57 protein-coding genes and 2 pseudogenes are annotated in these 57,671 nt (G+C 48.3%); 26 read left to right on the top strand and 33 right to left on the bottom strand.

Going from position 1 to position 57,671, the window contains the following annotated elements:
- Positions 1 to 224: 224 nt before the first annotated feature.
- From rpsQ to Q384_RS00615, 15 genes are all read right to left on the bottom strand, one after another.
- Positions 225 to 488, bottom strand: coding sequence for a 30S ribosomal protein S17 (rpsQ, locus tag Q384_RS00690; protein WP_037585321.1), 264 nt, complete (start codon positions 486 to 488; stop codon positions 225 to 227).
- Positions 488 to 679, bottom strand: coding sequence for a 50S ribosomal protein L29 (gene rpmC / locus Q384_RS00685; RefSeq protein WP_037585320.1), 192 nt, complete (start codon positions 677 to 679; stop codon positions 488 to 490). The genes rpsQ and rpmC overlap by 1 nt, the downstream gene beginning before the upstream one ends.
- Positions 679 to 1,095, bottom strand: a complete 417-nt coding sequence (gene rplP, locus Q384_RS00680; protein ID WP_037585319.1) for a 50S ribosomal protein L16 — start codon at positions 1,093 to 1,095, stop codon at positions 679 to 681. Before rplP ends, rpmC begins: the two co-directional genes overlap by 1 nt.
- A complete protein-coding gene (gene rpsC / locus Q384_RS00675) occupies positions 1,079 to 1,789 on the bottom strand; it encodes a 30S ribosomal protein S3 (RefSeq protein WP_037585318.1) in 711 nt (236 codons plus the stop codon). The genes rplP and rpsC overlap by 17 nt, the downstream gene beginning before the upstream one ends.
- A gap of 9 nt (positions 1,790 to 1,798) precedes the next feature.
- On the bottom strand, positions 1,799 to 2,128 hold the full coding sequence (gene rplV / locus Q384_RS00670) for a 50S ribosomal protein L22 (protein ID WP_037585317.1): 330 nt from the start codon (positions 2,126 to 2,128) through the stop codon (positions 1,799 to 1,801).
- Between the two features lie 10 nt (positions 2,129 to 2,138).
- Positions 2,139 to 2,417 carry a 30S ribosomal protein S19 gene (gene rpsS / locus Q384_RS00665; RefSeq protein ID WP_037585316.1) on the bottom strand — a complete coding sequence of 93 codons (279 nt, stop codon included), beginning with the start codon at positions 2,415 to 2,417 and terminating at the stop codon, positions 2,139 to 2,141.
- Between the two features lie 6 nt (positions 2,418 to 2,423).
- Positions 2,424 to 3,260: a 50S ribosomal protein L2 gene (gene rplB / locus Q384_RS00660; RefSeq protein ID WP_037585315.1), complete on the bottom strand. Its 837-nt coding sequence runs from the start codon at positions 3,258 to 3,260 to the stop codon at positions 2,424 to 2,426.
- Positions 3,261 to 3,265: 5 nt separating this feature from the next.
- The gene (rplW, locus tag Q384_RS00655) at positions 3,266 to 3,580 is read right to left on the bottom strand and encodes a 50S ribosomal protein L23 (RefSeq protein ID WP_211251060.1); all 315 of its coding nucleotides are present in this window, start codon (positions 3,578 to 3,580) and stop codon (positions 3,266 to 3,268) included.
- Positions 3,577 to 4,197 (bottom strand): 50S ribosomal protein L4, encoded by a 621-nt coding sequence (gene rplD, locus Q384_RS00650; RefSeq protein WP_037585313.1) that lies wholly within the window; start codon positions 4,195 to 4,197, stop codon positions 3,577 to 3,579. The genes rplW and rplD overlap by 4 nt, the downstream gene beginning before the upstream one ends.
- Complete coding sequence (gene rplC, locus Q384_RS00645; RefSeq protein ID WP_037585312.1) at positions 4,197 to 4,841, bottom strand: 50S ribosomal protein L3; 645 nt, start codon at positions 4,839 to 4,841, stop codon at positions 4,197 to 4,199. Before rplC ends, rplD begins: the two co-directional genes overlap by 1 nt.
- 318 nt (positions 4,842 to 5,159) lie before the next feature.
- Positions 5,160 to 5,957, bottom strand: coding sequence for a class I SAM-dependent methyltransferase (locus Q384_RS00635; protein ID WP_084224340.1), 798 nt, complete (start codon positions 5,955 to 5,957; stop codon positions 5,160 to 5,162).
- A gap of 15 nt (positions 5,958 to 5,972) precedes the next feature.
- The gene (dxs, locus tag Q384_RS00630) at positions 5,973 to 7,850 is read right to left on the bottom strand and encodes a 1-deoxy-D-xylulose-5-phosphate synthase (RefSeq protein ID WP_037585310.1); all 1,878 of its coding nucleotides are present in this window, start codon (positions 7,848 to 7,850) and stop codon (positions 5,973 to 5,975) included.
- Positions 7,851 to 7,988: 138 nt separating this feature from the next.
- Complete coding sequence (miaA, locus tag Q384_RS00625) at positions 7,989 to 8,936, bottom strand: tRNA (adenosine(37)-N6)-dimethylallyltransferase MiaA (protein WP_037585309.1); 948 nt, start codon at positions 8,934 to 8,936, stop codon at positions 7,989 to 7,991.
- A 3-nt stretch (positions 8,937 to 8,939) separates the two neighbouring features.
- Positions 8,940 to 9,392: a dUTP diphosphatase gene (gene dut, locus Q384_RS00620; RefSeq protein ID WP_281174482.1), complete on the bottom strand. Its 453-nt coding sequence runs from the start codon at positions 9,390 to 9,392 to the stop codon at positions 8,940 to 8,942.
- A gap of 146 nt (positions 9,393 to 9,538) precedes the next feature.
- Positions 9,539 to 10,195: an OmpA family protein gene (locus Q384_RS00615; RefSeq protein WP_037585307.1), complete on the bottom strand. Its 657-nt coding sequence runs from the start codon at positions 10,193 to 10,195 to the stop codon at positions 9,539 to 9,541.
- Positions 10,196 to 10,738: 543 nt separating this feature from the next.
- On the opposite strand from Q384_RS00615, the gene Q384_RS00610 reads away from it, so the two are divergent.
- Positions 10,739 to 11,101, top strand: coding sequence for a NirD/YgiW/YdeI family stress tolerance protein (locus Q384_RS00610; protein ID WP_051940225.1), 363 nt, complete (start codon positions 10,739 to 10,741; stop codon positions 11,099 to 11,101).
- 274 nt (positions 11,102 to 11,375) lie between these two features.
- Here the strand turns inward: Q384_RS00610 and recG are convergent, their stop codons facing one another.
- From recG to recQ, 9 genes and pseudogenes are all read right to left on the bottom strand, one after another.
- On the bottom strand, positions 11,376 to 13,475 hold the full coding sequence (gene recG / locus Q384_RS00605) for an ATP-dependent DNA helicase RecG (protein ID WP_281174484.1): 2,100 nt from the start codon (positions 13,473 to 13,475) through the stop codon (positions 11,376 to 11,378).
- A 7-nt stretch (positions 13,476 to 13,482) separates the two neighbouring features.
- On the bottom strand, positions 13,483 to 14,070 hold the full coding sequence (ruvC, locus tag Q384_RS00600) for a crossover junction endodeoxyribonuclease RuvC (protein ID WP_084224341.1): 588 nt from the start codon (positions 14,068 to 14,070) through the stop codon (positions 13,483 to 13,485).
- Positions 14,048 to 14,881 carry a polymorphic toxin-type HINT domain-containing protein gene (locus Q384_RS00595; protein ID WP_037585305.1) on the bottom strand — a complete coding sequence of 278 codons (834 nt, stop codon included), beginning with the start codon at positions 14,879 to 14,881 and terminating at the stop codon, positions 14,048 to 14,050. The genes ruvC and Q384_RS00595 overlap by 23 nt, the downstream gene beginning before the upstream one ends.
- Positions 14,882 to 14,963: 82 nt before the next feature.
- A complete protein-coding gene (locus Q384_RS00590; RefSeq protein WP_037585304.1) occupies positions 14,964 to 15,401 on the bottom strand; it encodes an META domain-containing protein in 438 nt (145 codons plus the stop codon).
- An 80-nt stretch (positions 15,402 to 15,481) separates the two neighbouring features.
- Positions 15,482 to 16,972 (bottom strand): TolC family protein, encoded by a 1,491-nt coding sequence (locus Q384_RS00585; RefSeq protein WP_084224338.1) that lies wholly within the window; start codon positions 16,970 to 16,972, stop codon positions 15,482 to 15,484.
- A gap of 79 nt (positions 16,973 to 17,051) precedes the next feature.
- Positions 17,052 to 18,179, bottom strand: coding sequence for an ABC transporter permease (locus Q384_RS00580; RefSeq protein ID WP_037585303.1), 1,128 nt, complete (start codon positions 18,177 to 18,179; stop codon positions 17,052 to 17,054).
- 128 nt (positions 18,180 to 18,307) lie between these two features.
- On the bottom strand, positions 18,308 to 21,223 hold the full coding sequence (rbbA, locus tag Q384_RS00575) for a ribosome-associated ATPase/putative transporter RbbA (RefSeq protein ID WP_425423463.1): 2,916 nt from the start codon (positions 21,221 to 21,223) through the stop codon (positions 18,308 to 18,310).
- Positions 21,184 to 22,188 (bottom strand): HlyD family secretion protein, encoded by a 1,005-nt coding sequence (locus Q384_RS00570; protein WP_156956377.1) that lies wholly within the window; start codon positions 22,186 to 22,188, stop codon positions 21,184 to 21,186. The genes rbbA and Q384_RS00570 overlap by 40 nt, the downstream gene beginning before the upstream one ends.
- A gap of 139 nt (positions 22,189 to 22,327) precedes the next feature.
- Positions 22,328 to 24,115 (bottom strand): annotated as a pseudogene (gene recQ / locus Q384_RS00565) (DNA helicase RecQ); the annotation flags it as partial.
- Between the two features lie 87 nt (positions 24,116 to 24,202).
- On the opposite strand from recQ, the gene tsaA reads away from it, so the two are divergent.
- From tsaA to Q384_RS14450, 3 genes and pseudogenes are all read left to right on the top strand, one after another.
- Positions 24,203 to 24,934: a tRNA (N6-threonylcarbamoyladenosine(37)-N6)-methyltransferase TrmO gene (gene tsaA / locus Q384_RS00560; RefSeq protein ID WP_037585301.1), complete on the top strand. Its 732-nt coding sequence runs from the start codon at positions 24,203 to 24,205 to the stop codon at positions 24,932 to 24,934.
- A 171-nt stretch (positions 24,935 to 25,105) separates the two neighbouring features.
- The gene (locus tag Q384_RS00555; protein WP_245608484.1) at positions 25,106 to 25,309 is read left to right on the top strand and encodes a DUF5397 family protein; all 204 of its coding nucleotides are present in this window, start codon (positions 25,106 to 25,108) and stop codon (positions 25,307 to 25,309) included.
- Positions 25,309 to 25,390: pseudogene (locus tag Q384_RS14450) on the top strand (virulence factor); the annotation flags it as partial. The gene Q384_RS00555 and the pseudogene Q384_RS14450, both read left to right, overlap by 1 nt.
- Before the next feature lie 25 nt (positions 25,391 to 25,415).
- Here Q384_RS14450 and Q384_RS00550 read toward each other — a convergent pair.
- The gene (locus Q384_RS00550) at positions 25,416 to 26,306 is read right to left on the bottom strand and encodes an NAD(+) kinase (RefSeq protein ID WP_037585300.1); all 891 of its coding nucleotides are present in this window, start codon (positions 26,304 to 26,306) and stop codon (positions 25,416 to 25,418) included.
- Between the two features lie 98 nt (positions 26,307 to 26,404).
- On the opposite strand from Q384_RS00550, the gene Q384_RS00545 reads away from it, so the two are divergent.
- From Q384_RS00545 to Q384_RS14215, 9 genes are all read left to right on the top strand, one after another.
- Complete coding sequence (locus Q384_RS00545; protein ID WP_037585299.1) at positions 26,405 to 26,590, top strand: DUF3460 family protein; 186 nt, start codon at positions 26,405 to 26,407, stop codon at positions 26,588 to 26,590.
- A gap of 81 nt (positions 26,591 to 26,671) precedes the next feature.
- Positions 26,672 to 27,379, top strand: a complete 708-nt coding sequence (locus Q384_RS00540) for a class I SAM-dependent methyltransferase (RefSeq protein ID WP_051940223.1) — start codon at positions 26,672 to 26,674, stop codon at positions 27,377 to 27,379.
- Positions 27,380 to 27,407: 28 nt separating this feature from the next.
- Positions 27,408 to 27,902, top strand: a complete 495-nt coding sequence (purE, locus tag Q384_RS00535) for a 5-(carboxyamino)imidazole ribonucleotide mutase (protein ID WP_037585298.1) — start codon at positions 27,408 to 27,410, stop codon at positions 27,900 to 27,902.
- Positions 27,903 to 28,013: 111 nt separating this feature from the next.
- Positions 28,014 to 29,438: a replicative DNA helicase gene (dnaB, locus tag Q384_RS00530; RefSeq protein WP_084224336.1), complete on the top strand. Its 1,425-nt coding sequence runs from the start codon at positions 28,014 to 28,016 to the stop codon at positions 29,436 to 29,438.
- A gap of 244 nt (positions 29,439 to 29,682) precedes the next feature.
- Positions 29,683 to 30,396 carry a GspH/FimT family pseudopilin gene (locus Q384_RS00525; protein WP_051940221.1) on the top strand — a complete coding sequence of 238 codons (714 nt, stop codon included), beginning with the start codon at positions 29,683 to 29,685 and terminating at the stop codon, positions 30,394 to 30,396.
- Positions 30,397 to 30,411: 15 nt separating this feature from the next.
- The gene (pilV, locus tag Q384_RS12475) at positions 30,412 to 30,993 is read left to right on the top strand and encodes a type IV pilus modification protein PilV (RefSeq protein ID WP_051940218.1); all 582 of its coding nucleotides are present in this window, start codon (positions 30,412 to 30,414) and stop codon (positions 30,991 to 30,993) included.
- Between the two features lie 38 nt (positions 30,994 to 31,031).
- The gene (locus tag Q384_RS00515; protein WP_037585297.1) at positions 31,032 to 32,117 is read left to right on the top strand and encodes a PilW family protein; all 1,086 of its coding nucleotides are present in this window, start codon (positions 31,032 to 31,034) and stop codon (positions 32,115 to 32,117) included.
- A gap of 55 nt (positions 32,118 to 32,172) precedes the next feature.
- The gene (locus Q384_RS00510; RefSeq protein WP_037585296.1) at positions 32,173 to 32,730 is read left to right on the top strand and encodes a pilus assembly PilX family protein; all 558 of its coding nucleotides are present in this window, start codon (positions 32,173 to 32,175) and stop codon (positions 32,728 to 32,730) included.
- A 13-nt stretch (positions 32,731 to 32,743) separates the two neighbouring features.
- Positions 32,744 to 33,214 carry a prepilin-type N-terminal cleavage/methylation domain-containing protein gene (locus tag Q384_RS14215; RefSeq protein ID WP_051940216.1) on the top strand — a complete coding sequence of 157 codons (471 nt, stop codon included), beginning with the start codon at positions 32,744 to 32,746 and terminating at the stop codon, positions 33,212 to 33,214.
- Between the two features lie 348 nt (positions 33,215 to 33,562).
- On the opposite strand, the gene kdsA is transcribed toward Q384_RS14215, so the two are convergent.
- Complete coding sequence (gene kdsA / locus Q384_RS00500; RefSeq protein WP_037585295.1) at positions 33,563 to 34,417, bottom strand: 3-deoxy-8-phosphooctulonate synthase; 855 nt, start codon at positions 34,415 to 34,417, stop codon at positions 33,563 to 33,565.
- Between the two features lie 30 nt (positions 34,418 to 34,447).
- Positions 34,448 to 35,335: a UTP--glucose-1-phosphate uridylyltransferase GalU gene (gene galU, locus Q384_RS00495; RefSeq protein WP_037585294.1), complete on the bottom strand. Its 888-nt coding sequence runs from the start codon at positions 35,333 to 35,335 to the stop codon at positions 34,448 to 34,450.
- A gap of 135 nt (positions 35,336 to 35,470) precedes the next feature.
- On the opposite strand from galU, the gene Q384_RS00490 reads away from it, so the two are divergent.
- The 3 genes from Q384_RS00490 (at position 35,471) to galE (ending at position 38,666) form a co-directional block, all read left to right on the top strand.
- The gene (locus Q384_RS00490; RefSeq protein WP_037585293.1) at positions 35,471 to 36,370 is read left to right on the top strand and encodes a recombination-associated protein RdgC; all 900 of its coding nucleotides are present in this window, start codon (positions 35,471 to 35,473) and stop codon (positions 36,368 to 36,370) included.
- Between the two features lie 101 nt (positions 36,371 to 36,471).
- Positions 36,472 to 37,392 (top strand): Hsp33 family molecular chaperone HslO, encoded by a 921-nt coding sequence (gene hslO / locus Q384_RS00485; RefSeq protein ID WP_037585292.1) that lies wholly within the window; start codon positions 36,472 to 36,474, stop codon positions 37,390 to 37,392.
- 251 nt (positions 37,393 to 37,643) lie between these two features.
- The gene (galE, locus tag Q384_RS00480) at positions 37,644 to 38,666 is read left to right on the top strand and encodes a UDP-glucose 4-epimerase GalE (RefSeq protein WP_211251061.1); all 1,023 of its coding nucleotides are present in this window, start codon (positions 37,644 to 37,646) and stop codon (positions 38,664 to 38,666) included.
- Between the two features lie 183 nt (positions 38,667 to 38,849).
- On the opposite strand, the gene uvrB is transcribed toward galE, so the two are convergent.
- From uvrB to Q384_RS00460, 4 genes are all read right to left on the bottom strand, one after another.
- Entirely contained in the window at positions 38,850 to 40,895 is a 2,046-nt protein-coding gene (gene uvrB / locus Q384_RS00475) for an excinuclease ABC subunit UvrB (RefSeq protein WP_037585290.1), read from the bottom strand.
- Between the two features lie 241 nt (positions 40,896 to 41,136).
- Positions 41,137 to 41,433 carry a ribosome assembly RNA-binding protein YhbY gene (gene yhbY, locus Q384_RS00470; RefSeq protein ID WP_037585289.1) on the bottom strand — a complete coding sequence of 99 codons (297 nt, stop codon included), beginning with the start codon at positions 41,431 to 41,433 and terminating at the stop codon, positions 41,137 to 41,139.
- A 27-nt stretch (positions 41,434 to 41,460) separates the two neighbouring features.
- Positions 41,461 to 41,937 carry a transcription elongation factor GreA gene (greA, locus tag Q384_RS00465; protein ID WP_037585288.1) on the bottom strand — a complete coding sequence of 159 codons (477 nt, stop codon included), beginning with the start codon at positions 41,935 to 41,937 and terminating at the stop codon, positions 41,461 to 41,463.
- Between the two features lie 185 nt (positions 41,938 to 42,122).
- Complete coding sequence (locus Q384_RS00460; protein ID WP_037585287.1) at positions 42,123 to 42,704, bottom strand: superoxide dismutase; 582 nt, start codon at positions 42,702 to 42,704, stop codon at positions 42,123 to 42,125.
- A gap of 1 nt (position 42,705) precedes the next feature.
- Between Q384_RS00460 and Q384_RS13040 the strand changes: the two genes are divergently transcribed.
- The 6 genes from Q384_RS13040 (at position 42,706) to Q384_RS00435 (ending at position 51,048) form a co-directional block, all read left to right on the top strand.
- Complete coding sequence (locus tag Q384_RS13040) at positions 42,706 to 42,867, top strand: hypothetical protein (RefSeq protein WP_156956376.1); 162 nt, start codon at positions 42,706 to 42,708, stop codon at positions 42,865 to 42,867.
- 397 nt (positions 42,868 to 43,264) lie between these two features.
- Entirely contained in the window at positions 43,265 to 47,359 is a 4,095-nt protein-coding gene (locus Q384_RS00455) for a PilC/PilY family type IV pilus protein (protein WP_169740824.1), read from the top strand.
- A gap of 217 nt (positions 47,360 to 47,576) precedes the next feature.
- Positions 47,577 to 48,827: a lipoprotein-releasing ABC transporter permease subunit gene (locus Q384_RS00450; protein WP_037585285.1), complete on the top strand. Its 1,251-nt coding sequence runs from the start codon at positions 47,577 to 47,579 to the stop codon at positions 48,825 to 48,827.
- Complete coding sequence (gene lolD / locus Q384_RS00445) at positions 48,820 to 49,506, top strand: lipoprotein-releasing ABC transporter ATP-binding protein LolD (protein WP_037585284.1); 687 nt, start codon at positions 48,820 to 48,822, stop codon at positions 49,504 to 49,506. Before Q384_RS00450 ends, lolD begins: the two co-directional genes overlap by 8 nt.
- Positions 49,507 to 49,600: 94 nt before the next feature.
- Positions 49,601 to 49,966, top strand: a complete 366-nt coding sequence (locus tag Q384_RS00440; protein ID WP_051940214.1) for a YkvA family protein — start codon at positions 49,601 to 49,603, stop codon at positions 49,964 to 49,966.
- Between the two features lie 41 nt (positions 49,967 to 50,007).
- A complete protein-coding gene (locus Q384_RS00435) occupies positions 50,008 to 51,048 on the top strand; it encodes a type IV pilus twitching motility protein PilT (RefSeq protein ID WP_037585283.1) in 1,041 nt (346 codons plus the stop codon).
- 207 nt (positions 51,049 to 51,255) lie between these two features.
- Here Q384_RS00435 and Q384_RS00430 read toward each other — a convergent pair whose 3' ends face one another.
- Entirely contained in the window at positions 51,256 to 52,335 is a 1,080-nt protein-coding gene (locus Q384_RS00430) for a hypothetical protein (protein ID WP_037585282.1), read from the bottom strand.
- 501 nt (positions 52,336 to 52,836) lie between these two features.
- On the opposite strand from Q384_RS00430, the gene trmB reads away from it, so the two are divergent.
- From trmB to Q384_RS00410, 4 genes are all read left to right on the top strand, one after another.
- Positions 52,837 to 53,538, top strand: a complete 702-nt coding sequence (trmB, locus tag Q384_RS00425) for a tRNA (guanosine(46)-N7)-methyltransferase TrmB (protein WP_037585354.1) — start codon at positions 52,837 to 52,839, stop codon at positions 53,536 to 53,538.
- Between the two features lie 67 nt (positions 53,539 to 53,605).
- Positions 53,606 to 54,637, top strand: coding sequence for a hypothetical protein (locus tag Q384_RS00420; protein WP_037585281.1), 1,032 nt, complete (start codon positions 53,606 to 53,608; stop codon positions 54,635 to 54,637).
- 9 nt (positions 54,638 to 54,646) lie between these two features.
- A complete protein-coding gene (locus Q384_RS00415; protein ID WP_037585280.1) occupies positions 54,647 to 55,237 on the top strand; it encodes a LemA family protein in 591 nt (196 codons plus the stop codon).
- A gap of 12 nt (positions 55,238 to 55,249) precedes the next feature.
- Positions 55,250 to 57,247, top strand: coding sequence for a M48 family metallopeptidase (locus tag Q384_RS00410; protein WP_037585279.1), 1,998 nt, complete (start codon positions 55,250 to 55,252; stop codon positions 57,245 to 57,247).
- 101 nt (positions 57,248 to 57,348) lie between these two features.
- Here the strand turns inward: Q384_RS00410 and Q384_RS00405 are convergent.
- On the bottom strand, positions 57,349 to 57,671 hold a 323-nt coding region (locus Q384_RS00405; protein ID WP_037585278.1), incomplete at its 5' end, for an IS1595 family transposase.

Genomic DNA, 57,671 nt, shown 5'->3' with positions numbered 1-57,671 from the left:
ATTCACGCAAGGAATTACTGATAAAAACATGCAGTATTACTTTTGACTGACGTAAAAGTCGCCATCGGCAAGACTCAGGCTGCCTGAAACTGCAATCTTCATCACCCAAAACAAAACGCAGCAATCCATTCCAAACCAATTAATCGGTCAAAACAGATTGCTGCGCGATTTTGTGTGCTGTTATGCCAAATATTCAAGCACCGCAACACACTCTTAGGCTGCTTTTACACTGCGCGTGCTTTTTCAACCAATTCGGTTACTGTCCAAGCCTTGGTTTTAGACAAAGGACGGCATTCCGCAATCACAACCACATCACCGATACCATATTGGTTTTGCTCATCGTGTGCGTGGATTTTAGTGGAACGGCGGATTACTTTGCCGTACAACGGGTGTTTCACTTTGCGCTCTACCAAAACAGTTACGGTTTTGTCCATTTTGTCGCTGACCACTTTGCCTTGCAAAGTTCGCGTGGTTTTTACTTCACTCATTATTCACCATCCTTTTGGCGCAAAATGGTTTTCACACGAGCAATATCACGGCGCGTTTTTTTCAGCTCACTGGTTTTGCCCAATTGTCCGGTTGCGTGTTGCATACGCAAGCCGAATTGTGCTTTTAATAAACCCAGTAACTCTTCGTTTAATTGCTCAACAGATTTGTCTTTCAATTCATTGACTTTCATTATTGACCTACCTGTCTTTTCACAAACGCTGTCGGCAACGGCAGTTTTGCAGCTGCCAATTCAAAAGCCTCACGCGCCAATGATTCGGCAACACCGTCCATTTCGTACAGCATTTTGCCTGGTCTGATTTCGGCAACGTAGTACTCCACTGAACCTTTACCGCCGCCCATCCGCACTTGAATTGGTTTTTCAGTAATCGGTTTATCAGGAAACACGCGAATCCAAATACGTCCGCCGCGTTTGATGTGCCGAGTCATGGCACGACGCGCTGCTTCAATCTGACGTGCGGTCAAGCGGCCGCGACCAATGGCTTTCAAACCGAAATCACCGAAGCTGACTTTATTACCGCGAGTAGCCACGCCTGTATTGCGGCCTTTGTGCTGTTTGCGGTATTTCATTCTAGTTGGCTGCAGCATCGCGACCTCCTGATTTTCTTTGGCGTTGGCGTTTTTCCGGTTGATCCGATTTGGTTTGAATCTCACCCGGTGTCAATTCACCTTTATAGACCCAAACTTTAATACCGATGATGCCATATGTGGTTTTGGCTTCACTGGTGGCATAGTCCACGTTGGCGCGCAAGGTGTGCAACGGCACGCGACCTTCGCGATACCATTCACTGCGGGCAATCTCAATGCCGTTCAGACGACCGGAAGACATGATTTTGATGCCTTTGGCACCGGCACGCATGGCGTTTTGCATGGCGCGTTTCATGGCACGGCGAAACATAACGCGTTTTTCCAATTGACCGGCGATATTGTCGGCGATGATTTGCGAATCCAATTCCGGTTTACGGATTTCTTCGATATTCACATGCACCGGCACGCCCATCAATTTTTGCAAATCGCGTTTCAAAATTTCAATGTCTTCGCCTTTTTTGCCGATAACCACACCCGGGCGCGCACTGTAAATGGTAATACGCGCAGATTTTGCCGGACGCTCAATCACCACGCGGCCAACCGAAGCATTTGCCAGACGTTTGCGCAGAAAAACGCGTACATCGATGTCTTCTTTCAGGGTTTTGGAAAAATCGCCGCTTTTGGCAAACCATTTGGAAGACCAATCTTTATTAACCGCCAGGCGAAAGCCCGTAGGATGGATTTTTTGTCCCATAGTTTTTCCTTAATCACCCACAGTCACGTTGATGTGACAAGTTTGTTTTTCAATGCGGTTACCGCGGCCTTTGGCGCGCGCCTGAAAGCGTTTCAGGCTGGGTCCTTTATCCACGTAAATCGTAACCACTTTCAACTCGTCGATGTCTGCGCCTTCATTGTGCTCGGCATTCGCCACAGCAGATTCCAGCACCTTCTTAATCAATTCCGCGCCTTTTTTCGGGCTGAATGTTAAGATATTCAACGCTTGGTAGATGTCTTTACCGCGAATCTGATCCGCCACCAACCGGGCTTTTTGAGCAGAAATCCGCGCATTTTTGTGATGTGCATTCACTCTCATGATTTACCCCTTATTTTTTCTTGGCTTTTTTATCAGCCAAGTGGCCTTTAAATGTGCGGGTCAATGAGAATTCGCCCAATTTATGACCAACCATATTATCGCTGATGAAAACCGGCACGTGAGTGCGTCCATTGTGAACAGCAATAGTCAAGCCGATAAAATCAGGCAGAATAGTGGAACGACGCGACCAAGTTTTGATTGGACGTTTGTCGCTGGTGGCACGAGCCGCATCCACTTTTTTCAGCAAATGCAAATCGACATATGGGCCTTTTTTTAATGAACGAGCCATATTCCATTAACCTTTATTTGAGTAACGACGGCGAACAATCATATTGTCCGTGCGTTTATTGCGACGAGTGCGATAGCCTTTGGTCGGCGTGCCCCATGGACTAACCGGCTCACGAGCTTCACCTGTACGGCCTTCACCACCGCCATGCGGGTGATCAACCGGGTTCATCACCACACCGCGCACAGTCGGACGAATGCCTTTCCAGCGTTTCGCACCGGCTTTGCCGATTTTTTTCAGACTTTGCTCTTCATTGCCTACTTCACCGACAGTTGCACGGCAATCCACGTGAATTTTCCGCACTTCACCTGAGCGCAGGCGCACTTGAGCATAAACGCCCTCTTTCGCCAGCAACACCGCAGACGCACCGGCAGAACGCGCAATCTGCGCACCTTTGCCCGGCTTCATCTCAATACAGTGAATGGTCGTACCCACCGGAATATTGCGAATCGGCAAGTTATTACCCGCTTTAATTGCCGCTTCCGAACCGGAAGCCAACACCGCACCGGCGGCGATGCCGCGCGGCGCAATAATGTAACGGCGTTCACCATCGGCAAAACACAGCAAAGCAATGTGTGCCGTGCGGTTGGGATCGTATTCAATCCGCTCTACTTTGGCGGCGATGCCGTCTTTGTCGTTGCGTTTGAAATCAACCATGCGGTAATGGTGTTTATGACCGCCGCCTTTATGGCGGGTGGTAATGCGTCCGCCGTTATTGCGGCCGGCAGTGGAAGATTGTTTTTCCAAAAGCGGCGCGTAAGGTGCGCCTTTATACAAGCCTTCTGTCACCACGCGAACCATGCCGCGGCGGCCGGCAGACGTAGGCTTCATTTTAACAATAGCCATATTGCTTATTCCTTATCTGCAGAAACGGCGGCGGACTCGATGTCAATGGCTTGACCTTCAAGCAAGCTTACATACGCTTTTTTTACATCACTGCGTTTACCGACGGTTCGGCCATGACGCTTGGTTTTGCCTTTAGTGGTTGCGGTCGTAACAGAAGCCACTTTCACATTAAACAGCAATTCAACCGCAGCCTTAATTTCCGGTTTGGTGGCGTTCAGCAAGACTTTGAATGTCATTTGTTGGCGTTTTTCAGCCAGCAAATTGCTTTTTTCCGAAACGACGGGTGCCAAAATTACCTGCATTAAACGTTGTTGATTCATACCCATTGCTCCTCAAGTTGAGCGATTGCCGCGCGGGTCAGCACCACTTTTTTGAAACGCAACAAGTTGTACGGGTCAGCTTGAGTTGCTTCCAACACCAATACATTCGGCAGATTGCGGCTGGACAAATACACGTTTTCATCTAACTGCTTGGTGATGAACAACACATTTTCCAGACCCATATTATTCAACTGCGCAACAAATGCCTTGGTTTTCGGGGTTTCAGCAGACAATTCGTCAATAACAAACAAACGCTCATCACGAACCAATTGCGACAAAATAGATGCCATACCGGCACGATACATTTTGCGGTTCACTTTTTGCGTGAAATTTTCACTGGGCTTATTCGGGAAAGCACGGCCGCCGCTGCGCCAGATTGGCGAAGAAGTCATACCGGAACGCGCACGTCCTGTGCCTTTTTGCCGCCACGGTTTTTTGGTGGAGTGTTTTACTTCAGCGCGAGTCAATTGCGCACGGTTGCCTGAACGCGCATTTGCCAAGAAAGCGGTAACCAATTGGTGAACCAGTGCTTCATTGTATTCACGAGCAAACAAAGCATCAGAACCAGCAACACTGCCGACTGCCTGACCTTGAGCATCAATTAATTTCAAATCCATTACGCACCTACTTTCACGCTGGGGCGAACAACAACATCGCCGTTAACCGCGCCCGGTACCGCGCCTTTAACCAACAATAATTGGCGTTCGGCATCCACGCGCACGATTTCCAAGTGCTGCACGGTAGAACGTGTATTGCCGTATTGTCCTGCCATGCGTTTACCCGGAAACACACGGCCGGGATCTTGCGCCATACCGATAGAACCCGGAACGCGATGCGAACGCGAGTTACCATGCGAAGAACGTTGGGAATCAAAATTGTGGCGTTTAATTGTGCCTGAGAAACCTTTACCTTTACTGGTACCGGTTACATCGACCAACTGACCTGCCTCGAAAATAGCGACTGAGATTTCTCCGCCCGCTTTCAATTCAGCCAATTTTTCTTCAGAAACAGAAAACTCCACCAAGCCACGACCGGCTTCAACACCGGCTTTAGCAAAGTGCCCGCCTTCGGCCTTATTGACACGATTGGCTTTTTTCTGACCAAAGGTAACCTGCACAGCCGTATAGCCGTCGGTATCTTTGGATTTGAGTTGTGTAACGCGATTAGCAGACATATCCAGCACAGTAACCGGAACCGACGCGCCCTGTTCATTGAACACGCGGGTCATGCCTACTTTGCGCCCAACCAGACCTAAAGTCATGATTATTTCCTTTAACCAAGGAGCCGATTACGATTGATCGGCTTGATTGCACAAAAAGAAACTTGCCAAAAATTCGGCAAGTCGTGCATGATAACATGGCTTTTAAAAGCATATCAAGTATTTATCATAAAAATATCTTGTTGGTTCATTGCAACATCAAAGCGCATTAAACAACCCGTCAAACTACATCAATCCTATTTTTGTTTTAAATAAAAATCGGCTACCTGAATGTGGCTGCCTGAAAGCATCAGTATCCGTCCCATCGTCATAACAATATGCCGAGATACAATAAAATACCGCGCAGAAATCAGATAAAAATTACGGCACAGGCAAGGGAGAATAAACATCAAAACGGGTACTTTTACCCGTATATTGATAGGCGGGCGGACAATTTGCCAAAAACACGCCGCCGCTTGGCCGTTTCACCACAACACGCTGTTTGGCACATCGGCGTGCCATATTGAGCAGCTGCACATCGTCATCGGCATGGCTTTCACCGAGCAATTCATGGAAATATGCCATTTCTTTTTTTACCGCTGCCGATTTTTGACGCGGCGGATACATGGGATCAAGATAGACCACATCGGGTGCGTCGCCTTGACCCCACCTTTCTTGCATAAATACGACGGCATCTTTATGGTGCAACACCACGCGCTGCGCAATTGCCGCCGTATCGGGGTACAGTAGCGCACGGCGTAAACCGTCTGCCAACAAGGCACACACCACTGCGTTCCGTTCCAATACCTGCACATGTAAACCCAAAGCCGCCAACACAAAAGCATCGCGCCCCAGTCCGCCTGTGGTATCCCACACATTGCGGTTTTTACTCGAATCCACGGCTCGCGAAAGCAATTCACCGCCGCCGTAAAGCCGCCGATGCCGCGCAGCACCTTGTGCAAATTCGGCACGCACTTCGCCTTTTATTCCGATTTTGGCTAAACTCAAACCATGTTGATCGGCGTGTAAATACAGGCTTTCAGGCAGCCTGAAATCTGATGATGATTCTGTTGTGAATTCTGAAAACACCACACCATATGTTAATAAATGCTGCCTGAAAGCGGTTTGTTCACTTTCAGGCAGCTGTGAATCAATATGCAATGCAATGGGTAAAATCATGATTGGCGAAGTATTTCAGTCTGCCCATGCACGAATGCGTTGTATCAGCTTCTCTGCACTCAAGCCCAAATCATCACGAAGGCGGGCAGGATCGCCGTGATCGGTGATAATATCGGGAACACCGATGAGTAAGGTGGGTTTCAACACACCATGCTGTGCCAATACTTCCAATACGGCACTGCCCGCGCCGCCCATTACGGCATTTTCTTCCGCGCACACCAAATAATCGTGGTGCGCCGCCAAATCCAAAATAAGGGCTTCGTCAATGGGTTTGACAAAACGCATATCGGCAACAGTGGCATTGAGTGTATCTGCCGCTTGCATCGCACTTGGCAGCATACTGCCGAACGCCAAAACAGCAATGCGTTCACCCTTGCGGCGCACAATGCCTTTGCCCACGGGAACAGTTGTCAAATCCTTGCCTGCCGCCGCGCCTGTACCGCTGCCGCGCGGATAGCGCACTGCCGACGGCTGATTCAATTGATAACAGGTAGACAGCAACAAGCGGCATTCCCGCTCGTCGCTGGGCGCGGCAATTACCATATTGGGAATGCAGCGCAGGAAGCTGAAGTCATATAAACCGGCATGGGTTGGACCGTCAGCACCGACAATGCCGGCACGATCAATGGCAAACAATACAGGCAAATTTTGCAGAGCAACATCGTGCAGCAATTGATCGTAAGCACGCTGTAAAAAAGTAGAGTAAATCGCCACAACGGGTTTGATGCCTTCACACGCCAAACCGGCGGCAAAGGTAACGGCGTGCTGCTCGGCAATACCGACATCAAAATAACGTTCGGGAAAAGTGCGGGCATATTCCACCAAGCCGCTGCCTTCACGCATAGCGGGCGTAATCACCGCCAAACGTTTATCGGCATGAGCCTGATCAATAACCCATTGCCCGAAAATTTGGGTATAGGTGGGTTTAGTCGGTGCGGCAGATACCACAGGACCACAGTTGGGATCGAAAGTACCGACGGCATGAAAACCCACGGGATCATTTTCCGCGAGTTTATAACCTTGTCCTTTTTTGGTGATGATGTGTAAAAGCTGCGGTCCTTTGCGGCAACGCAAATCTTGCAATGCGTCCACCAGTTTTAAGACATCATGACCGTCAATCGGGCCGCTGTAGTTAAATCCAAAATTATTGAATAAAGACAACGAAGCAGGTAAATTACTTTCATCAATGATGTTTTTGATTTTACTTTCTACTTTTTGTGCCACATCTAAAGCACCGGGCAGCATATTCAGCACTTTTTCAGATTTGTGCTTGATGGATTTCACCAACCCTTTAACATCGCGCACCACGTTGGCTGCCAAATACTTGGGCAATGCACCAACATTGGGTGAAATTGACATTTCGTTGTCATTCAAAATCACCAATAAATCAATGTCCATATCGCCCGCGTTGTTCAGGGCTTCAAATGCTTGCCCTGCCGTCATCGCACCATCACCGATAATCGCCACGCTACGGCAAGTACGCCCCGCCAGCTTATCCGCCACCGCCATGCCCAGAGCCGCACCGATTGACGTTGAGGAATGCCCCACACCAAAGGCATCGTATTCGGATTCACTGCGTTTGGGAAAACCTGCCAAACCGCCGTATTGCCGCATGGTATCCATACGTGCTTTGCGTCCGGTAAGAATTTTGTGCGGATAGCTTTGATGTCCCACATCCCAAATCAATTTATCGCAGGGCGCGTGATAGACATAATGCAAGGCGACAGTCAGCTCCACTGCACCCAAATTGCTGGCAAAATGCCCGCCTGTTTTACTGACAGATTCCAATAAAAACGCCCGCAATTCGTCTGCCACTTGCGGCAACTGCGATTTATCCAAACAACGCAAGTCTTGCGGAAAATTGATGTTGCCAAGCAATGATGTGGGTTCCATGACGTCAATATATGAAACGTGTCTTTGCACGTTTTTTGAGTGAAGATATTGGATTATAACAAGGGCAGCGAGGAATCGGCTAAAGGCTGCCTGAAATCTTGCAATTTCTTGTTAACCATTTGCTCTTTAATCATTTGCTTAGGCGTCTTGAAAATATTGCCTGCAAATATGCGCAACCTGAGACAGCAGATCATTTTCTTGATACGGATCGAATACATAATCAACCGACAAACGCCGCAGCCAAGTTAATTGACGTTTTGCCAGCTGGCGGGTAGCGGCAATACCTTTTTCTGACCAAGTTTTTTCGTCATAAACACCTGCCAAATAATCCCAAGTTTGCCGATAACCCACACAACGCATAGACGGCATATCGGCAGTGAGTTCAGGGTAATTTTGCTGTAAGCGGCGGACTTCATCAGCCAAACCATGCTGCATCATGTGCTGAAAACGCAAAGCGATGTGCTGATGCAAAAGCGGCCGATTTTCGGGGATAAGGGCAACAGTACACAAATCCACAGGCTGCCTGAAAGCCTGCTGTTCAGCAAAATGTTGGCTCAACGGTTTACCACTGAGCCGCCACACTTCCAATGCCCGTTCAATGCGCTGACTGTCTGTCGGTTCTAATCGATTGGCAGTAACGGCATCAATATTTTGCAATCGCTGATATAAATGCGCCAAGCCGTATTGCCGTTTTTCTGCTGCCAACTCGCGGCGCACTGCTTCATCAGCAGCAGGCAAATCATTCAGCCCTTGTGTGAGTGCGTGGTAATACATCATCGTACCGCCCACCAACAGCGGTAAGCGGCCGCGCGCATGAATATCCTTTGCCAAGTGCACACAATCAGACACAAACGCTGCCGCACTGTAACTTTGCAAAGGCGAAATAATATTGATTAAATGATGCGGCGTTTGGGCTAATTCGGCAGCAGTGGGTTTGGCAGTACCAATATCCATACCGCGATACACCAATGCGGAATCAAGGCTGATGATTTCAATTGGCAGGGTTTTCGCCAATGCCAATGCCAAACCTGTTTTACCCGAAGCGGTGGGACCCAAAATTGCCAATATTTTAGGGATTGCACTCATGAATTAACCCGTGCTGCCAAAACCGCCTTCACCGCGTTCGCTTTGCCGGAATTCGTCCACCACTTTAAACGCTGCCTGCACCACCGGCACAATGACCATTTGCGCAATCCGCGCCAACGGCTCTATTTCAAAAGCCTCTTTACCGCGATTCCACAAAGACACTTTTAATTCACCTTGGTAGTCTGAATCAATCAGCCCCACCAAATTACCCAGTACAATGCCATTTTTATGCCCCAAACCCGAGCGCGGCAACAACATGGCAGCGTAAGCGGGAGAGCTCAAATGAATCGCAATGCCGGTGGGAATCAATACGGTATCGCCGGGCGGCAATAATAATGATTCGTCCAAGCAAGCGTGTAAATCCATGCCTGCCGAACCAACAGTGGCATAATGCGGCAAATAATCTGCCATTTTCGGATTAAGAATTTTCAATTCGATTTCAGCTGATTCATGCACTTTCAGGATTTCCTTACGACAAAGTTGGCTTTGTTAATTTCGCAATCAGTTATCCATTATATGGATAATGAATCGAAATTCAGCCAATCAAAAACAAAAAAAGAGCGGGAAATCCGCTCTTTTTTACTGCTCACTGAAATCAGTGATTATCTATTGCTGGTGGGAGCTGTAACTACAGTGCGAATTTTCACATCAACACGGCGATCAGGTTCGATACAAGCGATCAAAGCAGTGCGTTTTTTCGCAGCAGATACTTTTTTACCCAGTTTAGCCACTTCGGCTTGACATGTTGCAGTCATGCGCGCTTGAGATTCACCCAAGCCAACAGCAGTGATTTTCTGAGCCGGAACACCTTTAGACACCAGGTGGTTAGCAACAGTGTTGGCACGGCGCTCAGACAGAGCTTGATTGTATTTCTCTGAACCCATGAAGTCAGTGTTGCCTTCAACGCGTGCGCTTTGCACTCGAGAATCAGCCAGACGCTGAGCCAGCGCATCTAAAGTAGCAACGGCTTCAGGACGCAGATTGTATTTGTCAAAACCAAACAAGAAGTTGGCAGACAAGCTGACGGTTTCATCAACGTAGCTGGGCGCAGTAGGTACAGCAGCCGCAGCATCACCGCACTCAACCAAGCCTTCAGTGGCTTTGTCTAAGAAACTGTTTTCCCAGCATTCGCCGTAGGCATTGCGAACCACGTCGCGGGATTCTTGGCTAATGGTATAGCCATTTTTTTCGTGAGCCATTGCACCGGCAGAAGCCAGCATTGCAATGATTAAGGCGCTCAATTTCAGCTGTTTGGTCATGTTATTCCCTCATCAAAATGTTATGTGATTAACGGCATTGCCAAATCGGCGCCATCTCAACACAAATACTAAACACCGGCCGCTCAAAAATCGGGCAGGCAAGTCAGACAAATCAGATTGTACTATAAATAAAGCCCTGTCAAACTGTCAATATCCGAATATTCAAACGGTTTGCCGCCGGCAACCCGATACAGATTGCTTTATCATGCCGAAAAAATCGGCTGATGTCATGTATTTCGTGGATTAAGACTGAATTAAGGATATTTTTAGTTGCATAAACACAACACAATAAACCTTATTGTTGTTTTTCTGCAATTCACCAATTCACAATTATTGTTTCGTTTGTAACTATTTCTGGTGTTAAAGTTAAACTTGGGAATATTTCTTGATATTATTTACTGTAGAGATTGATAATGCCAGCCAACATATAGATAATTCTATCTAAATGTCAATTATCCGCTTTTCAGACACCGACAAGGACGAATTTTACTGAAATGTCTGCTGATAACGGACTTATGATTAAAATCCATTTGAGGAGTGATTATGATGGTACATGATATTAAAAAATTATTGGCTTTTGCGTTTGGTGCCGTTGCTTTAACCGCCGCAGTACAGGCTGCTCCTTTAAACCAAGATGCCGGTGAACAAAAAGTAACTGTAGCAAAAGCCAAAACCATGTGGGACGACAGTTGGGTAACTTTGGAAGGAACGTTGGATAAAAAAATCGGACATGAGCGTTACCAGTTTCGCGATGCCACCGGCACCATGCCCGTGGAAATTGATGATGAAGATTGGCATGGTCAAGTCGTAAACGAAGGGCAAAAAGTGCGTATTCACGGAGAAGTGGATCGCCATGCCGTTCGCCAAACTGAAGTTGATGTTGATCGCGTGGATATTTTAAATTAAACCGATGGCTTACTTGTTTGTGTGTAAAAGAGGTTGGCTGAAACTTTTCAGGCAGCCTTTTTTACATTTATGGCTAAACAACTGTTTTTTTTTGCACATGGATACGGCTTTTCATGTCGGTTTCTACCACAAGAGACTTGATTGCTTCGGATTGCTGCGGTGATGAAAAAGAAAGCAGCTTGGCTGTACCTAATCACCCAATCACAATGGCACGGTTACTGTGCTGTCATGTAGGCTGCTCGTCTGTTAATCAATCATCAGCCGATACTGTGGTTTAAACCCCCAAATATCCTTCTTTGCTGCCCAGCCACCGTTCCAAATGTTGTTCTACCACGTGCGGTTGCTTGGTAATTAACGGTTCTGCCAAGCGGCGGGCGGCTTCTAAGAGATTGAGGTCTTCTTCCAAATCGGCAAAACGCAGCATTGGTGTGCCGCTTTGACGTGCGCCGAGAAATTCACCGGGACCGCGCAATATCAAATCTTGGCGGGCGATTTCAAAACCATCGGTATTCTCATAAATCACTTTCAATCGTGATTTTGCCAATTCTGACAAAGGCTCACTGAACAACAATACACACACGCTTGCCGCCGCGCCGCGCCCGACACGCCCGCGCAATTGATGCAGTTGCGCCAAACCCATGCGTTCGGCGTGTTCGATGACCATCAGCCCCGCATTGGGTACGTCCACACCCACTTCAATCACGGTGGTTGCCACCAAGACCTGCAATTCTGCGCGCACAAATGCCGCCATAATATCCGCCTTTTCCTGCGGCTTTAAACGTCCGTGCACCAAGCCGATGCGCATAGACGGCAATTCGGCTTGCAGTTGTTGCTGCGTTTCAACAGCGGTTTGCAATTGCAAGGTTTCCGACTCTTCAATCAACGGGCAGACCCAATAGACTTGCCGTCCCATTTCACCGGTACGCCGCACCAAAGCCGCCACTTCATCACGGCGCACACTGTTCACCAATCGGGTTTTAATCGGCGTCCGTCCGGGCGGCAATTCATCAATCACCGACACATCTAAATCCGCAAAAAAACTCATTGCCAGCGTGCGCGGAATCGGGGTTGCCGACATCATCAGCTGATGCAGATCTTCACCTTTGTTTTTGAGCGCCAACCGCTGCGCCACGCCAAAGCGGTGCTGTTCATCGACAATCACCAAACCCAAATTATCAAAACCCACATCGTCTTGAAACAAAGCATGCGTACCGACAGCGATTTGCGCCGTACCTTCGGCAATTGCCGCTTTGGCAGCCGTTTTTTCACGCTTTTTCAGGCTGCCTGAAAGCCATGCTGTATTCAACCCCAATGGCTCAAACCACTGTTTGAATTTTAAATAATGCTGCTCTGCCAGAATTTCGGTGGGCGCCATGACGGCTGCCTGAAAACCGGCTTCAACCGCAATCAGTGCCGCCAGTGCGGCAACAATGGTTTTACCGCTGCCCACATCGCCCTGAAGCAATCGGTGCATGGGGTGCGTTTGTGCCAAATCACGGCGTATCTCTGCCCATGCGTTTTGCTGGGCGCGGGTAAGGGTAAACGGCAGTTGTGCCAATAAGGCTTGGCTGAGAGATTCGTTGCCGCACAAGGCTTTGGCTGACCCGCTGATGCGTTTTTTCCGAGCCAAACGCATGGACAATTGCTGTGCCAGCAATTCATCAAATTTCAGCCGCTGCCACGCAGGCAGCGCGCCGTTGTGCAGGTCATGAATGGTGTATTCCGGCGGCGGCGCATGCAGTAATGTGAGGCTGTCTGTTAAATGTGGCAGCTGTAATTCGTTTAACAACGCATTCGGCAAGGTATCGGTTGGCGGAATGTGTTTTAAGGCTGTTTGAATCAGGCGGCGCAGCGTGGGTTGATTCAAACCGTTTACTGTGGGGTAAATCGGTGTCAAGGTTTCTGCTAAGGATCTGTTTTCTGCTTGCCGAACTTTGGGGTGTATCATTTCGTCACCGAAAAAACCGTGTTTGATTTCTCCTAAAGCACGAATGGTATTGCCGCGCACCAATTGCTGCTGGTGGCTCGGATAAAAATGAATAAAGCGCAAATACAGCACACTGCCCGATGCGTCTGCCACCTGCACCACCAGCTGTTTGCGCGGTTTAAACTGCACTTCCTGCGTCAATACTTTTGCCTCAATCTGCACAGGTACACCCAGCGGCGCGTCGGCAATCGGCGTGATGTGGGTTTCGTCTTCGTAACGCAGGGGCAGATGCAGCGCCAAATCCCACAGTGTATTTAAATGCAGCTTCGCCAGTTTTTTGGCGGTGGCTTCATTTATGTTCAATATCGCTTGGGTTTGCGGTGTCATCATGGCTGTTGTGTGGGGAAATTTGCGTCTGTCTGTGCGGCTGTTTGTGTTTTCAGGCAGCCTGAATTCAGTGAAACCGTCCTGCTTTCAGGCTTAACCCTTGCTGAATTTGCGCCGCCAAGCTGTGGTTGCGCAATGCGTGCGTCAATGCCACCGCCAGCGCATCGGCGGCATCGGCTTGCGGTGTACCACTCAAGTTCAGCATGCGCACCACCATGTGCTGCACCTGCTCTTTTGCGGCTTTTCCCTGCCCCACCACCGCTTGTTTCACCTGCAAAGCGGTGTATTCATACACCGGCAATTGCCGCATCACCAGCGCGGCAATTGCCGCGCCGCGTGCTTGACCCAAAATCAAAGTGGAAGCGGGATTCACATTCACAAACACTTGCTCTACAGCCGCTTGTGTCGGTTGATAGGTTTCAACGACTTCATCTAAGTGGCGCACAATCACGCCGATGCGCTCAGGCAAGCTGAATTTGGCTTCGGTTTTGATGCAGCCTGATGCCACATATTGATATTGCTGCCCGTACACATCAATCACGCCAAAACCGGTTACACGGCTGCCGGGGTCAATGCCCAAAATGCGTATCGTGCGCTTATGCTGATGAGGCGGCAATTCCGTGCATGTTGTATTACACACTCTTTCGGCGAGCATCATTAAACTCCCTATCCGTCATGCACTCATTATTGCTATGTACCCATACCCCCATTGTATCGACAAAATAGGTGTGGTAATCCTCAACCTCAAAGTGATAAACCTTGCTGCGATACCAAGATTCGGGTACTTCCTCGTCATACGGATAGTCGTAAAGATAGGATTTATTGGGATTTTCGAGCAGACCATACTCCGGATCGCAATAAGGACTATCGAAGCGATGTGCGTAGATATGGACATTCGGTACAACGTTGGCATTGGAAAAATTGAGCATAATCCCCTTGCTGGTCGCATCATCATAATTCTGCCGTATCCAGCCCAACCACTCTGTATCGGTTTTGTAAACACGCGAAACTCGACTGACTTCCACAATTCGTCCATCAGCAAGCAGCAAACTCATTCCATCGCAAAGCTGGTCAGCCCGTACCCATTGTTGTTGTGGATAAGGGGGAAGCAGTTTCAAAATCCGCCTCCCCAGCTTGTTACATTCGATGCTTTTTTCTCGGGAACTCACAACCCAGAATAGATGATTGGGTGTTGTGATCACAAAACCATTGCCATATGCCTTGAGATATTCATCTCTGCCAATTTCATGCTTAGTATGGGCTTTAAGCATGGTTAGATCTTCCCAAGAGATAAACCAAGTTTCCTGATCTTCAAACTCAAAGGTATTAATAACTTTTTTGTAAGCCGTTCCACCGCTTCCGTCTTCCGGTGTGGAAAGCACATCATCACCCACCTTGATTTGCTCAATTGGCCGCAAACCTTCTTTGGTGTGTATCAATGTTCCGGCAACGAAACAACCTATCATGGTCTGCTCCTAATATCAATGCAGCTTGATACACATTTGTCAATGTTCAACAATTTTAACTTTTGTTGGATTGATAATTTAACTATTCTGCCGTCGGTTTCAATTCCAAACGAACTTTGGCGTTGCCGTCAAGCAATTGAACCAGACCGCCGTCTTGGTTAAGGTTTCGCCATTGACGGGTGTCTGTTAATGCCGCCTTAGCACGGTTTTCATCTTCAATATTCACGCACATCATCATGGTAGAAGCGAGCTGAGAAAACTGTAATTTGTCTGCCTGCTGGGTATAAGCACCTCTGAAACGATTGCAGCCGAAATAAGCATAAACACTTTTGTTTTCCGCATTAAAACTGACTTGATAATCATCACGCGAAACGGCTTGGTTATCAATACGCACCACTTGCCATTTACCCGACAAAGATTGCGTATCGGTGCTGTTCGCTTGGCTTTGGCTATTGGCACAGCCCGACGCACCCACAGTGAGTGCACTCAATAACAACGCGGTGGTAATCATTTTTTTCATGTTAAACGCTCTTTAAATTAAGGTTGAAGTTAAAGCAGAGGTCGGCTTTTTAGCCGAATTGTTTCGTTTTAGCAAGCGGCTTATTCCTGCGCCGCTGTTTCCGCTTCGGTTTGTGTGCTTGCTTGTGTTTCATTTTCAGGCAGCCAGCCGCCGCCAAGGGCTTTGTAAAGCAACAGCAATTGCTGCGCTTGTGCCAATCTGCCTTGGATTAAACGGTCGGCAGCATCAGCGGCATTGATGCGTGCGGTTAATGCTTTATCTAAGGTAAACGAACCGTAACGAAACAATTTATCCGCGCCGTTTGCCTGCTGCTGAGTTTGATTTTGGGCTTCGCTTAAATATTGATTTTGCTGATGCAAAGCAAATTGACCTTGATAAGCATTATCCACTTCTGCCAAGGCATTTAACAGGCTTTGTTCATATTGTGCTAACGCGGCACGTACCCGCGCATCGGCAGCATCAATTTGTTTTTGAATCCGCCCGCCGGTGAAAATCGGCAAACTCACGCCCGCGCTCACCGCGCCGCCCCATGCCGCCAGATGCGGCAAATCGCTGCTTAAATAAATGCGTCCGTTTTGCCACAAAAAACGCACATCAAAACGCGGTAATAAATCAGCGCGCGCACTTGCCAGCTGTGCCGCGCGTGCCTGTAACTGCATTTCAACGGCACGTACATCGGGGCGGCGGCTCAAGACAGCAACGGGCAATACGCCGCTTGGCGGTGCGGGTATGTGATTCAAAATATCGTTCGCCGATGGCGGCAGCACAAAATCTTGCGGTGTTTTGCCCGTCAATACCGCCAATGAACGGGTGTGCGCATCAATTTGCACCTGAACCGTCGCCAAAGCCGCTTGTAGCTGTGCAATGCGTACACCAACGTCTTTCATCTCATAATCGCTCACTTGCCCCGCTTGAAAACGACCTGCCGCGTAGCGGCGCAGCTCTTGCAGGTTTTTCAATGCGGTTTGCAGCACTGCCAAACGCCGCTCATTGGCGCGTATGTTTAAATAGCGGTCGGCAATCTCGGCTACCGCCAGTATTTGCGCTCCGTGCCATTGTTCGGCAACGGCCAAAGCAGCATATTGCGCCGCATCAGCATCACTGCGTTTGCCGCCGAAAATATCCGCTTCCCAACTGACCAGCACGCCCGCGGTTTGTGCGCGTCCGTGCGGGTGCAGTGCACCAACGGGTAAACCAATTGACGACAACGCGGCTTGTTCGCCGGCACTTAACGGATTGTCTGCGTGAATATGGCTTTTGCCTGCGTTGGCATTGATGACGGCAGTCGGCAGCAAATCAGCGTTTGCCAGCGCGGCTTCATCGCGGGCTGCCTGAAGATTGGCTTTGGCACTTGCCAAATCCCGATTGGCAAGCCGCCCGGCTTCGATTAGCTCTGTTAAAGTATCGTCCTGCCAATCCAACCACCAGCGGCTGACATCAGCCGCTTCGCCTGCACTTGTTTCGGCAAACGCATCGGGGATTTCAACCGACGGCGTGAGGGCAATTTGAGTCGGCGTACAGGCAGCGCACCATGCCGTGAGCAGCAAAGAAAACCAATGGTTTTTATTCATAACCGTGTGTCCTGCAAAGTAATTTTTTATGGCAGCAAACTTTTCAGGCAGCCTGAAAAATAAGCACACCGCGCCGCCATTATGTTTGTTTTGCCAGCATACCGCGAAAACGTATCAATGCCAGCGTTAAAAACACACCGCCTGATAAGGTCATTGCCAACAACTCCGGCCACACAATCGCCATGCCGGCGTTGCGAAACAGCACGTCTTGACTGAACGCCACAAACTGCGTTACCGGAGAAAAGCGTGTAATTGACTGAATGACATCGGGCATGCTTTCCAGCGGTGATTCCGAGCCCGACAACATGCGGGTAACCACATACACAGGCAAACACAACAAGCCGAACTGCGGCATTGACGAGGTCAGTGTTGCCAGCAAAATACCCAATGCCGACACCGAAAACAAATAAATCATCAAACCCGCCGCAAACAGTGTTAATGAACCGTTTAAAGACACATTCATCCAGCCTTCCGCCACCAGCCGCAGCGACAATAATGCCGCAAGCAAAATCACCGCGCTGTTGGTGAGAATTTTTGCCAGTGCGATTTCTATCGGCGACACCGGCATCACCAGCAAGTGTTCCATCGTGCCGTGTTCACGTTCACGTATCACCGCCGCGCCCACCAAAATCATGCCCAACAACGTGATGCTCGCCACGATTTGCATCGTCCCGACATACCATATCGATTGCCCATTTGGGTTGTACAGCACCTGCGTTACCGCTTTAAGCGGCAGGCGGTTTTCCAAAGCAGGCTGCCTGAAAAAATCGGCGATTTCGTTCGCAATGATTTGATTGAGATAAACCACGCCCACACCGGCTTGGGTTACGGCAGTGGCATCTGCCAAAAGCTGAATCACCGGCTGCCGTCCCGCCAGTATATCTGCCTCCAAATTTGGCGGAATATTCACCACAAAAATATAGCGGTCACGCCCCGAAGCCTCGTCCAAACCATCACGGCTTAAATCTTCAGGCGTTTGAAAATAGGGCTTTTGTATGGCATCGCGAATACGCAAAGACAAGGCAGAACGGTCTTCATCAACAACAGCAATCGGCGCGTTGCGCACTTCCGTACTCACCCCTGTTCCCACCGCATAAACCACCACCGAAAACGCCGCCGCAATCAACACCAGCAAAACAATATCGCGCGACAGGCTTTTCAATTCTTTTAAACTCAATACCCAGATATTTTTCAGGCTGTTTCGCATACGATTCAATCACTTTGAGTCAGTACCAAGCCGGCTGCTCGGTCATTGTAAAAACAGATTGCCGCACGGCACACGCCGTCCATTTGTAAGCATACGCCTGTTTCGGTTGTGTTTTCAGGCAGCCTGTATCAGCGTTCTTGCTTTTTCAAAATACACCCTGCCAAAAAAACATACACCAGCGCAAACGACAGCAAAACCGTGTAATACGGCAAAAAATCCATGAACCCCTGTCCTTTGGCAAATCCGCCCAAGCTGATTTTTTGAAACCACATGGTCGGAAACAATCGGCTGGCATAATATTTCACGCCGCTGAGCGTGGATACGGGATAAAACAAACCCGAAAAATTCAAGGCAGGAATCAACGACAATAAAGCCGAACCGAAAATCGCCGCCACTTGCGATTTCACCACGCTGGACACCAACAAACCAAACGAAGTAGCGGCACACACCAAGGTTAATGCACCCAAAGTCATCGCCCAAAAACTGCCTTGTACCGGCACACCCAGCACCACAATCACCAGCCACACCAAAATACCATAGCTCATCATTGACACGGCAATATACGGCAGCTGTTTGCCGATTAAAAACTGGCGCACCCCTGCGGGTGAGGTATATAAATTGAGAATAGAACCGATTTCGCGCTCACGCACCACGCCCAACGCAGTCATCATGGTGGGTATCAGCATCATCGCCATCATAATCATACCCGGTGCCATGGCAACCACACTTTTAAAATCTTGGTTGTACACGAAGCGCGGTGCAATCGCGGCTGCCTGAAAACCGGTGTTTGTCTGCCCGCTTTGCTTGAGTTGATCGCTGCTGTAATCCAGCACAATACCGCTGATAAATCCTTTGATGTTTTCTGCCAAAAACGGCAGTGAACCATCTATATAAAATCCGATTTCCGGCTGCTGCCCGCGCAGAACATCGCGCCCGAAATGCGGCGGAATATCAATCACCAACCGTGCGGTTGAATTTTGCAGCACATGATCTATCTCGCCCGCGCTCTGTAAAACAGCGGTTTCGGTGAAGTAGCGCGATGCGGTGAAATACTCGGTAAATTCACGGCTCGCTACGCTTTGATCATTATCCAATATGGCAACACGTATGTTTTTGATGTCAAACGAGATGCCGTATGCCGCCGTAATCATTAAAACCACCGGACCCAAAAGTGCAAAGCACAAACGAATGCGATCCCGCCACAACTCAATGGCTTCACGGCGGGCGAAAGTAAGCATGGTCATCAGCCAATAGCGCAGACTGCCGAAAGGCTTGGCTGAAATTTTTGCGTAATTTGGTGCGGTTTCAGGCAGCCTGTTTGTTGGTTTGGCAGCATCGGCAAACTGCTTTGATGCGGTTGTGTTCGGCACATCGCAGCGGTTGTCCGAATTTTCAGGCAGCCTGTCGGCTGATGATTTGGGTTTGGATTGAGATTGGGATTCGGCAAACGCAGTGTTTGCTTTATTTTTGTCAGCAGCTTCCAAATAGGCAATGAACGCCTCTTCTAAACTGTCGGTGTGCTGTTGCCGGCATAATGCTTGCGGCGTACCCACTGCCAAAACCCGCCCTTGATGCATTAAGGAAATACGGTCGCAGCGTTCGGCTTCATTCATAAAATGGGTGGACACAAATTGTGTTACCCGCTCTTCACGTGACAATTTCAACAAATACTGCCAAAACATTTCACGCGCCGCAGGGTCAACGCCGGAAGTGGGTTCGTCCAAAATCAACACTTTGGGGCGGTGCAAACACGCCGCCGCCAGCTGCAGGCGTTGGCGCATACCCAAGGGCAGTGCACCGGGATATACATTGGCAGCCGCTTCTAAATCAAAACGCTGCAATGACTGCGCCACTGCTTGCCGCGCCGCTTCGCCGTGCAACCGATACAATTGCGCATGCAACATCAAATTTTGGCGAACACTCAATTCTTCATACAGGGAAAAACTTTGCGACATATAACCAACACGCATTCGCGTATTCAAATCGTTTGCCGTTACCGGTTCACCCAGTAATTGTGCCCGCCCGCTGCTGGCATCAAGCAAACCGGTAAGCATTTTCATGGTGGTGGATTTACCGCAGCCGTTTGAACCCAAAAAACCAAAAATTTCGCCGCGATCAATGGTAAAACTCACATCGTCCACTGCGGTAAACGCGCCGAAACGTTTGCTCAAATGCTGTGCCGCAATCGCCGGCGGTTCATTTGGGTCGGGCACAAACACCGATGCGGCAAACGCATTCAGGCTGCCTGAAAACCGTTTTTCCGTCGGCAACAAACGCACATACGCCTCTTCTAAAGTACGGCTCTCGGTTTGGCGCAATACTTCGGCAGTGGGCGCGTTGATGAGCAAACGCCCATCGTCCATTGCCAGTAAATGTTCAAACCGCGCGGCTTCGTCGATATACGCAGTCGCTACCAGCAAAGTCATGCCGCCTTGTTCGGCGCGCAAATTGTCCACCAATGCCCAAAATTGCCGCCGCGACAAGGGATCAACCCCTGTGGTGGGTTCGTCTAAAATCAGCAAATCGGGCTGATGCACCAAGGCACAGCACAGGCTTAATTTTTGCTTCATGCCGCCGGACAATTGCCCTGCCAAGCGATCACGAAACGGCAGCAAATCGGTTGCCTGCAATAAGCGTGTAATACGCTCCTGCCTTGCCGCTGCGTTTAAGCCAAACAGGCGGGCGTGAAAATCGGCATTGTCGTACACCGATAAAGTGGGATAAAGGTTGCGCCCCAAACCTTGCGGCATAAAGGCAATGCGGTGTGATAAACGGCGGCGGGCGTGTTTGTCTGCCATGTTTTCGCCAAACACAGACACTTGCCCGCTTTGAATGATTTTCACCCCCGCAATCAACGACAGCAAAGTTGATTTGCCCACGCCGTCCGGACCAATCAAGCCGATGGTGGCATGATTTGGTAAACACAAATTAATTTCGCTCAGGGCTTGGGTATCTTTGTAAGCATGAGAAACGCCGCTAAGCCGCACCGCCGCCTGTTCACCGTTCATGGCGCACACGCCGCTGCCGGCGCACGAACCCGCCATTTTTCTGGCCAAACTTGTTTGGTATCCAAACGTACATAACCGTTGCCGGTTAAACCGCCTTTAAGCAAACAGGTATAAGGCTTCGCCGAGTCAATCGGAATGCGCAGTTTCACCCGATACATTAACTTATCGCGCTCATCAACGGTTTCCACATATTTGGGCGTAAACTGCGCTTCGGCGGCAATAAAGCTGATTTTTGCTTGCCACACCGCATCAATGCCGTCCAACACTACCCGCGCCTCATCACCCAGATGCAGCTGCCCTACTGTACGCGTTGGCAAAAATACCGATAATGTTAAGTCGGTGGGGTCAAGCAGCGTAATCACACGGCTGCCTGCACCCACCACATTACCCACGTCGGCAATGCGGTATTCCACCCGTGCATCCAAGGGTGCGCGGATTTGCATATCTCGGTTTGCCGCCCCCGCTGCATCGGCTTGTGCCTGCGCCTGATTCACTGCCGACACCGCCTCTGCTCTGGCGGCACGGGCGGCGGCAACGGCAGCAGCTGCACCGTCTTTTGCCGCTTGCCGCCGCTGTAATTCTGCCGCCGATACCAAGGCATCATTTTTTAAACGGCGGGTATTCTCCCAATCCATTTGTGCTACTTTATACTGCTGCTGCATCGCCGCAATCTCCGCATCTGCCCGCGCCACCGTTTCCGCTGCCCGCTGCCGTGCCGCATTTGCCGCCGCCACTTGACTGTCGCTTTGCTCTGACGACAACACCACCAGCACATCGTCTTTTTTTACCGCCGTGCCTTCTTCCGCAGCGATAGACACCACTCTGCCCGGATATAAAGCTGCCACATCCATGCGCCGCAATTCCAAACGCCCGTTGCTACCTGAAAATCCTTCGGGCAAACGGTCTTTCAAGCGCAGATTTTCTCGGATTGCCGCGGCTGCCAACAACACCGGCACAATCACGGCAAGAATAATCAACAGCAGTCGTTTCTTGTTTTGCATGGCTTTAAAGATGTCCTAAAATAAATATTTTCAGTATCTTAACGGGTTGGTTTCATTTTTTAAAGCAAATATGGATTTTAACGGCGGCACTGCATTCTGCGATACGAAACCAAAATTTTGAATCCAAAATTTATTCGGTTGCCGACCAACGGCACAACCGCAGAATATCTGCGCCGAAATTCGCTAATTTATTCTCGCCCATACCATAAATACCCACCAAATCCTGCTGATTTTTCGGCGGGTTTTTTACCAATTCTTGCAAAGTACGGTCAGCAAAAATCACGTAAGCAGGAACATTGGCGGCTTGGGCGCGTTGCTTGCGCCAAGTACGCAAGGCTTGCCACAAACGTTCTTCGCGCTCCGTGCGCAGCCACGTACTTTTAACATCATAATCGGTTTTCTTATCGCGCTTGAGTACACGCAGCCACACAATTTCTTCGCCTTTTAACACCGCACGGGCGTGTTCAGACAATTGCAGGGCTTGGTGCTGCCCCGCCGCCAAATTCAAATAGCCTTGCGCAATACACTGGCGCACCACCGATCGCCATTCTTTGTCGCTTAGCTCCTGTCCAACACCGAATGTGGACAAAGCATGATGCCCCATGCGCCGTATCCAATCATTGTCTTTGCCGCGCAACACGTCAATCACATAACCCGTAGCAAAAGTTTGCCCGACGCGATACACACACGACAATAATTTTTGCGCCAGCACTGTGCCGTCAAAGCGCGGCGGCGGTTCACGGCAATTATCACAATGACCGCAAGGCGTGCTGTCTTCTTCAAAATAACGCAGCAGCAAGGTTCTGCGGCAAGCGGCGGTTTCGCAAAAGCCCAGCATCGCGTCCAGTTTTTGCAAATCAATTTGTTTTTGCGCTTCATCGCGTTCGGCTTCGGCAATGCGCTCGCGCAGCAATACCCAATCGTTCAAGCCGTAGCACAACCAGCTCACTGCCGGCAAACCGTCCCGCCCTGCGCGACCCGATTCTTGGTAAAAATGCTCAATTGAGGGCGGCATATCCAAATGCGCCACAAAACGCACATCGGGTTTGTCGATGCCCATGCCAAACGCCACCGTTGCCACCATGACGATATTGTCTTCTTGCGTAAAACGGCGTTGATGTTCGGCGCGTACAGACCAATCCAAACCGGCGTGATACGGCAGCGCATCAATGTGCTGTTCACGCAAAAATGCGGCAATGTCTTCCACCCGCTTGCGCGACAAGCAATACACAATGCCGCTTTGATTACGCATTTGCCGCTGTATAAACTGCAATAATTGTTTTTTGCCGTTGTTTTTTTCGATAACTTGGTAATCGATATTCGGGCGGTCAAAACTGGATAGGAAGAAAGGCGCGTCTTCCAAATGCAAATAATGCACAATATCGGCGCGGGTGGCTTTGTCGGCGGTGGCAGTGAGCGCGATGCGCGGCACTTTAGGGTAACGCGATGCCAACATGCCCAGCTGCTGGTATTCGGGGCGAAAATCATGCCCCCATTGGCTGACACAATGCGCCTCGTCAATGGCAAACAGGCTGACGTGTAAGCTGTCCAAAAAACGCAAAAACCGCGGCGACACCAAGCGTTCGGGCGCAACATACAACAGTTTCAGGCAGCCTTGATGAATGTCTGCCGCTATTTGCTGTATGCTGTCTTGTTCACTGCCGCTGTGAACACAGGCTGCCTGAACGCCTGCGGCAGTCAGTGCCGCCACTTGGTCTTGCATCAGCGCAATGAGCGGCGACACCACAATCGCCACGCCCTCACGCATGAGTGCCGGAATCTGATAACACAAAGACTTACCCGCACCGGTGGGCATGAGTGCCAATACATTCTGTCCCTGCGCCAAGGTCTGAATAATTTCGGCTTGCTCGCCCCTGAATTCGGTATAGCCAAAAACATCGTGTAAAATCCGGCGGGCGTGGTTCACTGTTGCGCTTTCAATGCAATAAAGTTACGTATTGTAACGAGAAATAAGCTCATTTCCACCCATTCTGAATATCGTTAATCATCAATCATGAATCCAAATACAGAAAATTTCAGCATCGCACCGATTGGCTATGTCCAGTCGCCGTATAAACAAAAATTCGGTGTTCCGCGCCAGCCGGGCTTGGCATCACAAACAATGTCATGTATTGAATTGCTGCCTGAATTCAGTGCGGATTGTGTGCGCGGTTTGAGTGAATTTGATTATATTTGGGTACATTTTGTGTTTCACAAAGTACTGACGGAAGGCTGGCAACCGCTGGTGCGTCCGCCGAAACTGGGCGGTAAAAAAAAGGTGGGGGTGTTCGCCACCCGCAGCCCGCATCGCCCGAACCACTTGGGCTTGTCTTTACTGCCATTGGTTCACATTGACACCCAACAGGGCGTTAAAATTTGGGTGCGCGGCGGCGATTTTATTGACGGAACGCCGATTATCGACATCAAACCTTATCTGGCATTTATCGAGAGCCAAGCACACGCCCGCAGCGGTTTTGCACGTTTGGATACACCGATTTTAACCGTTGTTTGGCACGAACAAGCACAGCAAGCCATACACACGCTCAGGCTGCCTGAAGATTTTGTTGTCTTGATTAAAGAAAGTATCCGCCACGACCCGCGCCCTGCGCATCAGCACGATGAACCGCGCCGTTTCGTGATGCAACTGGCATGGCAAGGCAGTGATTATGATGTTGTTTTTTCTGTTAATATTCAGGCAGCCTGTGTGGAAAATGTGCTGATTCATACAGGGCTGAAATTGCTGTGAATTGCATCATTGACACAGCCCTATTGCTGTTGCATCATGCGATAGAAGTGCATTCTTTTGAAGATGTTGCTGTTGCAATGCGAAACCGCCAAAATACACGTTGAGTAAGAATTAACCCTGCTTCATACGAGCAAAGATTGAGACAAACAATCAAAAAACAGGAAAACCAAAATGCAAATGATACCGATAGAAAAGAACACCATACCCATCGGTTCTGTCCGCACATTCGGAGAATACGGCATTCCCTATATTGTGGGAACGCCTGAGAAACAGTTACCTGACGGAGATTGGCTGGTAAACATTGAACTTCCCGAAAGCGGGGAAAAAACACAATACAAGCTGTCTAAAATCATGCACGACCCGAAAGCAAACTGATGTACGCAATTTCTTTTGATTTAGTGGTAGCCGATACCGAACAGAACCACCCAAAAGAGGTATTCCCAAGCATACGCCGATAGATGCACTCCACCACTCAAAACCATCACACCAGCTGCTCGCCCCAATGTAGTTTTTGGCGCAACGTTTTATAGTATTGGTATTCAATCGGGTGCAATACCCGCAGTGTATTGCGGTAACGGCGGATTTTGATGGTATCCATGCTGTTGATGTCCACGTATGACTGACCGTCAAAATGCACCCGTGCATCCACGCCTTTAGTGATTAAAATTTCAATTTCACTGGTATCGCTGATGGCAATCGGGCGGTTGGTCATGGATTGCGGGCAAATCGGCACTAAGCTGAACGCCCGTAGCGTGGATTGCAAAATCGGACCGCCCGCCGCCAGGGAGTAGGCGGTAGAACCGGTGGGCGTGGAGACAATCAAACCGTCAGAGCGTTGCGAATACACGAATTCTCGGTTAATAAATACTTCAAATTCAATCATCTGACCCATGCCGCCGCGGCTTAAAACCACATCATTCAACGCCAGCGACCGTTTAATTTCTTGCTCCCCGCGTTGGATTGATGCTTCCAATAAAATGCGCTCTTCAGGCAAGTATTTGCCGGCAAGCATGCCTGCCAATTGTGCCAACATCGTTTCTTGCGGCACTTGCGTTAAAAAACCCAAATGTCCTTGATTAACACCAATCAGCGGCACTCGAAACGGTGCCAGCTTACGCGCTATGGATAATAAAGTGCCGTCGCCGCCCAGCACCGTTACCAAATCACATTGCCGTCCCATGTCGTCTTTATCAATCACGCGGCAACGTACCAAATGTGTTCTTTCAACCAAATTTTCTGCCGCCGACACATCTTCCAGATACACATCAATCTGATTGACCAGCAAAAAATCAATCAATGCCGATAAAGTTTCCCGTATATGCGGCGTTTGCGGACGTGTAACAATACCGATTCGGTGAAATTGGCTGTTCATAGACAACACTCAAAGCGAATAAACGCGCCAATCATACCAACAAGCCGCGTGCTGGGCTATAATTCACCCATCTTTAAATACCTTATCAAGTGATTATTATGTACCACTACCAATCTGAAACCACACAGTTTCTCAACCAATACCTCAAAGACCACCCCGAGGTGTCGGCTGAACGCTTAAAAAACAGAAATTTGTTGTGGGATGTAACCCTCAATCCCGAAGATGAAGCCAACTTCAAAGCCGCACGAGTACCGCGTAAACCCTACGCATACCAAGCAGATTAAACACAACAGGCTGCCTGAAAACACGGCGGCATATTACATTAACTTATTTTTCAGGCAGCCTGATTTTGGTTCACATTGACCATGAGCCACACCAGCTTGGGCGTATCCGCTCCTTTGCAGCACTATTTAAACAGCATTAACCCGTCTGAGCCGGCGTTATTGTGCCGTTTGCGCGAAGAAACCGCACGCTTGCGGCAAGGCAAAATGCACATCGCACCGGCGCAAGCACAGCTATTGGCGTGGCTGGCACAACTGTTGGCAGTAAAAAACTATTTGGAAATCGGCGTATTCACTGGCTACAGCAGCACCGCCCTTGCCCTTGCCCTGCCTGGTGACGCACGCATCACCGCTTGCGACATCAGCGTTACCTACACCGACATCGCCCGCCGATATTGGACTGAAGCCCAAGTGGCACATAAAATTGAACTGTCTTTGCAACCGGCAATCATCACCCTTGATGAATTAATCGCCCAAGGCAAATGCAATCACTATGATTTGGCATTGATTGATGCCGACAAAGCCGCCACACCGCATTATTTTGAACGCTGCCTGAAACTCATTCGCCCAAACGGCGTGATTGCCATTGACAATGTTTTATCCAATGGCCGCGTTTTTCAGGCAGCCTGTGAAACGCAATCACAAAGCATTCAAATCTTGCGCCGATTTAATCAATCGCTCAAAGAAGACACACGCGTATCCGCTGTTACTTTACCCATTGGCGATGGATTAACACTTGTGCAAAAATGCACAGACACCGTATTGTGTTTGCATTCCATCGCCAATTCTTAGACATATTTTTTATTTTAAAGAGCATCACATGAGCAAAATCGGCATTATTATGGGCAGCAACAGCGACTGGCACATCATGCAGCACGCCGCGCAAGTATTAACAGAATTCAATATTGACCATGAAACCCGCGTGGTTTCCGCCCACCGCACCCCTGATTTAATGTTTGAATACGCCGAAACCGCCCGCGAACGCGGCATTGAAGCCATTATCGCCGGCGCGGGCGGTGCGGCGCATCTGCCCGGCATGGTTGCCGCCAAAACCACTGTTCCCGTATTGGGTGTACCCATTCCCGGCAAATATCTGCGCGGCAAAGATTCTTTATTGTCTATTGTGCAAATGCCCAAAGGCATTCCCGTTGCCACCTTTGCCATCGGCGAAGCCGGTGCCGCCAATGCCGCCTTATTTGCCGCCGCCTTATTGGCAATAAAATACCCGGATTTAGCAGAAAAACTCACCTTGTTCCGCCAACAGCAAACCGATAAAGTGCTGGCAATGGCGTTAAGTGCGCCGGAAATGAACTGATGCCTGAAAATTTCAGCCGCATCACGCCGTTCTGCCGTGTCGGATAAACAAATAAAACACAAAATCATTGACTTCAATTGACCGCAAAAAAACACAAAGACCCATTTCAATATGACAAAATCATTTGATGAACCGCCGCTGTCTTTTGAAGAAAGGGGTGATGATAATACCGTTCAATCTTTTATCCCGCCGCATTCACTGGAGGCGGAACAATCGGTCTTGGGCGGATTGCTGCTTGATAATGATGCGTTTGAAAACATTGCCGGCATCATCAACGAAGTTGATTTTTACCGCCATGAACACCGCCTGATTTTCCGTGCCATTGCCAAATTAGCGGAGACCATGCGTCCTGCTGATGTGATTACCGTTCAAGAAGAACTACAGCGGCGCGAAGAGCTGGAAGCAGCGGGTGATTTTGCCTATTTGGTAAACTTGGCACAAAACACACCCTCTGCCGCCAATATCCGCCATTATGCCGAAATCGTGCGTGAACGCTCTATTCTGCGCCAACTGGCTCAGGTTGGTACAGAAATTGCAAGAGATGCTTATAATCCGCAAGGAAAAGATGCCAAGCAAATGCTGGACGAGGCGGAAAACAATGTTTTTCAAATTGCCGAATCGTCTTCCCGCGCCCGCCAAGGTTTCTTGGCTATGCCCGCCTTGCTGAAAGAAGTGGTTGGACGAATTGATGTTTTGTATGCCCGCGACAACAAAGACGATGTAACCGGCATTGCCACCGGCTTTATTGATTTAGACAAAATGACTTCGGGTTTGCAAGCGGGTGATTTGATTATTGTTGCCGGTCGTCCGTCTATGGGCAAAACCGCGTTCGCGCTGAATATTGCCGAACATGTGGCGATACACAGCCATTTGCCTGTTGCGGTATTTTCCATGGAAATGGGCGGTGCACAGCTGGTGATGCGAATGCTGGGTTCGGTGGGGCGCATTGATCAAAGTGTTTTAAAAACCGGCGGCTTGGCAGACGAACATTGGGGCAGGCTGAATAACGCAGTGGTGCAGCTGTCCGATGCACCGATATTTATTGACGAAACACCGGGTCTGACTGCTTTGGAAATCCGCGCCCGTGCCCGCCGATTAGCACGGCAGCAGGGCGGACAGCTGGGCTTGATTGTGATTGACTACTTACAACTGATGTCCGGTTCATCGCGCAGCGGCGAAAATCGTGCCTCCGAATTGGGCGAGATTTCACGCTCCCTGAAAACCTTGGCAAAAGAATTGCAAGTGCCGATTATTGCGTTGTCGCAATTGTCGCGGGCAGTGGAGCAGCGCACCGATAAACGCCCGATGATGTCTGATTTGCGTGAATCGGGTGCCATTGAACAAGACGCGGATTTAATTATGTTTATGTATCGCGACGAATACTATCACCCCGACAGTCAGTTTAAAGGAATGGCGGAATGTATTATCGGCAAACACCGTAACGGCCCCACCGGCAAAATACACCTTACTTTTCAAGGAAAGTACACCAAATTTGAAAATGCCGCCATGCCGGATGGTGCTTATGATTATGAATGAGCGGTACTGAGCAATTCATTGCGTACACAATAACGCAGCACTGAGTAACAGATTGCCTGTATTGATTTGCTTTCAAGCAAAATCTCAGGATATAAACTGAATTGATTGATTTAACAACGATTACGGCAAACAACCCACTATTGCCATTATTAAAAAAATATAAAAAACAATAGTCAATTGCCCTTTTGTAAAACATTGTTTCGCTTATTGTATTTAAAACAGACTGCAATACAATAGACAATAAATGAAACGGAAACACTGCAATACCGTGCCAACCGAACGAAACCAAAAAATGAAACCCAATTCCACACCGCAGCGCGGATTTACCTTAGTTGAACTCATGGTGGTGGTTATGTTAACCGGCATTATGGCGGCTTTTGCCTTGCCCAATATGAGTGCGTGGGCACAAAGACAAGCCGTGCGCAGCAAAGCAGAGCAAACCGCCAACCTGTTTCGATTTGCCCGCAGCGAAGCGGTGCGCTTGAATGTGCCGGTATTGGTGTGTCCCGTTACCATAAAAACCGACGGCAGCCCGAATAATAATTGCCAAGCACCCACTCCTAATGCTGTTCAGGGATTAACTGCATTTGCTGACAGAAACCGTGACGGTGCGTTAGTTACTGATGAGGCCATTAGAACCATCGCAGTAAATCAAAACGGTGCCAACCAGCAAAATCCCATTGCCGTCACCATACAGACACAATCTTTCGGTTCATCGAAGCCACCTGCTGATCTGGCAACTCCGAGATTTGCCTTTCTGCCCAACGGTACGTTTGGTTGGTATGCGGGCGGTTCATTACAAGTAGGCAGCGGCGAAGCGCGTTTAACATTCAGCAAAAACAATGACGGTAAAAAACTATCCAGTATGATTTTTCTGGATGCAAGCGGCAGGAGTGGTGCCTGTCCTGCAAATTATACTGCATCAGATGTCGCCTCGCCCATCTGCGGCGAGCCCTAAACCGGAGAAAACACAATGATGCCCCGTTTTACTGTACAAACCCAGTTGAATCAACACCGACACACGCAATTAAAAAACCGTCAAAAAGGCAGCACTTTAATTGAGGTGATGATTTCTATTTTTGTATTGTCGTTTGGTGTATTGGTGTTGATGGTCGCGCAATTGCGCGGTGTCAGTAGCGTTCAGGAAGCAGGCAATCAAACCGTTGTTGCACAGGCGGCGCAAAATTTAATGGAAAGTATGCTGACCAACCCTGTATTAATCGCTCCGACAAACGATGCCACTGTGGCTGCAAAAGACTACAGTTTCTATGAAAACCTCTGGACTGGAATTAAAAGTAACAACAACTGCAATGACAATTATACTGGTGGTCAGACTTATGATAGAAATGGAATGGCAAACATACAACTGTGCCATTTTAAGAATGAAGTGAACGCAAATTTGACAAATATCGAAGATATTAATTTAGATGTAAAACCCGATGATACACTTGAAATAAAATGGAAAATGCAAATTGCCGACGGCGAAGATAAAAATCTCGGTACTGATGCCAATGGCATGATTGAATATACCTATTCCTTGCCGATTTCAGATTAACACCGCAACAGAATATTTTTCAGGCAGCCCAAATTATTATGCCAACACACATTTACCAGCCCAAGCCATTGTCATGGCACAAGTCACACAAACAATCCGGTTTCAGCCTGATTGAGTTTATGGTTGCCAGTGCCATTGGTATAATCGTTTTATTGGCAGTGGGCACAACTTACATCACCACGCAAAATCTCTCTACACAAGGACAAAGCCGCATTGCCGTGCAACAGGATTTGCGCAATGCCACCAATATGCTCGCCAGAGATGCCCGCGCCGCAGGGGTATTCGGTTGTTATAATCTGGCGGCAGAAGGTCCGAGAAATCCTGGCAACTCAGTAACGGGTAATCACACTACTGCCGGTGCCAATGATCCCAGTGAGGTAGGTACAGCAACCACACACGACAATGGAAATAACTTTGGGATTCGTCAGATGAATGGAAGTACATTCCTTGGTCAAACAGGAGTAACTTTAAACAATCCCAGCAACGCATTAATTTTTACTTATGGCGTGGGTTTTGGGCGTTTACAGGGTGTCAACGAAGTGGTATTTGATGATGGCATTGGCATTGCCGAAAATACGCCCGTTGCGGTATCAACTTGTTCAGAGTTGGTTATTTCAACAATTGATAAAGATGGCAAGATCCTTAATGTTGGCGGTATATCGCCCTCTTCAAGAACCACAGTAACCCGCTTTGCATCATCGGCTTATGTGGTTGGTGACGACGCACGAGGTGCACCCAGTTTATATCGCTTCACATTGGGTAATAACAATCAATGGGAAGGTCCGCAGCTATTGGTGAGTAATGTTCAAGCTTTTGGTCCAATTCAATACGGTTATGCAGATATATCAGCGAATGATGATGGAGCCGGTTGTAATATTAATACCGGTCTTGGTGGTACGGACAATTTCAACGCCGGCACAACCAGTTTCACATTCTACACAGATACGCTGAGTTATAATCCCCCCACCCTTGCCTCCCCATTGGATCAAGCACTTTTGCCGGCATTGATTCACATTCCCTTAGGGGTAACTGTAGATACTCAGAATATAAATTACGCCATTGATATCGCGGTGCGCGGCGGCAATGTGTGCGCTAACCGTGTACTTGCCAGAACCCCTCCTTAATAAGAATGAATCCCTGAGCGAAACGCAAGCAATAACCAAAGAAAAGGGCAGATAAATGAATACAAAACAAACCGGGTTTTCGCTGTTTATTGTATTAATCAGCATGTTGGTAATTGCATTTCTCGTTATTGCCGGCATACAAGGCGGTAATACTGAAATGCGTATTTCTGCCAATGATGCAGACCGCAAGATAGCATTATCACGTGCAGAAACCGCCTTGCGCGTCGGCGAGAGAGAAGTGGGTGAATTAAACCCAACGGCTAAATTCACCGTAGATTGCAAAGACACTGCTTTGTGTGTACCCGCCGGCGGCATCAATTCCGGAACCGATGTTTATGGTTCAGGGGATTATTTTGGGATACTTAGCCAAACAGACATTCTCCAATCTTCTTGTGTACCAATGCCAACCTGTAATGTATCGGCATGGGAACGAGACCACGATTGGAAAAAACATCCCCATATTATTGAATATTTAGGGGTTGATACCAGTGCACTCGGCGATACCTTCCATGTATTCCGCGTTACTGCACGGGCACACGGCAATAATGCAAACACAGTAGTTACCCTTCAATCCAACATCCAAGCCACATTCCCCGTTCCTAAGAGTCAATAGTAAAATTAACACCATGAATAATATCAATATTAAAATCAAAGGTTTTACGCTGATTGAGCTGATGATAGTCGTTAGCATTATCGGCATTTTGGCAGCATTTGCTTTACCTGCTTATACAAACTATATTGAAAGAGCCGATTTAGCAGCCGCACGCACGGCACTGACTCAAACACACCAGCAATTGGCATCATTAAAATTGAGTGGCAATGTTAAACAAAAAGACGTACTAGAAAAAATTACTTCGGCAACAACAGGAGACAACGCAGAACTTGCTCGAAAATATGATTTATCAGCCCGTTGCGGCAATGCAGACTGTGCTGACAACGATAATCCAGCAACCAACTATGCCCTGTTCGCGCTTGCCAATGGAACAAGTAGCAGAACAAAATCTTTGTGGATGTCTGCATTTGGCAACACTTATGAATGCGAAACCGCCGCTGATGCAGACGCAAAAAAAACAAACGGCGCATGCCGACAACTTTAATTTTCAGCAGAGCAATTTGTTTTATATACTGCCCTAAAAATAGAAAATTTGCTTTTTCACATTCTTGCCAACAGTACGGCTTGCTGTTGTTGGGCTTGTTTTGCCCATGCTTGTTTATGGATATTTGCCAAAATAGCGGCAAGAAAAGGCGTTAAATTTTTTTCTTTTTTCCTTACCAACCTTAAAATAAAATCCCGTCTTTCAGAGTGGGAACACGCTGCACCCCATCATAGAAGGCAACGTGTGGTTAGGGCGCGATACAAACGCGCCCTAACACCAAAATAACACCGACCCAAAGGTCGGAAGCTATATTTTTTTGCTTGTCTGTCAGCAGAATAAACCATTCAGCTAAACAATCAACAACTTCGGCATTGCTTTCACCAAATCATCTACGGCTTTCACTTGGCTTAAAAATGCTTCCAGCATGTCCAACGGCAAGGCACTTGGGCCATCGCAGCGCGCTTGGTCAGGATTGGGGTGTGCTTCCAAAAACAAACCAGCCAAACGGGTTGCCATGCCCGACAAAGCCAATTCCAATACTTGGTTGCGCCGTCCGCCGGAAGCCGCCGCGCCGGATTCACGTTGCTGCAATGAGTGAGTAACATCGAAAATAATGGGGGTGTTGTTGCAGGTTTTTTTCATCACGCCGAAACCCAGCATATCCACCACCAGATTATCGTAGCCGAAACAAGTACCGCGTTCACACAAAATCAGTTGCTCATTGCCGGCTTCTTTGAATTTTTCGCAAATATTGCGCATTTGCGGCGGGCTCAAAAACTGTGGTTTTTTAATATTAATGACATTGCCTGTCTTTGCCAATGCCGCCACCAAATCGGTTTGCCGTGCCAAAAAGGCGGGTAATTGCAATACATCAATCACTTCCGCAGCGGAGGCTGCCTGAAAGGGTTCGTGAACATCGCTGATAACGGGCACACCAAACTCTTGTTTCACTTGGGCAAAAATACGCAAGCCTTCATCTAAACCCACGCCGCGGTAGGAATGAATGGACGAGCGGTTGGCTTTATCGAACGATGCCTTAAACACATAAGGAATATTCAGCTTTTCGGTAACACGAACATAGTATTCGCAAGCATGCAGGGCGGAATCCAAATCTTCCAGCACATTCACACCGCCAAACAACACAAACGGTGCATCGTTGGCAACATTAATCTTTCCTTGGCGGGCAGAGGTTAATTGAATCATGGTTACACTTCCATTTCTCAGGCATCGTTTTCAGATTAAATTCAGCTTGGCTGCGGTTTGGCGTATGATTTCTTTAAAGTCTGCACCCACTTGTGGATGATTTAAGCCATAAACCAAATTGGCATGCAAATAGCCCAGTTTGCTGCCGCAGTCGTAGCGCGTGCCGTCAAAGTAGCAGGCAAGCAAGGTTTCATGCAGCAAGGACGCGGCAATGGCATCGGTTAATTGAATTTCACCGCCCGCACCGCGCGGGGTGGTGCGCAATAAATTAAAAATAGTGGGATTTAAAATATACCGCCCAACCACACCCAAATTAGACGGTGCATCTTGCGGCTGCGGTTTTTCCACAATATTGCGCACACGATTCAACCCGCTGACCGCATCGGCATACACATCAACAATACCGTATGAAGCCGTGTCTTCCGGGTCAATTTGTTCCACGGCAATGATGTTGCTGCCGGTTTGCTGATACAGCTCAACCATTTGCGTTATCGCTCCTTTTGACGCATCGATTAAATCGTCTGCCAAAATCACCGCAAACGGTTCATTGTCAATCGCCGCTTGAGCGCACAGCACCGCATGCCCCAGCCCCAAGGCTTCGGTTTGGCGGATATAAATACAAGTAACATTATCGGGAATAATTTTTTGAACGTGTTCCAGCAATTCCACTTTGTTTTTGTAGGACAGCTCCGTTTCCAGTTCATAAGCCTTATCGAAATGGTCTTCAATACTGCGTTTATTGCGTCCTGTGATGAATACCAATTCAGTGCAGCCGGCATCAACTGCCTCTTCCACCGCATATTGAATCAAAGGCTTATCAACAATCGGCAGCATTTCCTTGGGATTGGCTTTGGTGGCAGGCAAAAAACGTGTCCCCAAACCCGCCACAGGGAAAACTGCTTTTTTGATTTTTTTCATCATTACTTTTCCGTTTTGGTTAAACCCAATTGCTTTTATGAAACTTCACCGCTCATTATATAATGGAACACGCATCGCACGGTACGGCAGCACTGAAAATCGGGTGTACCGCCATAAAACAAAAGGAAATCAAACATGTGGTTTAAGCAGTTAAGTATTTACCCATTAAACAAAGAAACTTTGCCCGCTTTGGCGGTAATCACCGACAAGCTGGCTAAAGCAGCGTTTACGCCGTGCTTGGGTTTGGACTGGGACAGCAGCGGATTTGCACCGAGCGCACCGTTTGGTTCGGAAATGGTGTTTGCCGCACAAAATACATGGCGCATTGCCTTGAAAAAAGAAGAAAAAGTATTACCGTCAGCAGTAATCCGCGATGTATTGGACGACAGAATCGCCAACATTCAGGCAGCCGAAGCGCGCAGTCTCGGGCGCAAAGAAAAACAAGAACTCAAAGAACAAATCACCGACGACTTACTGCCGCGTGCATTTACCAAAAGCAGCCGCATTGAAGCCATTATCGATACCGATAACGGTTTATTGTTGATTAACCAAGCCAACGCCAACAAAGCCGAAACCTTATTAACACAGCTGCGTGACGCCTTGGGCGGTTTAGATGCACGTTTACCCGACACCAAACAATCTCCCGGCAGCGTGATGACCCATTGGCTGTTCCACGGCGCAGCGGCGGGCGGATTTGAACTAGACAGCGACTGTGAACTGAAAGGCTTGGGCGATTCGGCTGCCACTGTGCGCATGAGCAAGCAGGATTTGCTTGCCGAAGAAGTGGTCAACCACATAAAAAGCGGCAAAACCGTTACCCAACTGGGTTTGTGCTGGCAGGAACGCGTCCGTTTTGTGCTCACCGACACATGGACGCTCAAACGCATTCAATTTTTAGACGTATTGCAAGAAGAAGCCGCCAACCACGGCGACGACCCTGAAAGTCTGCTGTTTGCTTCACAAATATTAATGACCGAAACCTTAAGCGGGCTGATTGCGGAATTGGCAGTGCATTTGGGCGGCTGGAGCGAATGATTTCAGGCAGCCTGAATGCTTGGATTTTATCATAACGGCATCTGGCTTGATTTTACCGCCGATGAGGTCATATAAACAGCATCTCAAATTTTTTCCCAATCATGAAAAACGAATCCACTCCCGAAGACAACCGTTTAACCCGCTTTGTGTTTGATGAATTACCGATACGCGGTTTGCACGTGCGTTTAACTGAAGTGTGGCAGCACATCAACAGCCAAAAACACTATCCGCTGCCAATACGCACCGCACTGGGTGAACTCACGGCAGCGGCGGTGTTGCTCGCCGCCAATTTAAAATTCGACGGACAGCTTATCGTTCAAGTGCAAGGCAAAGGCATGCTGAAAATGCTCACTGCCGAAGCCACGTCTGATCGCACCTGCCGCGCCACCGCCCGCTGGGACGAAAACATCAGGCTGCCTGAAAACGCCGCGCTGACGGATTTATTGGGTGAAGACGGCATGTTTGTATTAACTTTGCAGCCCGCCAACGGCGAATCGTGGCAAGGCATTGTGCCGTTGGCAGGCGGCACAGTGGCACAAATGCTGATGAATTATCTGCATCAGTCTGAGCAGCTGGACAGTTTTATTCAACTGGCGGCAGATGGGCAGCATTTGGGCGGTTTGCTTTTGCAAAAAATGCCCGACAACAGCATCAATGCAGCCAATGCCGACAATGCTTGGGCAGAAATTCGCATACCGGCGCAGACCTTAAGCCGCGATGAATTGCTGAACTTAGATGCCAGCACCATTCTTTATCGTTTATTTCACGAAATACCGCCGCGCGTGTTTCCTGCTCAGAACATCGAATTTGCCTGCACCTGCTCCCGCAGCAAAGTACGCGACATGTTGCTGCTGCTCGGCGGTGAAGAAGTGGGTGAAGCGGTTGCAGAACAAGGCAGCGTGGAAATTTGCTGCGATTTTTGCCATGAACGTTATGTGTTTGACGAAAATGACATCAATCAATTATTCGGCATGGATACTGCTTATTATGCTGCACTGAATAAAAAAACGGCGGAAAATTAGTACAATCCGTTTGGTTGGTACTGAGCACTGCAAAAAACAAACATCAAAATGACGCCGTCATTGCACACAAAGCGAAGTAACTCGATTGTAACCGTGCTGCGTTTTCTAAATTCCGAATGGCCGCATCGCTGCGCTTCTCGCAAGAACGTTTGAGAGATGTTTGAAAATTTAATTGCTTTAGTATAATTGAATAATTTTGGTATGATGCCGAACAGATATTAAGCATCGGCAGATTTGGATTAAGGACATCAATCATGGCTGTTTTGGTTACCGGCGGTGCCGGTTTTATTGGTTCTCACACTGTATTGCAGCTCATTGCCGCCAATCATCAGGTGGTGATACTGGATAATTTAAGCAATGCTTCACCTTTGGTGCTGGAACGAATCGAACTCATCAGCGGCGAATCGCCCGCATTTTATCAAGGCGACGTGCGCGACCCCGAAATTTTGCGGCGTATTTTTGCCGAACACACAATTGATGCGGTTTTGCATTTTGCCGGCTTGAAAAGCGTGGCGGAAAGTGTGCGTGAACCCGAAAAATATGCCGACAACAATATTAACGGCACTCGTATTTTGATCGAAGAAATGGCAAAAGCAGGCGTGTTTCACATTGTATTCAGCTCGTCTGCCACTGTTTACGGCGATCCTGCCAAATTGCCGATTACCGAAGACATGCCCATCGGCGACACCGCCAATCCCTACGGCGACAGCAAGTATCAAGCCGAAAACCTGCTGCGCGATGTTCAGGCAGCCGACAACCGTTTCAGCGTGGTGTTATTGCGTTATTTCAATCCCATTGGTGCGCACGAAAGCGGTTTAATCGGTGAAAACCCCAATGGCATTCCCAACAACCTCTTGCCCTATATTTGCCAAGTGGCCATCGGCAAACTTGACGAATTGTCCGTCTATGGCAACGACTACCCCACCCGCGACGGCACTGCTATCCGTGATTATATTCACGTTGAAGACCTTGCTGCCGGTCATTTGGCGGCGATGGCTACCAAAAAAGATGAAGCAGGTGTCCATGTGTATAACTTAGGCACAGGCAGTGGGTTTACGGTTTCGGAAGTGGTGCAGGCATTTGAATTGGTCAGCGGCATTGGTATCCCGCGAAAAATCGCCCCGCGCCGAGAAGGCGATGTTGCCGCGTGTTATGCCGATGCAAGCAAAGCCAAAGAAGAATTGGGCTGGCAAGCCAATAAAGATTTATTTCTGATGCTGCGCGACGCTTGGCGTTGGCAAATGCAAAACCCAAACGGCTATGAGGATGCGTAAACTGTATTGTTTTTCTTTTGCCGGCATGGCTTTGGCAAAAATGCAGTAAACAGCTTCTTTAGGTGCAACGCCGCAATCAATTGCTGTGCCATTTGCCAAAGCACAGCATAACCATTTTTAATGCTCAGGCTGCCTGAAAACACCGTTATCCGGATTTTCAGGCAGCCTGTTTTTATTATTTGTTTAATCCGGCACTGCGCCAAATAGCAGATTTTCTTTAATAGCACGGATTTTGTCGCGGATAACAGCGGCTTCTTCAAATTGTAAATCGCGGGCGGCGGTTTGCATGGCTTTTTCCAATTTGGTAATTTCTTTTACCGCGTCTTCTTCGTTGCGGATTTCTGTTACCTTCCCTTTTACCCTGCCCTGACCACGCCCTTTGCCGCGTCCTTTATTATTTTCATCATCGCTGTACACGCCGTCGATGATGTCTTTGACTTGCTTATGTATTTGCTGCGGCACAATGCCGTGTTCTTGATTAAATTGCTGTTGTTTTTCACGGCGGCGGTCGGTTTCACTGATTGCCGCTTTCATGGAATCGGTGATTCTGTCGGCATAGAGAATCGCCACGCCATTAAGATTACGGGCGGCACGGCCAATGGTTTGAATCAGGCTACGATGGCTACGCAAAAAACCTTCTTTATCGGCATCTAAAATCGCCACCAGCGATACTTCGGGAATATCCAAGCCCTCGCGCAGCAAATTAATGCCCACCAACACATCAAACAAACCCAAGCGCAAATCGCGGATAATTTCCACGCGCTCCACGGTATCAATATCACTGTGCAGATAGCGCACTTTCACGCCCAGTTCACTGTAATAATCAGTCAGTTGTTCCGCCATGCGCTTGGTGAGTGTGGTTACCAATACGCGCTCGCCTTTTTCTTTGCGGCTGTTGATTTCCGACATCAAATCGTCCACTTGAGTGGCAACAGGGCGAATAATGATTTGCGGATCAACCAAACCGGTGGGGCGCACCACCTGTTCCACCACTTGCCCTGCGTGTTCTTCTTCATACTTAGCGGGCGTGGCAGATACGAAAATCACCTGCGGCATAATGCGTTCAAATTCATGAAATTTGAGCGGGCGGTTATCACGGGCAGACGGCAAACGAAAGCCGTAGTCCACCAAATTTTGTTTCCGCGACGCATCGCCCTTATACATACCGCCGATTTGGGTAACGGTTACATGGCTTTCATCAATAAACATCATCGCATTTTTTGGCAGGTAATCCATCAGCGTGGGCGGCGGTTCACCCTCGGGTTTACCTGAAAAATGGCGCGAATAATTTTCAATGCCTTTGCAAAAACCCATCTCATACAGCATTTCCAAGTCAAAACGGGTGCGCTGCTCAATACGCTGCGCTTCAACCGCCCGCCCTTCTTTGGTGAAAAAGGCAATGCGCTCTGCCAATTCGATTTTAATGCGCTCGCACGCCTGCAATACAGTTTCGCGCGGCGTAACATAATGGCTGGACGGAAACACGGTATAACGCCCCACACGCTGATTGAGGCTGCCTGTCAGCGGATCAAACAGCTGCATTCGATCCACTTCATCGTCAAACAGGCTGATGCGCAAGGCAATTTCAGAACTTTCCGCCGGAAACACATCAATCACATCGCCGCGCACCCGAAACGTGCCGCGAGAAAAATCCATGTCGCCGCGCTCGTATTGCATCGCCACCAGCGCGGCAATAATGTCGCGGCGATCTATTTTCTGCCCTTCTTTGAGGTGCAAAATCATTTGGTGGTATTCGTTGGGGTCGCCGATACCGTAAATCGCCGACACGGTGGCAACAATCACCACATCAGGACGCTGCATCAGGCTTTTGGTCGCACTCAGGCGCATTTGCTCAATGTGTTCGTTGATGCTGGAATCTTTTTCGATAAACAAATCACGGCTGGGTACATAGGCTTCCGGCTGGTAATAATCGTAATAAGAGACGAAATATTCCACTGCGTTTTCGGGAAAAAACCCACGCATTTCAGCATAAAGCTGCGCTGCCAAAGTTTTGTTGTGTGCCATGATAATGGCGGGGCGGCCACTTTGCGCAATCACATTCGCCATGGTATAGGTTTTGCCCGAGCCGGTAACACCCAGCAGGGTTTGTGCCGACAAACCGTCATTTAAACCTTCGAGTAAAGCGGCAATTGCCTCCGGCTGGTCGCCGGCAGGCGGAAACGGACGGTGCAGTTTAAACGGGCTGCCTGAATATTCAATGATGTCCATAACTGCCTCCCATTCAGATACGTAAACCGGCTGCCTGAAACGCCGCCTTTGAAGAAATACAACAACACATTCACACAGAATAAACAGTTATTGCAAAAAGAGATGGTTTTGCCGTAGCCAAATATTCGGCTTACCGTACCATTGACACATTGATTAACACACCGACAACAGCTTGCAAAAACAATGAGGTAATGAGGCGCGGCAATGGTTGTTTTTACCCGCGCCGATTGTTATCACAAAATTATTTCGGCTGAGGCTTTTCCGGCTTGGGGCGAAACAGCACCAATTGTTTACCGATGTGCTGAACCAAGTGCGCATCTACTGCACCGCACAGTGCTTGAGCAATGGCAGCGCGTTCAGCACGGTCATCATCGGCAACCTGAACTTTAATCAATTCATGGGCAGTCAAATGGGTATCGGTTTCTTGGATAACCGCATCGGTTAAACCGTTTTGCCCAATCATCACCACAGGATTCAGGTGGTGAGCGCGGGCTTTTAAAGCGGCGATGTCTTTGGTGGACAACAGCATTTCAGTCATGGTTTTTCTCGGTTTTGCAAAAATGGTTCACGCATAGTTCACCGCAATAATTTCGTATTCACGCACACCATCTGGCGTTTGCACTTCAGCCACATCACCCTCTTCTTTGCCAATCAATGCACGGGCAATAGGTGAACCGACAGAAATTTTATTGAATTTAATGTCTGCTTCGTCTTCACCCACAATTTGATAGGTGATTTCTTCTTCAGTATCTAAGTTTTCCAGCGTTACCGTTGCGCCGAACACCACTTTGCCTTCGGCGTGAATTTCTTTGGGGTCGATAATCAAAGCCAAGGATAATTTGTGTTCAATCTCGGCAATACGTCCTTCAATAAAACCTTGCTTTTCTTTAGCGGCTTCGTATTCGGCGTTTTCCGACAAATCGCCGTGTGAACGCGCTTCGGCAATGGCTTCAATCACAGCGGGGCGCGCCACGCTTTTGAGTTTTTGCAGTTCTTGCTTGAGTAAATCGGCACCATTGACCGTTAATGGAATTTTTTGCATTTTGGTAAAGTTCCCAACGTTTACTTCGCTTCACGCTGACAATAATAAAAAAGGCAAGCCACCGAAAAAAGGTGGCTTGCGACTAATCGGTAGCCATTGTAGCAGAACACCGCAAAATAGCAATCCGGTTTTTGGCTTTGCCAAATCGGATTTACCCGTTTTCAGGCAGCCACTTCAACCCAAATTCACGCAGCAAAGCGTTTTGCCACTTCGTCCCAGTTAACAATTTGCCAAAATCCACCCAAGTAATTCGGGCGGCTGTTGCGATAGTCAATATAATAAGCATGTTCCCACACATCGCAGGTTAAAAGCGGCGTGTTGTCGGTGGTCAGCGGTGTGGCGGCATTGGACGTGGATACCAGTGCCAAATCGCCACTTGATGTTTTCACGAGCCACGCCCAGCCGGAACCGAAAGTACCCGCCGCGGTTTTATTAAATTCTTCTTTAAATACATCAAAAGAACCCCATTTTGCCTCAATGGCTTGTGCCAGCGCACCTTCGGGCTTGCCTTTGCCCGCAGGCGTTAAGCCAAACCAATAAAAAGTATGATTCCACACCTGCGCGGCATTATTGAACACACCGCCGCTGGATTTTTTGATGATGTCTTCCAAAGACAGGGTTTCAAACTCCGTGCCTTTAATCAGATTGTTTAAATTGGTTACATAGGTTTGATGATGCTTGCCATAGTGATATTCCAAAGTTTCTTTGGACAAATGCGGCTCCAATGCATCTAAAGCATAAGGCAGTTTAGGTAATTGATGTTCCATATTGATTTCCTTTGTTGTTGATGTGTTTGCGCCTGTGTTTCAGGCAGCCTGTTTATTTCAGACAGCCAAGCAAGTTTTAAGTATTTGCCGCGGCGAAGTCATTGTAATACACCGTCGGATTGCGCCGCAAATCATCGCCGTTTTTGCCGCAACCTGCGGATAAGTTCTGCGCTATTTTTTGAAATACCGAAAAATAAAAACCGCGAGAACGGCACAGCAGTTTGTTTTTTAATTTGTTTTTTAATATCCATCGGCTTTAAATATGCCTCAAAACAACATTTTCTGAAATTTAAATGTAAAACTCGCCTGACTGGACTGAAATTTGCTGCAATTGCTGTAAAATAATGATATTAGACTGTGTCCCTAATTTATTTAACGCATAATAAAAATATGACAATTGAATAAAAATCAACAGTTTAATATTAGATATCCAATAAACACACCCTGTAATATAATAATCGGGGTTTTGCGAATGTATTGCACTGAACCGAGTAGCCGATGGGTTTCATCTTATCGGTTGCCGCAAAAACTTTACCACTCGCGAGGTAAGCACAATGAAAATGAAACGCCTAAATCAAATCATGTTAAGCCTGCTGGCTTGTGGTTTAATCATCGAAAACGCATCTGCCGCCGCAGCCTCCGATCCTGTCATTCCGCGCCAAACGCCGTTTGTCAGCGTGCCTTACTACATGCAGTTGCGAACCATCAATAAAACCACACCCAACCTGATGTTGCTTTTTGATAATTCGGAAAGTATGGAATGGTCCGTAAGCGGAGATCCGTGGGGTCGCAGCCGAAACGAAATTGCCAAGAGCGTTACTCGAAGTGCTATCAGAAAATACCGAGATAAATTCCGAATTGGCTTGGCGACGCTGAACGACTATGATGATGATATGGATTTCAAATATTGGGACAAAGAAAACGGTAAAGAACAATTCACAGAGGGTTATCATGATGTGGTGGGCGCAGAGTCTTCATGGTACAACACCTTGGGCTACATTATGGTGCCGATTGAAGACAGTACTGATGATCACATCAAGAAGATGGACATCATTCTTTCTCGTATGCTTTCCGAACACTTAACCCCCAATATGGATGCGTTACGCACCATTTATGCCTATATGGGCGGCGAAGGACCCTACCACCCCAATCCCAGCTATACCTGTCCTTCTAATAACCTCGGTCTCGCCGACGAAAATACAGGTACAAACAGCCAATATCTTAACTGCCCGCTGTGGTGGGACGAAATGAACCGTTATTGGATTAATAACTTTAAAACACAGCCCACGGCACGATCAAAATCATTTTTCACTTACGCACCTGCATGGGGCGTTAATTCCGTTCCTCGCAGCAAAGTACCTGATCCATTGACCATTTGGGATCACGTTAAAGACGATGATGCCAACAGTGGCTGGTTGAATGAAAACAACTCTGCCGAAGCGCGCATTATCAATGGTTTCAGTAAAGAAGGTGCTGTACAAGATCCGGATAAAATTGAAAATCACGCCGATGTGCGCGCATCCGTGCGCCGCGTGATGCAATACCGTTGCCAGCAAAACCATGTTTTGTTGATCTCCGATGGTGCCTCAGATCAAGACCACGATTTCCCATTTCTCTCTCCGTCTTTGGGTAATAAAAGGGCTTACGCGCCTGAATTTGCCTACAATCACGATTACCGTCCTGAGGGTTTTAAAATTGACAAATTCTCTTGGGACGATCCCACGGGCAAGGGTACTGGCGGTACAGTAACCACCGATAAAGATGGCAAGAGCTGGGATGATCCCTATTTCCCCAAACAAAACATCATCACCCACGCCATCAGTTTTATGAGCGGCCCATCCAATGTAAAAAATATCGTTGAAAAAGGCGGCGGTGCGTATATTATTACTAATTCAGGTGATGGTTTAGACGCGGCTTTTGATGCCATTTTGGGTATCGCGCAAGTTCAGACACCGGATTATGTTCAGTACAGTCAAATCACATTCACCAACAACAGCGCGATATTCGAATCAGATGAAACCCAAAAAGAAGCAAACTTTGCACCGGTGGTAGCCATTGATCCGCCGTCGTGGAGTAGTTCTATCCAATTTAAAAAAATGGATAGCACCAGCCCAAGCGGCTTTGAACAAGATGGTGCCAAAAAAGATAAAATAGTTTACCCAATCACAGCTAATTATAATAATAGTGTCTTTTTAGCCACTCTGCCAAACCGAGATGCCAAAGGCAACGTGGTTTCAGGTAGTAAGCTGTATGATTTGTCACAAGGAGCTAATCCACTTAGCAACAGCGGATTAAATAACAATTATTTTTCTTTAAACGATATATATAAACATGAGCATACAGATCTGTGGCGCGATTGCTTTGGCACCTCGCTTAAAGAAGCGGAGCAGTGGCTTTGTGATTATGCCCAACCAGTAGAAAATATTGATCCAAATAACCCACCACCACCACCCAACACCTTGACTGATCCTGATGGAAACCCCACGCTACTCACTAAGATAGAGTCAAATGGTAAAAAGCCACTGACTGCAAACCGTTGGTGGAATGGTTATCTTTATTGGTTACTCGGCAAAGCAGAGAGTTATACCAGCACCTCTGGAACCGCAAACTATCAAGACGACTACGCCTCCACTGAGGGTAATGCCAGTAATATTTGGGGTTCTGACCGTCCGGATTACCGTGTTCGCAGCCGATTACTGGGGCAAACACCCGATGATGCCATGAAGCGCAAACTCGGTGAAATCACCGGCGTGAATATCGGTTTGCTGGGCGACATGGTGGAAAGCAGTCGCAACAAAAGCAATTTAGGTAGTGTATTCACCCAAGCCAACGGGAAAGCCATTAAATTGCCGCGCTACATGGTGTTACAAGCCAACGACGGTATGGCGCATATCTACACGGCTGACCACAACTTTAGCGGACGCCCCTATTTGGAACGTTTTAGATATATGCCCGGTGCCATACTGCGTGAAAACAATCGCCGCCTGATTGAAGACATCGCCATTCGTGCTTATAGAAATTACGGTTCCAACAACGTGCCGCGTGAATCCTATTTAGACGGTCCCATCAACTATTACACAACAACTAATGTTAAGGGCGATCAAATACGGCACTTCTTTATCGGCAATGCCGGCCAAGGCGGGCGCGGACTGTATGCCTTAAATATCGGAGGCAAAGATGACGTAGACGGCAAAACCAATGTTGGTATCACAGATGCTTCCACCGGTTCAACGAATACGGGCAGCTACCAATCCAATGCAAAAGATAAGGTATTGTTATGGGACACCAGCACCGATGCTTTTGGTGCCGCCGGTGAAATCAACGACATGGGCTACACCTTGAATAATGCCTTGGTCAAAGAAATCGCCCTGCAACGTCAAAAAACCGGCAACACAAACAACAATTCGGAAACCATCAATATAAGACCGAATTATGCCGCCGATACTTTGCTCGCTGCCTTTTCAACCAATGGCTACGGTTACCCTGATACATCACAAAAACCTAAAATTTATGTTTTTGATGCCTTGGGCTTCTCCTATGACCGAGAAGCCGGCGGCATGATTACACAAAACGTCCGCACAAACAACGGCAAACCGGGTAGATTGGTTCGCACAATTGAAGTGTCTTCGGCAGACGCGGGGGCTGTACTGGGCGACTTGCACGTTATGGATTTGGATAACGATCTCATTGCCGATGTGATTTACGTGGGCGATTCCAATGGTGATTTACACCGCATTCACCTCAATGTTGACGGCAATATTGAAACATCTGCTCAATTTGAATCCTATAAAGTATTCGACGGCGATCCCAAACAACCAATTACCGCTGCCCCCAATGCTTATTATCGCGGCGGTACCCACGCTCAAGTGGTGTTTGGCACCGGACGAAATTACTTGGAATCTGACCGCATTGACCAAGACACCGATTTTGGTTCACTGGCTGAACAAAGTTTCTATAGTTTACTGGACAAAATTAGCGCACCGATACCGCCAAACCAACCGGTGGCTTCCTATGCTAATCGCGATACCACTTTATTGGAGCGCGAATTGAGCGAAGGCGAAATGACTGATGATCAAGGAAACAAGCGGAAAGCACGCAATTTCACAGACAACAAAATCCTTAACTCGAACCAACACAAGGGCTGGTTTATTAACCTGATGGTCAATGGTAAAAAAGACGGCGAGCGAATTGTCAACAGACCACTGATTGTAAACAAAACCGTGTTCTTTTCATCGGAAACCGGATCCATTGACCTGCCGTCCGACTATAAAGACTTAATGTGCGTGGGCGCAACTTATAGATCCATTATCCGCAACTACCAAGTGAATGTCATTAAAGGCTCACCCGCAAAACCGGGAGAGGGAGATGCCTCGCTGAAGGCTTTCCATTTTGGTAAGGACATGGCAATTGGTGTTTATGCTGATGCTCATTACAGTAATTTAATTTCCGCTACCGGAGTATCTCATACTATAGATGGCGGCACGAACACCAATGGCATCATACGCCTGTGGAACGGAGGTAAGCCTCCTCCCCCTCCTACTTGTGAGGAACTGGCAATGGCACAAGCCGGACAAGACGGTGCAGATGTTACGCGCTTTGAGTGTTCGCCCGTACCGCGCACCATCAAACGTATTTCTTGGCGTGAAATATTCTAATAACTTGATTGTTTAACTGATTGTTTCGCGTATTTCAGGCAGCCTGAGTTTAAGGCTGCCTGAGTATTTTGTTGGTTCTTCGTAACAGTAAGCAACGCCCTGACGCATTGATTGCTTTCATGTTTTCAGGCAGCCAACAGCACAAAGAAAAGCAAAAGCCGCACAATCTGCCAAATTCAAGTTACCATACCGCCTGTTTACTCAATCAAAGAACACCATGCTGTCTTTAGAAACTTGGATCGGTCTGCGCTATTTGCGCGCAAAAAAACGCAGCGGCTTTATGTCGTTTATCAGCACCATTTCCATTATCGGCATTGCCATTGGCGTAATTGCGCTGATTGTGGTGTTGTCGGTGATGAATGGCTTTCAGCGCGAGATTCGCGGGCAATTATTAAAGGTTGCGCCGCATATGGAAATCGGCTATTTCATGCCCGAAGCGGGCGATAATTGGCAAAATCTGGCAGCATTGGCACAAAAAAATCCACGTGTATTGGGTGTGTCGCCGTTTGTGGCGGGGCAGGCTTTGCTGGCAAATGAGGGTGAAGTGAGCGGTGTGCAGCTGAAAGGCATTGATCCCAACAGCATCGCGCAAGTTTCTGAATTCGGCGATAAACTACCTGCTGAACTTTACCGCAAACTCTTGCCTACCGAATTTGATTTGGTGCTGGGGCAAGAGCTGGCGGCAAAACTCGGCGCACAAATCGGGCAAAAAATCACAGTCATCACGCCCGATGGCAATGTAACTCCCGTGGGCATGGTACCGCGCATGAAGCAATTTAATGTGGTGGGTATTGTGCATACCGGCATTTTTGCGGTGGACAGCTCGCTGGCTTTAACCAATATTGAAGACGCCAAAACCCTCTATCGCGCCGGCGATGAAAATGCGATATTGCAGGTGCGTTTAAGCCGCCCTGATGCAGCACCTGAAGTAACGGCAGTGATTGTGCCGCCGGATCGCCAAGACAAAGTCTGGGCGCGTGATTGGACATTCCAAAACAAAGATTATTTCCAAGCGGTGGAATTAGAGAAAAAAATGATGTTCATCATTATGTTTTTCATCAGCTTGGTGGCATCAATTAACTTAATTTCCACGCTGATTATGACGGTTACCGAAAAACGCGCCGCCATTGCCATTTTGCGCACATTGGGATTATCCCCGCGCAAAGTCATGCACATTTTTATGGTACAGGGCATTATGCTGGGCTTAATCGGCACGGTCAGCGGCGTGGTTATCGGCGTGTTGCTGGCATGGAATATCGGACACGTGGTGCATGGTGTGGAATTGCTGCTGGGGCGGCAATTAATTTCATCGGCTGTATATTTTATCGACTATGTTCCCTCACATGTGGCGTTTACCGACGTTGCCATTATTGCGGGCATTTCTTTGCTGCTGTCGTTTTTGGTTACGTTATACCCCAGTCGCCAAGCGGCAAAAACGCAACCCGCGGAGGCTTTGCGCTATGAATAATTGGGTATTGGAATGCAATAACGTTGCCAAAAGCTACGACGACGGTTTACTGCAAGTAACGGTATTGGCGCATCTGGATTTGCGGGTAGCCCCGGGACAAAGCGTGGGCATTATCGGTGCTTCCGGCAGCGGCAAATCCACTTTATTACACCTGCTGGGCGGTTTAGACACGCCCACGCAAGGCACGATTCGGCTTATGGGGCAGGATTTGGCGGGTTTAAGCCAAACCGCATTGGGACAATTGCGCAATCAGCATCTGGGTTTTGTTTATCAATTCCACCATTTATTGCCGGAATTTTCCGCCTTGGAAAATGTGATGATGCCGCTTTTGATTGCGCGCCGCCCCAAGCCGGAAGCGGAAGCCGCCGCCGCCGATATGTTGGCAAAAGTGGGCTTAAAGCAACGCATCTTGCACCGCCCGGGCGAGTTATCCGGCGGCGAGCGTCAGCGCACCGCCATTGCCCGTGCTTTGGTAAACCGCCCCGCTTGTCTGCTTGCCGATGAACCAACCGGCAATTTGGATCGCCAAAACGCGCAAAACGCATTGGATTTGATGCTGGACTTGAAAAACGAGTTGGCAACCGCCTTAGTGGTGGTTACGCATGACGACGAATTGGCAGCACGTTTCGAGCGCGTGTTTACGGTGCACGACGGCAGTTTGCTTGCAACCGCCGCATGACACATGGCGCATAACACATGGAATGATATATGCTTACATTACCAAAAAAATGCACCCGTATTAACGTGCTTGTCTATTGATTAAGGGAATCCACATGACCGCCCCCGAAAAACTTCAAGAAATCCAAGAAAAATTCAAAAGCCGCCGTTTGGACGAAAAAGGCTTTCTGAATAAGCTCAAAACATACGCATTTCGTTTGGGAAAACCCGCCATTAAACAACTTTACGCCTTGTATTTTTTACTGAAATCACCAAGCACCCCCAAGCGAAGCAAATTGATTATTATTGCCGCGCTGTTGTATTTTGTCAGCCCATTCGACAGCATTCCCGATTTACTGGGGCCTTTGGGCTTCACCGATGATTTGGCAGTGATTGCCTTGGTGTTCAGCCAGCTGAAAAGCCACATGAACGAAGACATTTTGCTGCGCGCCAAAGAAGCCGCAGACCAGCTCATTAAATAACCGCAAACAACCGCCTTTAAATTAAAAGGAATAAAAACAATATGCAGATTACCGACCTATTGGCATTCGCCGTTAAAAACAAAGCATCAGACTTGCATTTGAGCTCAGGCTTGCCGCCGATGATTCGCGTTCACGGCGACATGCGCCGCATCAATTTGCCTGACATGAGCAGCGATGAAGTCGGCAAAATGATCATGTCCATCATGAACGACAATCAAATCAAACAATATCAGCAAAATCTGGAAACCGACTTTTCTTTTGAGTTACCCGGCGTATCCCGCTTTCGTGTGAACGCGTTTAATATTGAGCGCGGTCCTGCCGCCGTTTTGCGTTCCATTCCCAGCAAAGTATTGACACTGGAACAACTCAACGGCCCTACCATTTTCAAGAAAATCGCCGATACCCCACGCGGAATGGTATTGGTAACCGGACCTACCGGTTCCGGTAAATCCACCACACTGGCGGCGATGATAGACTACATCAACACCAACCACCCTGCCCACATTCTCACCATTGAAGACCCCATTGAGTTTGTGCATGAATGTAAAAAATCATTGGTAAATCAGCGCGAATTGCACGAACACACCCACAGCTTCGCCAACGCCCTGAAGTCAGCGCTGCGTGAAGACCCCGATGTGATTTTGGTCGGCGAGATGCGCGATCCGGAAACCATTGGTTTGGCACTTACCGCCGCCGAAACCGGACACTTGGTGTTCGGTACTTTACACACCACCGGTGCGGCAAAAACCGTGGATCGGATTATTGACGTATTTCCGGGCAGTGAAAAAGAAATGGTGCGTTCAATGCTGTCTGAAAGTTTACGGGCAGTTATTTCGCAAACGCTCTTAAAAACCAAAGACGGCAATGGCCGTGTCGCCGCCCATGAAATCATGCTCAGTACACCTGCCGTGCGCAATCTGATTCGCGAAAACAAAATTGCCCAAATCGGTTCGGTGCTGCAAACCGGTCAAAATTCAGGCATGCAAACCCTTGACCAAGCCCTGCAAAACTTGCTGAAAACAGGAAAAATCAGCATGGACGAAGCCCGTTCAAAAGCAAACAATCCGGATCAGCTGCAATAAACAGTTTCATCATAAGCAGATATATAGCTAAACTATTAAATTTTTCAAAACGACTAGTCAAAAAATTACGGCTAATTATCTGAAATCTGCTGAATAAGCTATGTTTTCTTTTTTGAAAAAATAATAGTACAGCTATATAAGGCTACCTGAAAAACCCCTGAGCGTAACACGTTTACAACTCAAGGTTTTCAGGCAGCCTTTAGATGACTATAATTCAAGCAGTGGATTACAGCCTTTCATCTGACGCGCCTGAGCGTAGCTCGGAAAAGCGGCATTTTCCGCCAACACGTCTTCCAGCAAGCGCACGTATTCCACTCGGCATTCAACCAATAAATCCAAAAAGTTTTGAATAAACGAATCAATATTGTCCATAGGCGACAACTGCCGTGCAAACACCTGAGGTTCAAACGAAAAAGCAGCATCAACCGCATCAAAACCAAATAATAAACGCCCACCCGCTTCGACGGCAATCACCGCACTCACGCTCGGATTTTGCAAACGAATAGCGCGAACCGTGTTGGCAGTGAATACATCACACGCCATACGCGCACGCATATTGCTGCCCTCATAGAGTGCCGTCATCGGTGTCATCGGCGGCAAGGGATTGGCAAACAGCGTGATGCCGCTGCCTGAAAAATGCTGCTGCCACACTTGCATCAACGGCAATGCCGCATCGTTTAACGGCTTACTTAAGACTGCCTGAATGGTTTTATCACCAAAGCCCACCGCATAAACAACACACACCGATTGCCCCGCTGCCACTTTCAGGCTGCCTGAAACCAGCGTTTGCGCAAACTGTTCGGCTTGCTCACGGTTTTGCTTGGCGGCAAACCACTGCCCTGCATTGATGCTGCTCAACGTTTCCGCAGACAGCAATTTCGGCAAACAATAAACCTTCGCGTCTCCGAATACACTGTCAATCGCCGCTTGCGGCACAGTATCGGGCAATTCCGTGTCTTGCGTCGCGCCGCACACCAGCACCACGGGTAAGGCAAACCATTGCATCTGCGTGTCGTCATACGCGTTTAACACCGCTTGCAAACCACGCCACAATTCGGCATAAACCGCCGCATTGGGCGACATTGCCAAAGCCACAGACAAACCCAAATAATTTTTTTGCAGCAGCATCGCGGCAATGGCGTTGTGCAAACTTTCATGTGCCAACGCCGTTTGTGCTTTACCGCCGCCGTTTGCCAATTGTGTAGCATAAATCAGCAACTCATTTTTAACGGGGTCGGTGGGATAAGGGCGGGCGTCGGGCAACCGAGAGCGGCGCGAGGCAGTCATATTCAATCCATTCAAAACAGCAAAAACGACACATTCTATCAAACTCGATTTGTTTCCAATCAAATTTATCGCGGTATTTTCGACGAATTGCACATAAATTCACTGGCCAAACGCACTGTTTTTCAGTATAAATTGCCGATTGGCAGCAATGAATTTTCTGATTTTTTCAGGCAGCCTGTATTTACCGCTTGAATTACCTTATTTATTTTCTCGCCTGCATTTATAAAAAGCACTCGGCAGATAATACAGCGGCTTGTTTTATTGCGCTTCCAGTTAAATATGGCGTCAAATATGGAGAGGTGATTTTTGCGTCAGGCGAGGCATTTTAACCAATGAGCAGTAACCCATGACGCAAAAAACAACCGCAAGATACGCAATATTTAATAAGGGACGCAATAATCACCATTTAAAGACAACCCAAAACCCGCAAACTCCTTTTTCACGCGTGGAGAAACGGTATTGACACCGCAGCAACACGCAAGCATTGTTATCCAAATAAATATGAATACCACCACAACCGCACCCACCGATACTGAATACCCGCGTTCTATCCGCAGCTTTGTGTTGCGGCAAGGACACATGACCGCCGCACAGCAACGCGCCATTGATACGCTGTGGTCGTCGTTTGGATTGGATTACCAAAATAAAATAATTGATTTAAATAAAGTTTTTGGAAGAAACAACCCAAAAATACTGGAAATTGGCTTCGGCATGGGTGTTGCTACCGTTGAAATTGCCAAGCGGCTGCCTGAAAGTGATTTTTTGGCAATTGACGTGCATGGTCCGGGCGTGGGTAACTTATTGAAATTGATTGATGAAAACCAATCAAACAATATCCGCGTCATGCGGCACGATGCGGTGGAAGTGGTTGAAAACATGCTTGGTGAGACAAGTTTAGACGGCATTCACATCTTTTTTCCCGACCCGTGGCACAAAAAACGCCACCATAAACGCCGCTTGATTCAACCTGCGTTTGTTGCCAAACTCCTGCCCTGCTTAAAAAGCGGCGGATATATTCACTTGGCAACCGATTGGCAGGAATATGCCGAACAAATGCTTTTGGTATTAACCGAGTTCGACACCCTTTGCAATACCGCCGATAATTACGCACCAACCCCCGCATACCGCCCCGAAACCAAATTTGAGGCACGCGGCAAACGGCTGGGGCACGGCGTTTGGGATTTGGTGTTTACCAAAAAATAAACCGCATCAAATCCCGTAAAACCCCGCCAAACACGCATCAACTGAACAAAACATCGGAGTGAAGCACGTGAACGACCAACACAATCCCCGACAAACCCCCTTTGTCTTCACATTAGATGACGACGAACCCATTCAGGCTGCCGAACCTACTGAGGCGGCAACCCCCGTGCAGCAACCCGAACAATCATCTCAAACAAATGAAACCAAACCGGAATGGGAACGTCAATTAGAAGCCTTGCTTGAATCCAAAAAAACCGCGCCGCCACCCCAACCCGCGATTCAAAACGCATCGCCCAACCACCCGAACAGCCCAACGGCGCAGCTGTCTGCTACCCTTCATTCAGGCAGCCTTACCAAAAAAACACAGCCTGTGCAAAACACCAACCCACCCGCAGCCATCCCAACCGCAACCAAATCGCTCACACCCGAGCAGCGCAAAGAAACCTATTTAGCGTATTTGGCGCAATGGCAGCAACAGCACAATCGGCAGCAACGGCAGGCAACCGCCGAAACCGCCGTTTTGCTGCAAGATGATTGGTTGGCAGCACAAGACTGCTTACAGCGGGCAGACAGCGAAACCACACCCGCCGTCAGCATTCGTTTGGACAAACGCAACAAAGCCGAAATCATCAGCGAAACACAAACAGAAAACACAGGCACGCAGTCTGATGCGGCAGAAAATCCAACGGAACACAACCAATACCCCACCGAGCAAGAATCGGCTGCTGTGGCTCATGTGCATTTGCATGTTATCAATCCGCAAGAATCGGAAAACCGCGCCGTACAGTGCATTTCCGAAACCGAGCTGATTAATCGGCTGGCTGAAAAACTGCGCCCGCATCTGGCAGACACACTGGCAGGCATGGTGCGCACCGCCATTCAAATTTCCAGTGTACAATGGATAAACAGCTTACAACACCAGCTGTTAACCCAGATTCCGGATACTGTTGATGAAGTCGTGCGGCATCACCTGCCCGATGTTTTGAAACAAAGCCGGCTTTGGGCTGACGATGCGCAAAAAAATGCAGCGGAAACCCAAGCGCAGGAAAAACAAACTGCGCCAAACAATTTAAATAACGATACATCACAAACCACCTAAGGAGATAACATGGCTGCAATCATCACATTATTGGTTTTGGTACTGATTGCCGGTGTTTTGATACACATCTACAACAAATTGGTGAGAAGTAAAAACCAGTGGCAAAATTCCTTTGCACAAATCGAAGTGCAGTTAAAACGGCGCTACGATTTGATTCCCAACTTAGTTACGGTTGCCAAAGCCTATTTACAACACGAAAATCAATCTTTAACCGCAGTAACACAGGCACGAAATCAAGCCTTAGCGGCTTTGCAGGCAGCACACAATCAGCCGCAAAATCCGGCGGCTTTGGCACAAATGGCAAGCAGTGAGCAAAAATTATCAGGGGCTTTGCAGGGCTTAAACGTGCAAATTGAAGCCTATCCCGAATTAAAAGCCAGCGAAAACCTCAAACAATTAACCGAGGAAATCAGCAGCACCGAAAACCGCGTTTCCTTCGCGCGGCAAGCCTATAACGATGACGTGATGGACTACAACACCCTGCGTCAATCGTTTCCGTTTGTGCTGTTTGCCTCATTGTTCGGACACGCAAAAGACGCAGTGCTACTGCAATTTAAAGACAGCGAACTGATTCAAGGCACCCCGAAAGTCAATTTATAAAGCGAGCCGCGTATGCGTTTTTTTGAACATCAACGCAAGGCACGGCAGTTAAGCCGATTGTTGATTTGGCTGTATGTGCCGGCGGTGACTCTGATGGTGGTATTGACCGCCACCTGCATTGCTTTTATCGGCACATTTCTGCTTGCGCTTACCTGCACACTGCATTCGTGTCCTGCTTCTGTCAACAATTTTTGGCAGACAAATATGCAGACAAATATGTGGGTGATTTGGTGCTGGAGTGCATTGCTGATGCTCATACTGGTATTGGGCGGCAGTGTCTATCGATTGCGGCAACTGAAAAAACACGGCGGCGCGGCGGTGGCTGAAGCCTTGGGCGGCAAGCGGGTATTACCCAATCAAGCCAGCGGCAACACGCGGCAATTATTGAATGTTGTGGAAGAAATGGCAATCGCGGCGGGCTTGCCTTTGCCCAAAGTTTATTGGCTGCCTGAAAGCAGCATCAACGCATTTGCGGCAGGCTGGAATCCTCAAGATGCCGTGGTGGCAGTAACGCAAGGAGCAATCGATGCTTTGAGCCGAGATGAATTGCAAGCAGTGGTGGCGCATGAATTCAGCCACATTCTCAACGGCGACATGCGCCTGAATATGCGTTTAAGCGGCTTGCTGCACGGCTTGATGATGATTGGCAATCTGGGAAGCGGGCTGCTCTTCGGCTCAAATCCCAATAACGTCGGTATCGAATACAATGCCGATATTGAATACAACCGCAAAGAACCATATTCGCCCGGAATACCCGGCATTTTGCTTGGTATTCCTTTAATTATTTTGGATTTTTTCGGCATCGTCATGGCTGAGTTGCTTCAGGCAAGCGTGAGCCGCCAACGTGAATTTTTGGCAGACGCATCGGCGGTGCAATTCACGCGGCAAAAAGAAGGCTTAGTCCGCGCATTGTCTAAAATCGCATCACAACCGCAGCCGCGTTGGCGCAGTTTCAGCTCAGCGGAATATGCGCATTTTATGTTCAGTGAAATGAACGGATTAAGCAGTTGGCTGGCGACTCACCCGCCAATTAAACAGCGCATTGCCCGTCTGGATAAACGCGCTGCCGCCTATTTGTCTGACAACAATGGCGCACAATGGCATTCAGGCAACCAAAACACGGCAGATACCCTTTATTCCGGCTTTGCGGGCAGCAACGACACAGCAGCGGCATACGATGAAGCGCAAACATGGGAAAACACGCCGCCATCGCAAATCCGACAACAAACATTGTCCGACATCATTCAAATTCACCCGCAGCACCTGCAATATGCCGCATGGCTGCGCCAAAACATGTCGCCCGCATGGTATGAAGCCAGCCAAGATGCAGAACAAGCACAATCTTTGGTGTGCGTGTTATTGCTGTCTGAACAAGCCGAAATTACCGATAAACAATGGCAAATCATTGAGCAATACGACAGAAACCTGTATTTACGGACCCAATCTTTATTTGCTCGGCAAAACCGCCTGATTACCGCCCATGCTTTACCGCTGTTGGATTTGGCATTGCCCGCTTTGGCAGAAATGTCTGAGCCGCAATGGCAGCAGCTGAGAAAAATGTGGCAGCAGCTTATGATTGCCGACGGGCAAATCAGCTTGCGTGAATGGTGTATTTGGACTGTGCTGAACATCCATTTATCCCCGCCGAACACAGCCAATCACAGCCGCACACTCGCCCAAAGCACCGATGACATCATTCTGGTTTTGGCATGGGCAGCGCGTTGCAACAACGATGAAACCATCGCTCAAGCCGCATTTCAGGCAGCCGTTTCCTCGTTTGCGATAACGCCGATACCTGCATGGCAGCAAATAAAAACCGCCGCATTGCCGCAGCTGCAAGCCGCTTTACAGCGTTTGGCTGCGCTTAACGACGACGACAAAGCCGCCGTTTTACAAGCCGTGCTGACCGCCGTTCAAGCCGACGGCCGCATTCATTTTACTGAGCGTGATTTAATGCGTACCATTGCCGCCATTTTACGCTGCCCAATCCCGCCCTTGCTGCCGCAGTAGTAATATCAAATCAATATGTTATATAAAAAAGTAATTTCCGCAAGTTATAATGTCTAATAATATTTGGGACAAGACAACCAAACAAGGTAAAAACAAGACAACTAAATTTTCTCGGTTCTAAACCATTTAAGCAAGATTTTATAGATATTTTGCTCTCTATGGTTAAAACGAAACTCAGTTTCTTTAAGATGAATTTCAAATAAGTGCTTATGAATACCTTTAAACTTCGCCAAGCGGTGTTTAGCGAAGCCCCAAAAGCTTTCAATACCGTTTACATGATTGCCCTTACCGTCGGAAAACTCATCATTACCATGATTGACACGAAAATGCTTTTCAAAACCCACATCAACCAAACCGTCGTAACCGCGCCAGCCATCTGTATGGAGAACGCTGTTAATATCAGCATGTCCTCTGATTATGGCTT

It is taken from the genome of Stenoxybacter acetivorans DSM 19021, assembly GCF_000745895.1.
GTDB classification, from domain to species: domain Bacteria; phylum Pseudomonadota; class Gammaproteobacteria; order Burkholderiales; family Neisseriaceae; genus Stenoxybacter; species Stenoxybacter acetivorans.
This window is presented reverse-complemented; position numbering and strand designations above follow the sequence as displayed.

Coding starts and splice junctions, on each gene's coding strand:
- yhbY (WP_037585289.1), bottom strand. CDS start 41,433: ATGACTGAAATGCTGTTGTCCACCAAAGACATCGCCGCTTTAAAAGCC.
- purE (WP_037585298.1), top strand. CDS start 27,408: ATGAGCAAAATCGGCATTATTATGGGCAGCAACAGCGACTGGCACATC.
- Q384_RS00585 (WP_084224338.1), bottom strand. CDS start 16,972: ATGAATAAAAACCATTGGTTTTCTTTGCTGCTCACGGCATGGTGCGCT.
- Q384_RS00455 (WP_169740824.1), top strand. CDS start 43,265: ATGAAACGCCTAAATCAAATCATGTTAAGCCTGCTGGCTTGTGGTTTA.
- Q384_RS00545 (WP_037585299.1), top strand. CDS start 26,405: ATGTACCACTACCAATCTGAAACCACACAGTTTCTCAACCAATACCTC.
- Q384_RS00615 (WP_037585307.1), bottom strand. CDS start 10,195: ATGACCAAACAGCTGAAATTGAGCGCCTTAATCATTGCAATGCTGGCT.
- Q384_RS00570 (WP_156956377.1), bottom strand. CDS start 22,188: ATGCAAAACAAGAAACGACTGCTGTTGATTATTCTTGCCGTGATTGTG.
- Q384_RS00515 (WP_037585297.1), top strand. CDS start 31,032: ATGCCAACACACATTTACCAGCCCAAGCCATTGTCATGGCACAAGTCA.
- Q384_RS00460 (WP_037585287.1), bottom strand. CDS start 42,704: ATGGAACATCAATTACCTAAACTGCCTTATGCTTTAGATGCATTGGAG.
- rpsQ (WP_037585321.1), bottom strand. CDS start 488: ATGAGTGAAGTAAAAACCACGCGAACTTTGCAAGGCAAAGTGGTCAGC.
- Q384_RS00415 (WP_037585280.1), top strand. CDS start 54,647: ATGGCTGCAATCATCACATTATTGGTTTTGGTACTGATTGCCGGTGTT.
- rplD (WP_037585313.1), bottom strand. CDS start 4,197: ATGGATTTGAAATTAATTGATGCTCAAGGTCAGGCAGTCGGCAGTGTT.
- rbbA (WP_425423463.1), bottom strand. CDS start 21,223: ATGGCGGGTTCGTGCGCCGGCAGCGGCGTGTGCGCCATGAACGGTGAA.
- Q384_RS00510 (WP_037585296.1), top strand. CDS start 32,173: ATGAATACAAAACAAACCGGGTTTTCGCTGTTTATTGTATTAATCAGC.
- Q384_RS00525 (WP_051940221.1), top strand. CDS start 29,683: ATGAAACGGAAACACTGCAATACCGTGCCAACCGAACGAAACCAAAAA.
- Q384_RS00490 (WP_037585293.1), top strand. CDS start 35,471: ATGTGGTTTAAGCAGTTAAGTATTTACCCATTAAACAAAGAAACTTTG.
- Q384_RS00590 (WP_037585304.1), bottom strand. CDS start 15,401: ATGAAAAAAATGATTACCACCGCGTTGTTATTGAGTGCACTCACTGTG.
- Q384_RS00580 (WP_037585303.1), bottom strand. CDS start 18,179: ATGCGAAACAGCCTGAAAAATATCTGGGTATTGAGTTTAAAAGAATTG.
- Q384_RS14215 (WP_051940216.1), top strand. CDS start 32,744: ATGAATAATATCAATATTAAAATCAAAGGTTTTACGCTGATTGAGCTG.
- Q384_RS00435 (WP_037585283.1), top strand. CDS start 50,008: ATGCAGATTACCGACCTATTGGCATTCGCCGTTAAAAACAAAGCATCA.
- Q384_RS00410 (WP_037585279.1), top strand. CDS start 55,250: ATGCGTTTTTTTGAACATCAACGCAAGGCACGGCAGTTAAGCCGATTG.
- galU (WP_037585294.1), bottom strand. CDS start 35,335: ATGAAAAAAATCAAAAAAGCAGTTTTCCCTGTGGCGGGTTTGGGGACA.
- rpsC (WP_037585318.1), bottom strand. CDS start 1,789: ATGGGACAAAAAATCCATCCTACGGGCTTTCGCCTGGCGGTTAATAAA.
- miaA (WP_037585309.1), bottom strand. CDS start 8,936: ATGAGTGCAATCCCTAAAATATTGGCAATTTTGGGTCCCACCGCTTCG.
- Q384_RS00550 (WP_037585300.1), bottom strand. CDS start 26,306: ATGAACAGCCAATTTCACCGAATCGGTATTGTTACACGTCCGCAAACG.
- Q384_RS00595 (WP_037585305.1), bottom strand. CDS start 14,881: ATGATAGGTTGTTTCGTTGCCGGAACATTGATACACACCAAAGAAGGT.
- Q384_RS00610 (WP_051940225.1), top strand. CDS start 10,739: ATGATGGTACATGATATTAAAAAATTATTGGCTTTTGCGTTTGGTGCC.
- rpmC (WP_037585320.1), bottom strand. CDS start 679: ATGAAAGTCAATGAATTGAAAGACAAATCTGTTGAGCAATTAAACGAA.
- Q384_RS00635 (WP_084224340.1), bottom strand. CDS start 5,957: ATGATTTTACCCATTGCATTGCATATTGATTCACAGCTGCCTGAAAGT.
- Q384_RS00450 (WP_037585285.1), top strand. CDS start 47,577: ATGCTGTCTTTAGAAACTTGGATCGGTCTGCGCTATTTGCGCGCAAAA.
- dnaB (WP_084224336.1), top strand. CDS start 28,014: ATGACAAAATCATTTGATGAACCGCCGCTGTCTTTTGAAGAAAGGGGT.
- trmB (WP_037585354.1), top strand. CDS start 52,837: ATGAATACCACCACAACCGCACCCACCGATACTGAATACCCGCGTTCT.
- Q384_RS00555 (WP_245608484.1), top strand. CDS start 25,106: ATGCAAATGATACCGATAGAAAAGAACACCATACCCATCGGTTCTGTC.
- hslO (WP_037585292.1), top strand. CDS start 36,472: ATGAAAAACGAATCCACTCCCGAAGACAACCGTTTAACCCGCTTTGTG.
- Q384_RS00430 (WP_037585282.1), bottom strand. CDS start 52,335: ATGACTGCCTCGCGCCGCTCTCGGTTGCCCGACGCCCGCCCTTATCCC.
- Q384_RS00440 (WP_051940214.1), top strand. CDS start 49,601: ATGACCGCCCCCGAAAAACTTCAAGAAATCCAAGAAAAATTCAAAAGC.
- rpsS (WP_037585316.1), bottom strand. CDS start 2,417: ATGGCTCGTTCATTAAAAAAAGGCCCATATGTCGATTTGCATTTGCTG.
- dxs (WP_037585310.1), bottom strand. CDS start 7,850: ATGGAACCCACATCATTGCTTGGCAACATCAATTTTCCGCAAGACTTG.
- rplP (WP_037585319.1), bottom strand. CDS start 1,095: ATGCTGCAGCCAACTAGAATGAAATACCGCAAACAGCACAAAGGCCGC.
- Q384_RS00540 (WP_051940223.1), top strand. CDS start 26,672: ATGAGCCACACCAGCTTGGGCGTATCCGCTCCTTTGCAGCACTATTTA.
- greA (WP_037585288.1), bottom strand. CDS start 41,937: ATGCAAAAAATTCCATTAACGGTCAATGGTGCCGATTTACTCAAGCAA.
- rplC (WP_037585312.1), bottom strand. CDS start 4,841: ATGACTTTAGGTCTGGTTGGGCGCAAAGTAGGCATGACCCGCGTGTTC.
- rplW (WP_211251060.1), bottom strand. CDS start 3,580: ATGAATCAACAACGTTTAATGCAGGTAATTTTGGCACCCGTCGTTTCG.
- lolD (WP_037585284.1), top strand. CDS start 48,820: ATGAATAATTGGGTATTGGAATGCAATAACGTTGCCAAAAGCTACGAC.
- rplB (WP_037585315.1), bottom strand. CDS start 3,260: ATGGCTATTGTTAAAATGAAGCCTACGTCTGCCGGCCGCCGCGGCATG.
- rplV (WP_037585317.1), bottom strand. CDS start 2,128: ATGAGAGTGAATGCACATCACAAAAATGCGCGGATTTCTGCTCAAAAA.
- kdsA (WP_037585295.1), bottom strand. CDS start 34,417: ATGATTCAATTAACCTCTGCCCGCCAAGGAAAGATTAATGTTGCCAAC.
- tsaA (WP_037585301.1), top strand. CDS start 24,203: ATGAATCCAAATACAGAAAATTTCAGCATCGCACCGATTGGCTATGTC.
- ruvC (WP_084224341.1), bottom strand. CDS start 14,070: ATGCTCGCCGAAAGAGTGTGTAATACAACATGCACGGAATTGCCGCCT.
- uvrB (WP_037585290.1), bottom strand. CDS start 40,895: ATGGACATCATTGAATATTCAGGCAGCCCGTTTAAACTGCACCGTCCG.
- pilV (WP_051940218.1), top strand. CDS start 30,412: ATGATGCCCCGTTTTACTGTACAAACCCAGTTGAATCAACACCGACAC.